This window comes from Actinoplanes sp. NBRC 103695, assembly GCF_030269485.1.
Taxonomy (GTDB): domain Bacteria; phylum Actinomycetota; class Actinomycetes; order Mycobacteriales; family Micromonosporaceae; genus Actinoplanes.
This window is the reverse complement of record NZ_BSTL01000002.1, coordinates 491,155-548,104: the sequence shown is the minus strand read 5'-3', so window position 1 is coordinate 548,104 and position 56,950 is coordinate 491,155. Positions and strand designations below refer to the sequence as shown.

Annotated in this window: 55 protein-coding genes (2 of these 55 running past the window's edge); 19 read left to right on the top strand and 36 right to left on the bottom strand. The window is 69.9% G+C overall.

Annotated features, from left to right (window positions below):
* The 3 genes in view from QSK31_RS04940 to QSK31_RS04930 are tightly spaced (at most 25 nt apart) and all read right to left on the bottom strand, a layout consistent with a single transcriptional unit that may run on beyond the window.
* Positions 1-324: the beginning of a lanthionine synthetase LanC family protein gene (locus QSK31_RS04940; RefSeq protein ID WP_285681348.1), read on the bottom strand. 873 nt of this gene lie to the left of the window's left edge; only the first 324 of its 1,197 coding nucleotides appear in the window; it begins with the start codon at positions 322-324; its stop codon lies beyond the left edge, outside the window.
* Positions 325-349: 25 nt separating this feature from the next.
* Positions 350-2,338, bottom strand: a complete 1,989-nt coding sequence (locus QSK31_RS04935) for an ATP-binding protein (RefSeq protein ID WP_285681345.1) — start codon at positions 2,336-2,338, stop codon at positions 350-352.
* A gap of 12 nt (positions 2,339-2,350) precedes the next feature.
* Positions 2,351-2,725, bottom strand: coding sequence for a response regulator transcription factor (locus tag QSK31_RS04930; protein ID WP_285681343.1), 375 nt, complete (start codon positions 2,723-2,725; stop codon positions 2,351-2,353).
* Positions 2,726-2,899: 174 nt separating this feature from the next.
* Between QSK31_RS04930 and QSK31_RS04925 the strand changes: the two genes are divergently transcribed.
* From QSK31_RS04925 to QSK31_RS04915, 3 genes are all read left to right on the top strand, one after another.
* Positions 2,900-3,139, top strand: coding sequence for a hypothetical protein (locus QSK31_RS04925; RefSeq protein WP_285681340.1), 240 nt, complete (start codon positions 2,900-2,902; stop codon positions 3,137-3,139).
* 152 nt (positions 3,140-3,291) lie between these two features.
* On the top strand, positions 3,292-3,693 hold the full coding sequence (locus QSK31_RS04920; RefSeq protein WP_285681337.1) for a hypothetical protein: 402 nt from the start codon (positions 3,292-3,294) through the stop codon (positions 3,691-3,693).
* A gap of 171 nt (positions 3,694-3,864) precedes the next feature.
* Entirely contained in the window at positions 3,865-5,655 is a 1,791-nt protein-coding gene (locus QSK31_RS04915; RefSeq protein WP_285681334.1) for an anthranilate synthase family protein, read from the top strand.
* Between the two features lie 61 nt (positions 5,656-5,716).
* Here QSK31_RS04915 and QSK31_RS04910 read toward each other — a convergent pair whose 3' ends face one another.
* Positions 5,717-6,619, bottom strand: coding sequence for an ArsR/SmtB family transcription factor (locus QSK31_RS04910; protein ID WP_285681331.1), 903 nt, complete (start codon positions 6,617-6,619; stop codon positions 5,717-5,719).
* Positions 6,620-6,832: 213 nt separating this feature from the next.
* Here QSK31_RS04910 and QSK31_RS04905 point away from each other — a divergent pair, with 213 nt between their 5' ends.
* Positions 6,833-7,852, top strand: coding sequence for an aldo/keto reductase (locus QSK31_RS04905; RefSeq protein ID WP_285681329.1), 1,020 nt, complete (start codon positions 6,833-6,835; stop codon positions 7,850-7,852).
* Positions 7,853-7,889: 37 nt separating this feature from the next.
* Here the strand turns inward: QSK31_RS04905 and QSK31_RS04900 are convergent, their stop codons facing one another.
* The 6 genes from QSK31_RS04900 to QSK31_RS04875 all read right to left on the bottom strand — a co-directional run bounded on the left by QSK31_RS04900 (position 7,890) and on the right by QSK31_RS04875 (position 13,441).
* Positions 7,890-8,711, bottom strand: coding sequence for an SAM-dependent methyltransferase (locus tag QSK31_RS04900; RefSeq protein WP_285681326.1), 822 nt, complete (start codon positions 8,709-8,711; stop codon positions 7,890-7,892).
* Positions 8,712-8,921: 210 nt separating this feature from the next.
* Positions 8,922-9,062: a hypothetical protein gene (locus QSK31_RS04895; protein ID WP_285681324.1), complete on the bottom strand. Its 141-nt coding sequence runs from the start codon at positions 9,060-9,062 to the stop codon at positions 8,922-8,924.
* 128 nt (positions 9,063-9,190) lie between these two features.
* Entirely contained in the window at positions 9,191-10,402 is a 1,212-nt protein-coding gene (locus QSK31_RS04890; RefSeq protein ID WP_285681321.1) for an ABC transporter ATP-binding protein, read from the bottom strand.
* A gap of 8 nt (positions 10,403-10,410) precedes the next feature.
* Positions 10,411-11,229, bottom strand: a complete 819-nt coding sequence (locus tag QSK31_RS04885) for a carbohydrate ABC transporter permease (RefSeq protein WP_285681318.1) — start codon at positions 11,227-11,229, stop codon at positions 10,411-10,413.
* Entirely contained in the window at positions 11,229-12,173 is a 945-nt protein-coding gene (locus tag QSK31_RS04880) for a carbohydrate ABC transporter permease (RefSeq protein WP_502872903.1), read from the bottom strand. Before QSK31_RS04880 ends, QSK31_RS04885 begins: the two co-directional genes overlap by 1 nt.
* Complete coding sequence (locus tag QSK31_RS04875; protein ID WP_285681315.1) at positions 12,170-13,441, bottom strand: ABC transporter substrate-binding protein; 1,272 nt, start codon at positions 13,439-13,441, stop codon at positions 12,170-12,172. Before QSK31_RS04875 ends, QSK31_RS04880 begins: the two co-directional genes overlap by 4 nt.
* Positions 13,442-13,552: 111 nt before the next feature.
* Between QSK31_RS04875 and QSK31_RS04870 the strand changes: the two genes are divergently transcribed.
* On the top strand, positions 13,553-14,128 hold the full coding sequence (locus QSK31_RS04870) for a mycothiol-dependent nitroreductase Rv2466c family protein (protein WP_285681312.1): 576 nt from the start codon (positions 13,553-13,555) through the stop codon (positions 14,126-14,128).
* A gap of 44 nt (positions 14,129-14,172) precedes the next feature.
* Complete coding sequence (locus QSK31_RS04865) at positions 14,173-14,448, top strand: hypothetical protein (protein ID WP_285681311.1); 276 nt, start codon at positions 14,173-14,175, stop codon at positions 14,446-14,448.
* 10 nt (positions 14,449-14,458) lie between these two features.
* Here the strand turns inward: QSK31_RS04865 and QSK31_RS04860 are convergent, their stop codons facing one another.
* The 5 genes from QSK31_RS04860 to QSK31_RS04840 form a co-directional block, all read right to left on the bottom strand.
* Positions 14,459-15,100 (bottom strand): hypothetical protein, encoded by a 642-nt coding sequence (locus QSK31_RS04860; RefSeq protein WP_285681309.1) that lies wholly within the window; start codon positions 15,098-15,100, stop codon positions 14,459-14,461.
* Positions 15,101-15,301: 201 nt separating this feature from the next.
* A complete protein-coding gene (locus tag QSK31_RS04855) occupies positions 15,302-15,694 on the bottom strand; it encodes a TIGR03668 family PPOX class F420-dependent oxidoreductase (protein ID WP_285681306.1) in 393 nt (130 codons plus the stop codon).
* Complete coding sequence (locus QSK31_RS04850; RefSeq protein ID WP_285681303.1) at positions 15,691-16,521, bottom strand: LLM class F420-dependent oxidoreductase; 831 nt, start codon at positions 16,519-16,521, stop codon at positions 15,691-15,693. Before QSK31_RS04850 ends, QSK31_RS04855 begins: the two co-directional genes overlap by 4 nt.
* A gap of 11 nt (positions 16,522-16,532) precedes the next feature.
* On the bottom strand, positions 16,533-16,994 hold the full coding sequence (locus QSK31_RS04845) for a GNAT family N-acetyltransferase (protein WP_285681301.1): 462 nt from the start codon (positions 16,992-16,994) through the stop codon (positions 16,533-16,535).
* A gap of 14 nt (positions 16,995-17,008) precedes the next feature.
* Positions 17,009-17,209, bottom strand: coding sequence for a hypothetical protein (locus QSK31_RS04840; RefSeq protein WP_285681299.1), 201 nt, complete (start codon positions 17,207-17,209; stop codon positions 17,009-17,011).
* A gap of 233 nt (positions 17,210-17,442) precedes the next feature.
* Between QSK31_RS04840 and QSK31_RS04835 the strand changes: the two genes are divergently transcribed.
* Positions 17,443-18,405, top strand: a complete 963-nt coding sequence (locus QSK31_RS04835) for a helix-turn-helix domain-containing protein (protein ID WP_285681296.1) — start codon at positions 17,443-17,445, stop codon at positions 18,403-18,405.
* 83 nt (positions 18,406-18,488) lie between these two features.
* Positions 18,489-19,592 (top strand): hypothetical protein, encoded by a 1,104-nt coding sequence (locus QSK31_RS04830; protein ID WP_285681294.1) that lies wholly within the window; start codon positions 18,489-18,491, stop codon positions 19,590-19,592.
* 10 nt (positions 19,593-19,602) lie between these two features.
* Here QSK31_RS04830 and QSK31_RS04825 read toward each other — a convergent pair whose 3' ends face one another.
* Together QSK31_RS04825 and QSK31_RS04820 are read right to left on the bottom strand one after the other, a co-directional pair.
* Positions 19,603-20,253: a response regulator gene (locus tag QSK31_RS04825; RefSeq protein ID WP_285681292.1), complete on the bottom strand. Its 651-nt coding sequence runs from the start codon at positions 20,251-20,253 to the stop codon at positions 19,603-19,605.
* Positions 20,254-20,340: 87 nt separating this feature from the next.
* The gene (locus QSK31_RS04820) at positions 20,341-21,477 is read right to left on the bottom strand and encodes a sensor histidine kinase (protein ID WP_285681289.1); all 1,137 of its coding nucleotides are present in this window, start codon (positions 21,475-21,477) and stop codon (positions 20,341-20,343) included.
* A 141-nt stretch (positions 21,478-21,618) separates the two neighbouring features.
* Between QSK31_RS04820 and QSK31_RS04815 the strand changes: the two genes are divergently transcribed.
* Both QSK31_RS04815 and QSK31_RS04810 read left to right on the top strand, forming a co-directional pair.
* On the top strand, positions 21,619-22,551 hold the full coding sequence (locus QSK31_RS04815; RefSeq protein ID WP_285681286.1) for an alpha/beta fold hydrolase: 933 nt from the start codon (positions 21,619-21,621) through the stop codon (positions 22,549-22,551).
* A 110-nt stretch (positions 22,552-22,661) separates the two neighbouring features.
* The gene (locus tag QSK31_RS04810; RefSeq protein WP_285681284.1) at positions 22,662-23,417 is read left to right on the top strand and encodes an SDR family NAD(P)-dependent oxidoreductase; all 756 of its coding nucleotides are present in this window, start codon (positions 22,662-22,664) and stop codon (positions 23,415-23,417) included.
* Between the two features lie 7 nt (positions 23,418-23,424).
* Here QSK31_RS04810 and QSK31_RS04805 read toward each other — a convergent pair whose 3' ends face one another.
* The 3 genes from QSK31_RS04805 to QSK31_RS04795 form a co-directional block, all read right to left on the bottom strand.
* A complete protein-coding gene (locus QSK31_RS04805) occupies positions 23,425-24,360 on the bottom strand; it encodes an AraC-like ligand-binding domain-containing protein (protein WP_285681281.1) in 936 nt (311 codons plus the stop codon).
* A 12-nt stretch (positions 24,361-24,372) separates the two neighbouring features.
* Positions 24,373-26,988, bottom strand: a complete 2,616-nt coding sequence (locus QSK31_RS04800) for an MGH1-like glycoside hydrolase domain-containing protein (protein ID WP_285681436.1) — start codon at positions 26,986-26,988, stop codon at positions 24,373-24,375.
* Positions 26,989-27,219: 231 nt separating this feature from the next.
* Positions 27,220-27,858, bottom strand: coding sequence for a class I SAM-dependent methyltransferase (locus tag QSK31_RS04795; RefSeq protein ID WP_285681279.1), 639 nt, complete (start codon positions 27,856-27,858; stop codon positions 27,220-27,222).
* 225 nt (positions 27,859-28,083) lie between these two features.
* Between QSK31_RS04795 and QSK31_RS04790 the strand changes: the two genes are divergently transcribed.
* Positions 28,084-29,154, top strand: a complete 1,071-nt coding sequence (locus tag QSK31_RS04790; protein WP_285681276.1) for an NAD(P)/FAD-dependent oxidoreductase — start codon at positions 28,084-28,086, stop codon at positions 29,152-29,154.
* Positions 29,155-29,166: 12 nt separating this feature from the next.
* Here QSK31_RS04790 and QSK31_RS04785 read toward each other — a convergent pair whose 3' ends face one another.
* The 3 genes from QSK31_RS04785 to QSK31_RS04775 form a co-directional block, all read right to left on the bottom strand.
* Positions 29,167-30,297, bottom strand: coding sequence for a type III PLP-dependent enzyme (locus tag QSK31_RS04785; RefSeq protein ID WP_285681273.1), 1,131 nt, complete (start codon positions 30,295-30,297; stop codon positions 29,167-29,169).
* Between the two features lie 174 nt (positions 30,298-30,471).
* Positions 30,472-30,690, bottom strand: a complete 219-nt coding sequence (locus QSK31_RS04780; RefSeq protein ID WP_285681434.1) for a DUF397 domain-containing protein — start codon at positions 30,688-30,690, stop codon at positions 30,472-30,474.
* Between the two features lie 42 nt (positions 30,691-30,732).
* Positions 30,733-31,578, bottom strand: coding sequence for a helix-turn-helix domain-containing protein (locus tag QSK31_RS04775; RefSeq protein WP_285681271.1), 846 nt, complete (start codon positions 31,576-31,578; stop codon positions 30,733-30,735).
* Positions 31,579-31,847: 269 nt separating this feature from the next.
* On the opposite strand from QSK31_RS04775, the gene QSK31_RS04770 reads away from it, so the two are divergent.
* The 3 genes from QSK31_RS04770 to QSK31_RS04760 are packed head-to-tail and all read left to right on the top strand — an operon-like array spanning position 31,848 to position 34,725.
* On the top strand, positions 31,848-32,486 hold the full coding sequence (locus QSK31_RS04770) for a GOLPH3/VPS74 family protein (RefSeq protein WP_285681268.1): 639 nt from the start codon (positions 31,848-31,850) through the stop codon (positions 32,484-32,486).
* Between the two features lie 56 nt (positions 32,487-32,542).
* Entirely contained in the window at positions 32,543-34,081 is a 1,539-nt protein-coding gene (locus tag QSK31_RS04765) for an APC family permease (RefSeq protein ID WP_502872908.1), read from the top strand.
* A 29-nt stretch (positions 34,082-34,110) separates the two neighbouring features.
* Positions 34,111-34,725 carry a GNAT family N-acetyltransferase gene (locus QSK31_RS04760; RefSeq protein WP_285681262.1) on the top strand — a complete coding sequence of 205 codons (615 nt, stop codon included), beginning with the start codon at positions 34,111-34,113 and terminating at the stop codon, positions 34,723-34,725.
* Positions 34,726-34,740: 15 nt separating this feature from the next.
* On the opposite strand, the gene QSK31_RS04755 is transcribed toward QSK31_RS04760, so the two are convergent.
* The 3 genes from QSK31_RS04755 to QSK31_RS04745 all read right to left on the bottom strand — a co-directional run bounded on the left by QSK31_RS04755 (position 34,741) and on the right by QSK31_RS04745 (position 37,959).
* A complete protein-coding gene (locus QSK31_RS04755; RefSeq protein WP_285681260.1) occupies positions 34,741-35,322 on the bottom strand; it encodes a hypothetical protein in 582 nt (193 codons plus the stop codon).
* Between the two features lie 565 nt (positions 35,323-35,887).
* Positions 35,888-36,559 carry a response regulator gene (locus tag QSK31_RS04750; protein ID WP_285681259.1) on the bottom strand — a complete coding sequence of 224 codons (672 nt, stop codon included), beginning with the start codon at positions 36,557-36,559 and terminating at the stop codon, positions 35,888-35,890.
* Complete coding sequence (locus QSK31_RS04745; protein ID WP_285681256.1) at positions 36,556-37,959, bottom strand: histidine kinase; 1,404 nt, start codon at positions 37,957-37,959, stop codon at positions 36,556-36,558. Before QSK31_RS04745 ends, QSK31_RS04750 begins: the two co-directional genes overlap by 4 nt.
* Positions 37,960-38,148: 189 nt before the next feature.
* Between QSK31_RS04745 and QSK31_RS04740 the strand changes: the two genes are divergently transcribed.
* The 4 genes from QSK31_RS04740 (at position 38,149) to QSK31_RS04725 (ending at position 42,420) form a co-directional block, all read left to right on the top strand.
* Positions 38,149-38,598 carry a DUF1707 SHOCT-like domain-containing protein gene (locus QSK31_RS04740; protein ID WP_285681254.1) on the top strand — a complete coding sequence of 150 codons (450 nt, stop codon included), beginning with the start codon at positions 38,149-38,151 and terminating at the stop codon, positions 38,596-38,598.
* Positions 38,599-38,657: 59 nt separating this feature from the next.
* The gene (locus tag QSK31_RS04735) at positions 38,658-39,476 is read left to right on the top strand and encodes a metal-dependent hydrolase (protein WP_285681251.1); all 819 of its coding nucleotides are present in this window, start codon (positions 38,658-38,660) and stop codon (positions 39,474-39,476) included.
* A gap of 576 nt (positions 39,477-40,052) precedes the next feature.
* Entirely contained in the window at positions 40,053-40,877 is an 825-nt protein-coding gene (locus QSK31_RS04730) for a PHP domain-containing protein (protein ID WP_285681432.1), read from the top strand.
* Between the two features lie 361 nt (positions 40,878-41,238).
* The gene (locus QSK31_RS04725) at positions 41,239-42,420 is read left to right on the top strand and encodes a hypothetical protein (protein ID WP_285681249.1); all 1,182 of its coding nucleotides are present in this window, start codon (positions 41,239-41,241) and stop codon (positions 42,418-42,420) included.
* Positions 42,421-42,686: 266 nt separating this feature from the next.
* Here QSK31_RS04725 and QSK31_RS04720 read toward each other — a convergent pair whose 3' ends face one another.
* The 9 genes from QSK31_RS04720 to murD form a co-directional block, all read right to left on the bottom strand.
* On the bottom strand, positions 42,687-44,420 hold the full coding sequence (locus tag QSK31_RS04720) for a bifunctional 3'-5' exonuclease/DNA polymerase (RefSeq protein WP_285681247.1): 1,734 nt from the start codon (positions 44,418-44,420) through the stop codon (positions 42,687-42,689).
* A 36-nt stretch (positions 44,421-44,456) separates the two neighbouring features.
* On the bottom strand, positions 44,457-45,368 hold the full coding sequence (locus tag QSK31_RS04715; RefSeq protein ID WP_285681246.1) for a carbohydrate ABC transporter permease: 912 nt from the start codon (positions 45,366-45,368) through the stop codon (positions 44,457-44,459).
* A gap of 16 nt (positions 45,369-45,384) precedes the next feature.
* Positions 45,385-46,290, bottom strand: a complete 906-nt coding sequence (locus QSK31_RS04710; RefSeq protein ID WP_285681244.1) for a carbohydrate ABC transporter permease — start codon at positions 46,288-46,290, stop codon at positions 45,385-45,387.
* Positions 46,291-46,330: 40 nt separating this feature from the next.
* Positions 46,331-47,728: an N-acetylglucosamine/diacetylchitobiose ABC transporter substrate-binding protein gene (gene ngcE / locus QSK31_RS04705; RefSeq protein ID WP_285681241.1), complete on the bottom strand. Its 1,398-nt coding sequence runs from the start codon at positions 47,726-47,728 to the stop codon at positions 46,331-46,333.
* A 55-nt stretch (positions 47,729-47,783) separates the two neighbouring features.
* Positions 47,784-48,683, bottom strand: coding sequence for a carbohydrate ABC transporter permease (locus QSK31_RS04700; RefSeq protein WP_285681239.1), 900 nt, complete (start codon positions 48,681-48,683; stop codon positions 47,784-47,786).
* Positions 48,683-49,663, bottom strand: coding sequence for a carbohydrate ABC transporter permease (locus tag QSK31_RS04695; protein ID WP_285681236.1), 981 nt, complete (start codon positions 49,661-49,663; stop codon positions 48,683-48,685). The genes QSK31_RS04700 and QSK31_RS04695 overlap by 1 nt, the downstream gene beginning before the upstream one ends.
* A 76-nt stretch (positions 49,664-49,739) precedes the next feature.
* Entirely contained in the window at positions 49,740-51,035 is a 1,296-nt protein-coding gene (locus QSK31_RS04690) for an extracellular solute-binding protein (protein ID WP_285681234.1), read from the bottom strand.
* Positions 51,036-51,093: 58 nt separating this feature from the next.
* Positions 51,094-52,041 carry a MurR/RpiR family transcriptional regulator gene (locus QSK31_RS04685; protein ID WP_502872902.1) on the bottom strand — a complete coding sequence of 316 codons (948 nt, stop codon included), beginning with the start codon at positions 52,039-52,041 and terminating at the stop codon, positions 51,094-51,096.
* Between the two features lie 285 nt (positions 52,042-52,326).
* Positions 52,327-53,676 (bottom strand): UDP-N-acetylmuramoyl-L-alanine--D-glutamate ligase, encoded by a 1,350-nt coding sequence (gene murD, locus QSK31_RS04680; protein ID WP_285681230.1) that lies wholly within the window; start codon positions 53,674-53,676, stop codon positions 52,327-52,329.
* A gap of 36 nt (positions 53,677-53,712) precedes the next feature.
* Here murD and QSK31_RS04675 point away from each other — a divergent pair, with 36 nt between their 5' ends.
* Complete coding sequence (locus QSK31_RS04675; RefSeq protein ID WP_502872901.1) at positions 53,713-55,032, top strand: MurL-like N-terminal domain-containing; 1,320 nt, start codon at positions 53,713-53,715, stop codon at positions 55,030-55,032.
* Here QSK31_RS04675 and QSK31_RS04670 read toward each other — a convergent pair.
* A protein-coding gene (locus QSK31_RS04670; RefSeq protein ID WP_285681229.1) for a prolyl oligopeptidase family serine peptidase crosses the window boundary here: on the bottom strand, positions 54,999-56,950 show its 3' portion. 58 nt of this gene lie beyond the right edge of the window; the window shows 1,952 of its 2,010 coding nt (coding positions 59-2,010); its start codon lies off the right edge, out of view; the stop codon is at positions 54,999-55,001. The two genes, QSK31_RS04675 and QSK31_RS04670, sit on opposite strands and share 34 nt — an antisense overlap.

Here is a 56,950-nt window from a genome sequence, read left to right as displayed (position 1 = left end):
ACGCGAACGCACGATGCTCAGGGCCTGATCCGCTGCCCGGTCCGCCGCGTCGTCGCCGAGCAGGCGGTGCACCGCTCGGAGGGCGACGGCCGTCCCGGTCAGGCCGAAGTACAACGAGCAGTCCTGCTCGTCGCCGATCGCCGCGGCAAGGTCCGTCGCACCGCGCAGGGCCGCGTCGCCGTACCGGTCGTCCCGGAAGTGGCGCTCGGCCTCCAGCAACGCCAGCACGACACCCGCACCGCCGCTGTACAGCGTGTGGCCGGCCTCGGCGCCGCGCGCCGACTCGATCATCCAGTCCACCGCGCCTACCGCCAGGGCCTCCACCCGTCCATCACACCAGATCGGCCGGTCAGCCGATCGGCAGGCGGACGGTGACCGTGGTGCCGACGCGTTCGGTGGAGTCGACGGTGATCGTGCCGCCGTGGTTGTCGATGATGGTGCGGACGATGGCCAGGCCCAGGCCCGTCCCGGGGATGGCCTGGTGGATGGCGTTGCTGGCGCGGAAGAAGCGGGCGAACAGCGCCTCCTGCTCGGCCGTGGGAATGCCTATGCCGGTGTCGGCGACCATCAGCACGAGCTCGTCGCCGTCGGGGTGGGCGCGGACGGTCACGGTGCCCTCGGCGGGGGTGAACTTCACCGCGTTGCTGAGCAGGTTGATCAGGACGCGGTCGATCTGTTCGGGGTCGGCGCGCAGTGACAGCGGGCCGGTCACCTCGGTGTGCAGGCCGACGGACGCCTTGGCCGCGACCGGTTCGATGGCCGTCAGGGCGGTGTCGATCAGGCCGGCGAGTTCGGCGTCGCGTTTGCTGATCCGGAAGGCGCCGGACTCGATCTTGGACAGGATCAGCATGTCCTCGATCAGCTCGCGCAGCCGCCGGGTGTTGCGGGAGATCACCTCGAGCATCCGGCGCTGCGGGTCGCTCAGCTCGCCCGCCTCGGCGTCGAGCATCAGTTCCAGGTATCCGGAGATGCTGGTCAACGGCGTGCGTAGCTCGTGGGACACGGTGGACATGAAGTCGGTCTTGGCGGTGTCCAGCTCCTGGAGCCGGACGACGAGGTGCTGCTCGTGCTCGTACAGCCGGGCGTGGTGCACGCCGCGGCCCAGGTCGGCCGCGACCACCTCGGCGAGCCGGGTCTCGACCGGCGTCCAGGCCGGCCCGCCGTCCCGCATCAGGGTGAGCGCGCCGATGCACTCCTCGCCGCCACTGACCGCGACCGTGAGGACGGGCCCGTCGCCGACCGCCCGCCACGCGCGCCGCTCCTGCTCGGTGGGGCGGACGTCGCCGGCCGGCGCCGGGTCGTCGGTGGCCCACACGTCACCGCTGCGCAGCCAGGTGATGTCGCACGCGGCGAGGTCCTCGAGCGGGCCGCCGGCCAGGTGTTCGTCGTGCAGGCTGACCGCCGGGGGTACGCCGGTGGAGACCATCCGGATCAGCACGTGGTCGGCGCCGAGGGTGCCGGCCAGGCCGTGCACCGCCTCGCGGATGGCGTCCTCGACGACGAGGTGGCCACGGATCCGGTAGCCGAGCTCGCGGACCTCGCTGCGTTGCCGGGCGACGACCTGGTCGGCGGCGCGTGCCCGGTCGACCTCGTCGGCCCGGACGTTGACGGCGTCGGCGACGGCGCGGATCTCGAGCGGCCCGTCGCCGGGGTCGGCCCGGGCGGCGTGGTCCCCGGCCCGCTGCCGGTCGAGCACCTCGACGAGCCGGCCGAGCGGTGCGGTGATCCACCGGTCGGCACCCCGCGCGGTGGCCACGGCCATCGCGGTAGCGATCACGGTGAGTGCTCCGACCGTCGTCACGGTGAGCCACCCGAGGCGGGAGCTGCGGTTCTGCAGGGCGGCGGCCCGGGCCGCCAGGGACTGGTCGAGGTCCTGGTTGGCCGCGGCGAACGCCTGGAACAGCGGCTTGCCCTCGGCCACGTACTCGGCGGCGGCCTGGCTGCGGGGCGGCGCCTGGCGCTGCCGCTCGGCCAGCTCCCACCACTGGCCGGCGTTCGTCACCTGCTCGGTGACGACGGCCCGTTCCTGGGCGGTGGCCAGGTCCTGGACGTCGACCACGGCGAGCGCGTACTCGCTGCGGGCGACGTGGTAGCCGTCCAGCAGCTGCCCGTCCCCGGAGAGCAGGTAGCCGCGGAGACTGCGCTGGGCGTCCGCGAGCACGCCGCGCAGGTGCGCGTTGGCGATCTGGAGCGGCTGGACGTGGGTGCTGAGCTGGTGGACGACCCGCTGCTGGATCAGCACCGTGACCATCTCGGCCAGACCCGCGCCGAGGATGAGCAGGGTGAGCAGGGCGAACGCCCGGCCGAGCAGCCGCCGGACCGTTCCGTCGCCGCGCATGGGTGCCGCCGGTCAAGCCCTGGTTCGGCTGAGCAGCGCCTGGATGCGGGAGACCAGCTCGCGCGGGCTGAACGGCTTGGTCACGTAGTCGTCGGCGCCGGCGCTGAACCCGCCTTCGACGTCCTGCTCCTGGACCCGGGCGGTGAGCATGATGATCAGCATCCCGGCGGTGGCCGGATCGGCGCGGAGCATGCGGCACACGTCGATACCCGACAAACCCGGCATGGAGACGTCCAGGACGGCCAGCGTGGGCTGCCGGGCCCGGGCCTGTTCCAGCGCGGCCTGTCCGTCCTCGACCGGGATCACCTCGAGCCCGGCCTGCTCCAGCTTGAACGAGACGAGGTCACGGATATCGGCGTCGTCGTCGGCGACCAGCACCACTGTCACGGCTTGCCCCTCGGTTCTTTCGCAGACGCTACCTATCGGGACGATATCCGGTTAATTCCGATATGGCGGGGGATCCCCGCAACGCCTTCGCAACCCGCGCGCAGCCGAGGTTGCAGCCGGCGGAGGGTCTGCTTGTCCCAGAACCCGCCAGCCAACGCCCGGCAGGAGGACCCGATGACCGCAGTACTCGATCACGACATCCGGACCGAGGCCCTGTTCGCCTCGTACCTTCAGCGATCCGAGGGCCCCTCGCCCGCGTCGATCCGCGAGGCGGTCATCGCCGCGCTGGAGCGACTGGGCGCCGGCGGCTGCGCCGAGCTCGTCGCCCAGGAGTTCGGGGAGCACCCGGACTGCGCCCTGGGACGTATGCAATGGGCACGCACCGCGGTGCGCAACGCCTTCACCGCGGCCTGAGGAGAACCCGTTCGGCTGAGCAGAGAAACAAGAGCGAAGGTTACTCTGCGTGAGTGCCGTCATTGCACCTAGCGCCCGGCGTCGGCCGGTACCGCACACCCCCGGCGCGGCACCGGCGACGACGGAACATCCCGGTGACAGCGATCTGCGCCGTGCTCAGCCTGATCAGCATCGTGCTCATGAGCGCCCGATTCGTCCAGGTGCAGACTCATCGCCCCGTCGCCGCCTTCCGGCAAGCACCGGCACAGACGGTCACGCGGCCGAAGGCGTACACCCCGAAGAGCGCAACCGCCCACGCGGCGGAACAGCGCCGCAAGAAGCGCCCACCGATCGAGCTCGGCGTGCTCGATCAGGCCGCCCTCGCCCGCTACTGCGTGGCCACGACCGGCCCGCTCACCACCGCGCTTCTCCAGGACGGCGTCTGGCTGTGCAAACCGCTCCTCGGCGCGGCGCGCAAGGCGAACCTGACCGCCGCGTGCCGCCTGACGTTCGACGACGACACGGCGTTCGCGAAGCAACCGGGCTGGCGCTGCCTGAAGGCTGGCGCCGCTTGAAGAAGGTGGATTAGGATCTCCGCCATGCACGCGCGATTGAGCATGTGGTGGCCCGCCCGACAGGCGGCCCACCAGCCCCGCGTGTAATCGACACCGCGGCCGCCTCCCCGAGGCGGCCGTCACGTGAGAAAGCGGCCGGGCGTCTCGGGCATCAACCCGAGAAGAGAACCCATGCAACCGTACGCACTGCTCCACCGCGACGGCGCCGACCACGTCGAGGTGCTGACCGGCGACCTCCGCACCGTCGCCACGCTCGCCGACATCCCGCTCTCCCGGGATCAGGACACGCTCGCCCTGATCCCCTTCCGCCAGATCACCGAGCGCGGCTTCGACTGCGCCGACGACGAGGCGCCCCTCGAATGCCTGGTGATCACCGGCCGCACCACGAAGCCGGTCAGCGCCTATCCACCGGGCGACGTGACCGTGACCGGCGGCGGCTTCGACATCTCCGACGACGCGTACGCCGAGATCGTCGACACCGTGCTCCGCGACGAGATCGGGCACGGCGAGGGCTCCAACTTCGTGATCCACCGCGTGTACGAGGCCACGATGACCGGCGAGCCCGAGGCGGCGTTCGGCCGGCTGCTGCACGGCGAGCAGGGCGCCTACTGGACGTTCCTGGTGCACACCGGCACCCGTACCCTGGTCGGGGCCTCGCCGGAACGGCACGTCAGCGTGACCGACGGGCTGACCATGATGAACCCGATCAGCGGCACGTTCCGCCACGGCTCCGGCGAGATCCTCGACTTCCTCCGCGACCCCAAGGAGGTCGAGGAGCTGCTCATGGTGCTGGACGAGGAACTCAAGATGATGGCCGTCGTCGCCGAGGAGGGCGGTCAGGTCGTCGGCCCGTACCTCAAGCAGATGGCCCATCTCACCCACACCGAGTACCTGCTGGCCGGCCGCGGCTCGCTGGACGTGCGCGAGGTGCTGCGGGAGACGATGTTCGCGCCGACCGTGACCGGCAGCCCGATCGAGAACGCGTGCCGGGTGATCGCCCGGCACGAGCGGCGCGGACGCGGCTACTACGGCGGGGTGCTGGCCCTGCTCGGCCACGACGAGGCGGGCAGGCAGACGCTGGACGCGCCGATCCTGATCCGCACCGCGGAGATCTCCCCGGCCGGCGCGCTGCGGGTGCCGGTCGGTGCGACGCTGGTCCGGCACTCGACGCCGGCCGGCGAGGTGGCCGAGACCCACACCAAGGCCGCCGGGATCCTGGCCGCTCTCGGCGTCCGGCCGCCGGCTTCCTCCTCGGGTACGCCGCCCGCGACGGACACCGCTGACGTGCGCCGCGAGCTGGCCGCCCGCAACACCGACCTGGCCCGCTTCTGGCTGGACGAGCGGGCGCCCGCCGCGACCACGCTGGCCGGTCGCTCCGCGGTGATCGTGGACGCCGAGGACACCTTCACGGCCATGCTGGCGCACCAGCTCCGCTCGCTCGGGCTGGACGTGTCCGTCACCCCGTACCTCAGCATGGGTTTGATCGAGGCCGACCTGGTGATCGCCGGGCCGGGACCGGGCGACCCCGGCAATCCCCACGACCCGAAGATGTCCTACCTGCGCGGCCTGCTCACCGGCCTGCTCGCCGCGGGTCGTCCGGTGCTCGGCGTCTGCCTCGGCCACCAGATCCTGTCCGGCCTGCTCGGGCTGCCGCTGGAGCGCCGCGACGCGCCCTACCAAGGCGTGGCCGAGGACATCGACCTCTTCGGTACGCGGCGGTTGGTCGGCTTCTACTCCAGCTTCACCGCACGGTCCACCGAGGACCGCCTGCACACGCCTTACGGGCCCGTGGAGATCGCCCGCGATCCCGCCGACGGCAGCGTGCACGCCCTGCGCGGCACCGGATTCGCGGGGGTGCAGTTCCACCCCGAGTCGGTGCTCAGCCGGGACGGCGTCGCCGTGCTGACCGATCTCCTGCCACCTTTGTTCGCTTCCGTGGTTAGTTCCGCCCGTACGGGGTAGCGAAGGGATGTCGGTGGTTCAAGCGGATCGAGAGCCTCCGCTTGGACCACCGACCCTCTTGCTACTGGTTCACCAGCAACTCTCCGCGCGGGTGCAGGGTGTGCAGCACCGACGTGCCGATCCGGATCGTGGTGATCAGGCCGGCGTCCCGCAGCACCGACGCGTGATGGCTCGCCGTGGCGGGCGAGATGCCCAGCCGGCGGGCCAGCTCGGTGGTGGTGCAGCCGTCGGCCGTGGCCTCCAGGATCGCCGCCCGGGTACGCCCGATCAGCGCGGCGAGCGGGCTGTCGGTGGTGCGCCGTGCCGGTGCGAGGCGCACCTGGTCGGGATCGATCGGGTAGACCAGCACCGTCGGCAGTTCCGGGTCGCGCAGCAGGGTCGGATGCCGGCGGCAGAAGAACGACGGGATCAGGCGCAGACCGCGGCCGGCCAGCCGGATGTCCCGGTCGACCGTGAACCCGGGCAGCTCCAGCACCGGGCGGCGCCACCGCACGTTCGGGTGCAGGCCCCCGAAGAGCGCCTCCAGCCCGCCGCGGGCCAGCGCCTTGCCGTGCGAGACGCGGGCGGCGCCGACCGCCGCCCGGATCTGCATCCAGTACGGCCGCAGCGCCGTGTCGAAATAGTGTTCGATCTTGCCGCTCAGGTCGAGCACGGCCGCCTTCTCACCGTTGGCGAGCGCTTTGAACCGGTTGTCGACGTGCGGTTGATAGCGGGCCAGCTCGGCCAGGTCGCTCCGGAAGGTCGCGGTCCGGGTGTGCCGGATCGCGTCCAACCCCTCCTGAAGTCCCTCCGCGCCGATGTCCGGCGTCAGAAAATCCGGTGAGTACCCCTTCGGCGGAGCCAGCGCCAGCAACGGCCGCAGGCTCGGGTCGAGTTGTCCGCCGACCCGGGCCCGCCAGCCCGCGTACATCGGCGGCGACTGCCGTTCCTGCAACATGTGCAGGCTGAGCAGGGTTTCCCACATCGGATCGGGTTCATCGGAAAGTCGGACCCGGGCGAGATCTTCTTCCGTGAAATGAATACGCAGCACCGCAGGCTTCCCCGTTCCTCGGTTGCCGTCCACTTTGTTCGGTCAGTCTTCCCCAGACAACCCGCCCGTGGTGTCAGCTTTCGAACAATCCGGACGCTTTCGACCGTGCTCGAATGGAGTTGCCCGCGGCGGGCATAGGTTCCAGTCATGGAATATCGACTTCTGGGGCGCAGCGGGTGCGCCGTCTCGGCCCACTGCCTGGGCACCATGACCTTCGGGAACGAGTCCGACGAAAAGGTCTCCCACGCCCAGCTCGACCTGTTCGTGGAGCAGGGCGGCACGTTCGTGGACACCGCCGACGTCTACTCGGCCGGCGAGTCGGAGCGGATCATCGGCCACTGGTTCGCCTCCCGCCCGGCCGAGGTGACCGAGCGGATCGTGCTGGCCACCAAGGGCCGCTTCAAGATGGCCGGCGACCCGAACGGCCTGGGCCTCTCCGCCCGCCACCTGACCCGCGCGCTGGACGCCTCCCTCACCCGCCTGGGCGTGGACGCGATCGACCTCTACCAGGCGCACGCGTGGGATCCGCTGACCCCGATCGACGAGACCCTGCGGACCCTGGACGGCTTCGTCCGGTCCGGCAAGATCCGCTACTACGGTTTCTCCAACTTCACCGGCTGGCAGCTCACCAAGGCCGTCGCCCGCGCTCGCGAGCTCGGCCTGGTCGCGCCGGTCAGCCTGCAGCCGCAGTACAGCCTGCTGGTCCGCGAGGTCGAGTGGGAGATCGTCCCCGCCGCGCAGGACGCCGGCCTGGGCCTGCTCCCGTGGAGCCCGCTCGGCGGCGGATACCTGACCGGCAAGTACACCCGCGACCAGCGCCCGGCCGGCGACACCCGGCTGGGCGACAACCCGTCGCGCGGCATGGAGGCCTACGAGCGCCGCGGCACCGCCCGCACCTGGGACGTGGTCGACGCCGTCCAGCGGGTCGCCGAGGGCCGCGGCGTCTCGATGGCCGAGGTGGCGCTGGCCTGGGTGACCGACCGCCCCGGCGTGACCTCCACCATCCTGGGCGCCCGCACGGTCGACCAGCTCGCCACCAACCTGAGCGCGGCCGGCCTGCACCTGACCGACGCCGAGACGGCCGTGCTGGACGAGGCGAGCGACCTGCACGCCCCCGACTACCCGTACGGCGAGCTCGGCCTCGACCAGCGCGACCGCGCTGTTTAGGTCGTAGAACGACCTCTAGGGATTCGTCCGTGAAGGCTCAGCTGCGGCCCTCGAAGATCCAGTCGCGGGCTCGCTCGTAGAACGACGGGGCCTCGCGGCCGAAGGTCCTGCCCAGGCCGACCTGGTCGGTGACCTCGACGGCGGTCCATCCGTGGGCCGCCAGCCAGGCCGCCGGAACCGGGACGGACGGGCTCGTGCGGAAGGCGGTGACGAACTGGCGCCAGGTCGCGGCGTCAGCGTCGTCCATCGCCTCCACCGGCAGGTCGGTCTCGCGGTAGGGGCGCTCGAACACCTCGCCCAGCAGCACGCTGCCGGGGGCGGACAGGCCGCTCATCTCCTCGAGCAAGGCTTCCGCCTGCGCCGGGGTCAGGTAGAACAGCAAAGCCTCGGCCAGCCACACGGTCGGCAGGCGGTGGTCGAAGCCGGCCGACTTGAGCAGGCCGGTCAGGTCGTCGGCGCCGAGCTCGGCGACCACCGGCACGCGCCGGCAGGTGGGCTGCTCGCCGGCCAGCACGCGCTCCTTGAAGTCCAGCGTGGTCGCCCGGTCCACCTCGTAGACGGTGACCCCGGGCGCCAGGCCCAGCCGGTACGCCCGGGTGTCCAGGCCGGCGCCGAGCACCACGATCTGCGGGGCGGACGACCGCCGGAGCGCGGCGTCGAAGTAGGCCGTGCGCATCGTGACGCCGTAGAAGACGGCCTCCCACAGGGGAGATGTCTCGACGCCCAGCTGCGGCAGCGTGCCGAGCTCCCCGGCGTACGCCGCGAGGAAGCGGTCGGCGAACGGATCGATGAACAGTGGACGCGGGCGCCGGGTTTCCAGCGCCCGCGCCCATACCGGGAGCAGAGAGGTCCACGTCATGTCGTCCACAACGGACGGCGGACGGGCGGGTTCACCCGGCGGAGCCGTCGCAAAGGCGTCAGGACGCCGCTACGCCACGCGGGCGGATTGCCCGGAAGTCGCGGTTCGCGAAGGCACAGAACCACCCGTACGGTGTGCCGCCGCCCGTCACGCACGGTGCCTCGAGCGCCGCGAAGGTGCGCGGATGCTTCTCGCCGTGGAGCGCGATGCTCACGATCGCGCCGCCGTCGAGATCAGACCCGCCGCACGGGCCTGGGCCAGGAAGTCAGCCGACGCGGCCGTGCCGCCCGCGAGGGGAGCGGCGACCGGGACCGCGGCGAGAACGACGAGTCGGGACAGGAACCTACGCACCTGGGTTACCTCCGGTACACGAACCTCATTGGGAGGTTTGAGTAGACGATTCCCGCCGCCTGCCCATCAACGCCATTCGATGGAGACCGAAAGGCCGGGGGCGATGACCACCCCCGGCACGATCGGTGTCAGGATGCGGCGACTCCGGCCGCCCGGCCCTCGTGCAGGGTCACGTTGCGGCCGTCCTTCGGGTCGAAGAGGTGGATCTTGTCGAGGTTCATCCAGACCTTCGTCGAGGCGCCGTCGCGGACCCGGGACTCGGCGGACAACCGGGTCACCAGGCTCGCCTGGTCGCTGGACGGGAGGTCCGCGCCGCCCGCGTCGGCGGCCAGGTCGGCCAGGTCGGCGGAGGTCGCCGCCCCGCCCTCGACGTTGAAGTACACGTACTTGTCCGAGCCCATCGACTCCACCAGGTCTACGGGCGCCGTGAACTCGTACCCATGAGATCTCTGTCGGTCCTCCACCAGGGCGGCGTCCTCGAAGTGCTCAGGACGGATGCCCAGCACCAGCTCGCGAGGGGCGTCGCCGGCCGCCAGCACACGCTGCATGCGCTCGCCCAGCGGCAGATCGCCCAGCGCCGTCCGCAGTTTGCCCTCGGCGACCGTCGCGGGCAGGAAGTTCATCGACGGCGAGCCGATGAACCCGGCGACGAACAGGTTGTTCGGGTGGTCGTAGAGGGTCTGCGGGTCGCCGACCTGCTGGATGCGGCCGCCGCGCATGACCACCACCCGGTCGCCGAGGGTCATCGCCTCGGTCTGGTCGTGGGTGACGTAGACGGTGGTCGTGTTCAGCTGTTTCTGCAGTCGCGACACCTGGGTGCGCATCTGCACCCGCAGCTTGGCGTCCAGGTTGGACAGCGGCTCGTCCATCAGGAACACCTTGGGGCTGCGGACGATCGCGCGGCCCATCGCCACCCGCTGCCGCTGGCCGCCGGACAGGTTCGCCGGCCGGCGGTCGAGGTAGTCGGTCAGGTCGAGCACCTTGGCGGCGTCGTTGACCTTCTTGTCGATCTCCGCCTTGGGCAGTTTCGCCAGTTTCAGCGGGAAGGCCATGTTCTCCCCGACGGTCATGTTCGGGTAGAGCGCGTACGACTGGAACACCATCGCGATGTCCCGGTCCTTGGGCGCCTTGTCGTTCACCCGCTCGCCGTCGATCCGCAGCTCGCCGGAGGTGATGTCCTCCAGCCCGGCGATCATGTTGAGGGTCGTGGACTTCCCGCAGCCGGACGGGCCGACCAGGATGACGAACTCGCCGTCGGCGATCTCCAGGTCGATGCCGTGCACGGCGGTGGTGCCGTCGGGATAGCTCTTGGTCACCTTGTCGAGAACGATGTCAGCCATGAAATCACCTAGCCCTTGACCGCGCCGGACGTCAGTCCCGCGACGATGCGCTTCTGGAAGAACAGTACGAACAGGATGATCGGGATCGTGATGACCACGGCGGCCGCCGAGATGGCGCCGGTCGGGTCCTCGAACTGCGACGCGCCGGTGAAGAACGACAGCGCCACCGGGACCGTGCGGGACTGCTCGGTCGAGGTCAGCGAGATGGCGAAGAGGAAGTCGTTCCAGCAGAAGATGAAGACCAGGATCGCGGTGGTGAAGACGCCCGGCGCGGCCAGCGGCGCGATCACCTTGCGGAAGGCCTCGCCCTGGGTGGCGCCGTCCATCTTCGCCGCCTTCTCCAGGTCCCACGGGATCTGCTTGAAGAACGCCGACAGCGTGTAGATCGCCAGCGGCAGCGCGAACGTGATGTACGGGAGGATCAGCCCCGGCCAGGTGTCGAAGAGGCCGGTCTGCCGTTCGATGTTGAACAGCGGGGACACCAGCGACACCTGCGGGAACATCGCGATCAGCAGGGAGACGCCGACGAGCAGCGACTTGCCCGGGAAGTCCAGGCGGCTGATCGCGTACGCGGCCATCGTGCCGAGCACCACCGCGATCACGGTGGAGATGAGCGCGATGCCGATCGAGTTGATCAGCGCGCGTACGAACTGGTCGGTTTGAAAGATCAGTTTGTAGTTGTCGAGGGTCCAGTCACGGGGGATGAAGTTGCCGTCGGTCAGCGTCGCGGCCGTCTTGAACGACAGCGACATCACCCACAGCACCGGGACCAGCGCGAAGACGACCACGACCGCGTCCAGCAGACCCCATCGCAGCTTGGTGTTCATCAGCGCCTCCCGTCGTCGCTGCTGCCGGGGGCGGCGGTGCCGAACGCCTTGACGAAGATGAACGCGATGATCGCCACGGTCAGGAAGATCAGCACCGACATCGTGGAGCCGATGCCGAGGTTGAGGCCCTTGATCAGGTTGTTGTACGCGATCATCGACACCGACGAGGTCTCGTTGGCCCCCGCGGTCAGCACGTAGATGTTGTCGAAGACCCGCAGTGCGTCGAGCGTGCGGAAGAGCAGCGCGACCAGGATGGCCGGTTTCATCACCGGCAGCATCACCTTGGTGAACCGTTGCCAGCCGCTGGCGCCGTCCATCGACGCCGCCTTGAGCAGGTCCTCCGGCACCAGGGCCAGGCCGGCCATCAGCAGCAGGGCCATGAACGGCGTGGTCTTCCAGATCTCGGCCAGGATGACGATGGCCAGGGCGGAGGCACGTTCGGTGAGCGGGGCTCCGTCGCCGAAGATGTTCGCCAGGTAACCGGTGCCGGGCGTCCACGCGTACCGCCAGCTGAAGGCGGCGACGACCGTGACGATGCCGTACGGGATCAGAGCCGAGGTCCGCACCAGCCCGCGCCCGACGATGGTCCGGTGCATGATCATCGCGAGGCCCATGCCGAGCACCAGCTCGACCACGACCGACACGACCGTGATCAGCATGGTCACGCCGAAGGCCGTCCACCAGTAGCTGTTGGTCAGCACGGTCGCGTAGTTCTCGAACCAGACGAACTCGCGCTGGTCCGGGAACTTCAGGTCGTAGCGCTGCAGCGACAGCCAGAACGAGTAGAGGATGGGATAGGCGGTGACGGCGACCATGACGAGCGCCGCCGGTGCGCAGAGCAGCAGTCCGAGTTTGCGTTCCTGCCGCTTGCCCTCGCTGAGCACCGCCTTCTTCCTGGCCGGCGGCTTGTCGGACACCGCGGGCCGTTCCTGCTGGATGGTCACGGCAGCACTCCCTTCGACTCGAGGGCGTCCTGGATCGACTTCTTCAGGGACGCGGCGGTCCGCTGCGGGTCGATCTGCGACGGCGGCGACAGCTCGGCGGCCACCACGGTCGAGAGGTTCTGGTACGCCGGGGTACGCGGCCGGGGCGCGGCGTTCTTCAACTCGTCCAGCAGGGCGTCCTTCATCGGGTACGCCTTGGCCATGTCCGGCCGGTCGTACACCGCCTCGATGCTCGGCGGCTGCCCGGCGTTGACGGCCAGATATTCCTGACTGTCCGGGCCGCGCAGGCACCGGATCGCCTGGAACGCCAGGTCCGGGTGCTTGCTGTACGAGCTGACCGCCATGTTGGAGCCACCGATCGTGGTGACGCTGGGCGTGTTCGCGTCGATACCGGGATAGCGCGCCCACGCCGTCTTCTCGGCGATGTCCGGAGCGTCCTTCTGCATCGACGGGTACACGAACGGCCAGTTGAGCTGGAACGCGCCGCCGTCGGTCTGGTACGCCAGCCGCACGTCGTCCTCGACCGCGTTGCTGAACGAGGGGGTGGTCACGCCGGAGGTGGCCAGCTTCTTCAGCACCTCGAGCGCCTTGACCGCACCGGCGTCCATCACCGCGGTCTTGCCGTCGTCGCTGACCACGTGCCCGCCGGCGCTCGCCACCAGGCTGTTGAACAGCACGACGAGACCCTCGTACTGCGCGCCCATGGTGACGATCTGGTACGGGTTCTTGCCCTGCTGCTTGAGCTCCAGGGACTGCTGGATCATCTCGTCCCAGGTCTTCGGCGGGGTGGGCACCAGGTCCTTGCGGTACCAGAGCAGCTGGACGTTGGTGTTGTTCGGCGCGGCGTACAGCTTGTTCTCGTACTCCGCGGAGGCGAGCGGCCCGGGGAGCGTGCCGTTCTCCACCTCGGCCTTGTCCTCGCCGGTGAACTCCTTGATCCAGTTCGCGCTGGCGAACTCCTGGGTCCAGGTGACGTCCATGCCGAGGATGTCCATGCTGTCGTCGTTGGCGGCGAGCCGGCGCACCATCTGCACCCGCTGGTCGTCGGCCTGTCGCGGCAGCACCTGGTAGGCGATGCGGTACTTGCCCGCCGCTTCCTGATTGCACCGATCCACGACGGTTTGGAAGTTCTCGACGGGGAACTGGTAGAGATTGAGGACGGGCGTCCCGCTCTCCTCGTCGGAGCCGCAAGCGGCAAGTGGAGCCAGCAGAGCGATCGCGGCTCCCGCCGCGAGTGCCCGGGCGCGATGTCGGTAGTGGTCAGCCATTGACCCTCCATCCGAGCCTGTGGGGGCTTTACGTTCTGTGCCTCTGCCCTTCCGCCACGTGAAACAAACGCGAAATACATCCTCGTCCCGGCTCGTGCCTAGGATGAGTTCATGCAGGTGACTTACTACTTCGACCCGCTCTGCCCCTTCACCTGGCGCACTTCGCGCTGGCTGACCAAGGTGGCCCCGGAGCGCGGGATCGATATTCATTGGCGCCCGTTCAGCCTGGCCATCCTCAACGGCGGCGTGAAGAACGTGCCGGAGCAGTGGCGGCCGGTGTCCGAGGCGTCGTTCTCCGCCCTGCGGCTGATCGCATCGCTCCGGGGACAGGAAGCCGCGATCGGCCGGTTCTACACCGAGATCGGCAACCGGACGCACGGGGCGGATACGCCGCTCTCGCAGGAGATCGTGCTCGCCGCGGCCGAGGCGGCCGGCATCGACGACACCAAGCCGCTGGCCGACGAGTCGCTCGACGCGGCCGTCCAGGAGTCGCACGACGAGGCGTTCGCCTCGGCCGGCCCCGACATCGGCTCGCCGGTGCTGTGGATCGAGGGCGCGCCGCGCGGCGTGCACGGCCCGATCATCGGCCCGGTCCCCGACGTCGACGAGGCCGTCAAGATCTGGGACGCGGTCGCCGCCCTGTCCGCCAGCGAGACCTTCTTCGAGGTCAAGCGCGGACGGCCCTGACCTTCTGGTTTACCGATGTGGGGCGGAAGGGTATCCGGCCCCACATGGTCGAACCGCAGGTCACGCTGGATCCGCAGTCACTCAGTCCGGTCGAGCGGAAGCTGCAGGGGGCTTTGGAGGAACAGCTCTCGTCGGCCCTCTCGGCCGCGCGGGAGACCATTGAATCCCGGTACGCCGGTGAGACCGCCGACCAGCTGACCGGCCAGCTCCTCACCGAGACCCGCAGCCACCTGCACCCGGACATCGCGGCCGGCTTCACCCCCGACCACGCCCAGCTGCATCAGGTGGCCGTGGCCATCGTCGCCCGCGGCCGCCGCTAGCGGCCCCGGTTCACCCGTCGCGGCGGACGTCATCAGGGCTACCCGGGCCACCCCCGATGGACTCCCGGCGCCACACCGTCACCGCCACGGCGACGCGCACAACCAGGATCGCCCCGGTCCCACCGAGCCAGGCGTAGGTGAACCACGGCGACGTCGTCAGCCTGCCGACGCAGTCGCCGGCGATCGGCTTCATCCAGCCGAGCGGGTCCACGACCACCTCGACGGTGCCGCCGTCCGGCGCCGTCCCTCCGCACAGGGAGTTCCAGCCGAGGCCGGCTTCCGACCCGGTCTCGGCGAGCTGGTACAGCGTGCGACAGTCACCGGACTCGCCGCCGCACCGCACCTCGCTGTCGGTCACCGTGGCGGTCACGCGCTCACCGAACCAGGCCTGGTGATTGATGCCGTACCCGAAACCCCACACCAGCGCAGCGGCCCCGACGAAGAGTCCGAGCCCGACGCGGGTCCGCCCCAGCGGCTCGTCGCCGCGCTCCCGGGAGGGCGTCACCCACCAGGTCGTGGCCAGCACGTATCCGAGCACCGCGGCCAGTGCGATCGGCAGGGACAGGTAGAAGGCCCAGACGGACTCCCGGCCCTGCAGAAAGCCGGCGATCGTGGTGAGGAGCACGGCGCAGACGAGCCAGACGACGCCCATCCCTCCACTGTGAGGGGCGCGTCAACCGCGGCCGGGCCAGGTCAGGTCAGACCAGTTCCGGGACCGGCTGCGGGGTCACCGCGATCTCCGGGCCCGTCCCGACCTCGACCGCTACTACCGCTTCGGCGTCGACCTGCTGATGTCCGCCGTGGCGACCTGCTCGGCGGAGATCGCCCGCCGCCCGGCGGTGTCACAGGCCCTCTAGGAGACTCCCCAGGCCGTCCAGCGCCGCACCGAGATCTCCACGAACGGACCCGGCGGCGGCGTCTCGCGATACTGCGCGTACTTCGCGGTCAGCGCCTCGAGCCCCGCCGCCGAGCTCTCGCGCACGACCGCGATCCCGTCGGCGCGCACCCACCACAGCGCCGTCCAGTCGTCGGCATAATGGTCGACCAGCACGCTGACGCGAGGCTCGGCCGCGATGTTCGCCAGCCGCTGGAGGCCTCGGTGCCGCTTGGGCTTGGCGTCCACCGCACTGTGGATCGTCTCCCCCACCAGGGCAAAGACGATGGGTACGAGATGAGGGGCCCCGTCGGCGCCGACGGTGGCGAGCCGTGCGACCGGCGCCGACCCGAACCGTTCCGCCGGGGTCACGAGCCGGTCAGCTCGCCGATCGCCCGCTCCCACTTCTCCAGCACGGGCTCGATCAGACTCCACGGACCGGACGGCAGCCAGGCCAGGGCGCGGTGGACGCCGGCCGAGGCCAGTTTCTCCAGCGCCTTGGGGTCGGACGGCGCCGAGATGACCTGCACCTGCAGCGGCCGGTCGGCCCGGGCGCGGAGCTCGGAGATCCGGTCGAAGAGGTTCTCCTCGTTCCAGCGCGGGAACCAGCCGTCCCCGTACGCGAGAACCCGGTCGAGGACACTCGCGCCGCCGCCCCCGATGAGGACCGGCGGGTAGGGGTGCTGGGCGGGCTTGGGCCAGGACCAGATCCGGTCGAAGTTCACGTGGTCGCCGTGGAAGGTGGCCTCGTCCTGCGTCCAGATCTGCTGCATGGCCCGCAGGCGCTCGGTGAAGAGCGCCACCCGGGTCCGCGGATCGGTCCCGTGGTTGCGCATCTCCTCGCGGTTCCACCCGATGCCGGCCCCGAACTCGATGCGGCCGCCGCTGAGGTGGTCCACGCTGGCGACCTCTTTGGCGGTGGTGATCGGATCGCGCTCGATGACCAGGCAGACGCCGCTGCCGACCCGCAGTCGTGAGGTGGCGGCCGCCGCGGCGGTCAGCGCGACGAACAGGTCGTAGGTGTGCCAGTACTTGCGGGGCAGGTCCCCGCCGCCGCCGTACGGCGTCTCGCGCGACGCCGGGATGTGCGTGTGCTCGGCGAAGACCAGCGCGTCCTGCCCGCGGTCCTCGACGATGCGAGCAAGCCGCCCCGGCCCGACGCCGTCGTGCGTGGGAAAGTATCCGACCCCGAATTCCATGATTGTAGAAACTAGTACGCGCCGAGTTCCCGCACGAGGATGTCGTACGAACCGTCGCTTCCGGGCAGCCCGACGAGCATGTTGCGGTAGCCGAGCGAGCGGTAGAGCCGGCCGGCTCGCACGTTGCACTGGTCGACGCCGATCAGCACCCGCTCGTGGCCACGGCCGCGCAGGTAGGACTCGGCGCGCCGGATCAGCCCGGTGCCGATCCCCCGGCACCGGTACGGCTGGTCCACGCGCAGCAGGTACATCAGGGGCACGCCGGGGAGCACCGCCCGGACCTCGGGCTCGTCGGCCGGCGCCCAGGAGACGATCACCGAGCCGACGGTGTCGTTGCCCATGGCCGCCCGGAGCAACCGGCCGCGGTCGTCATCCACCAGGCGATGGCGCAGGATCACGCAGTCGTCGCCGGTCAGTCTGTCCTGGAGAGGCCGGAGGTCGCTTTCGTCGGCGATCCGGACGTCGTAACGCACGGCGGGTCACGCTATCAGCTGTGGAATCGCACGATCAGGGAACCGGCGAGCACCAGGAGCGCCATGAATCCGAGCGCGACGACGCCGAGCGCGGAGAACATGCCCTGCGCCATCATCCAGGTCCGTTTCGCCATGCCGCGAAGCGAGTCCAAGGCGAATTTGATCAGCATGGCGACCACCGCGATGGCGATGACGGTGAGGAGATCGACACCCATCGGAACCACTGCCTTTCGTCGAGAGGGACGTGTCGAGCGTAATTGCTTTCCTTCAATTTCCCGCCTTTTCGAGTCCCCCTCAGCACATGCCGGAATGTCATTTTCTTCAGCTAATTTCAGGGCTCGCTGACCTGCCCGTCCAGATCACATCTAGGCATCTTCAGGTCACTCAGGGTAGCCTTCGGTGATCGCTGAACTTCAATTGAAGTTCGGTGCGGGAGGGAGAACCGTCGGTGCCGGAGGTTTCCGTGCTTGCCGCGCGCCTGCGGGCGCTGCGCGAGTCGGCAGGGCTGACCCAGTCCGCGCTCGGCCGTGCGCTCGGCGTCAGCGTGCCGCTCATCTCGGCCTGGGAGAAGGGCACCGTGCCGCCCCCGCGCCGGCTGGCGGCGTACGCCCAGCATTTCGCCCCGGGCAACGACGACGGCCTGCGCGCCGAACTGCTGGCCCTGCGCTCACCGGAACCGGTCGAGTCCGCGTCGCATCCGCTGGCGTTCGCGGCCGGCGAGGCGGTCACGATCGTCGGCTCCCGGCTGCCCGACGACCGCCGCGCCCAGCTCGGCCAGCTCGATCAGGTCAACCCCGACTACATCGACGCCTACAAGTACGCCGACCTGGACGCCCTGATCGAGCTGCTGCCCGTGGTCACGTCCCTGAACCCGGCCAGCCGGGTGACCATCGGCACCGCCGAGGACCTGCCTCCCGACGGCCTGACCGAGCACCTGATCCTGCTCGGCGGCGTCGACTGGAACCCGGTGACCGCCGAGCTCATCAAGCACCTCGAGCACATCCCGGTACGCCAGCTGGAACGCCCGCTCGACGAGGACCCGGGCGGCTTCGTGGTGGACGCCGACACCGACCCGGTCGAGCTGGTGCCGCGCATCGTCCGCACCGGCGCCCGGCCACGACTGGTCGAGGACGTGGCGCATTTCCTGCGGGCCCCGAATCCGTACAACCGGCGCCGCACTCTGACCATCTTCAACGGCTCGTTCAGCCGCGGCACGCACGGCGTGGTCCGCGCATTGACGGATTTCAACATTCGTGATCGGAATGCCGCGCATCTGGCCCGCCGATTTCCCGGCGCCGACACGTACAGTGTGGTGTGCCGGGTCCGAATGGTGGCGCGGCAGATGGTGGTCCCGGACTGGACGGTCACCGATGATCGACTTCACGAGTGGCCCGGTCGAATGGGCGCTTGACAAAACTTAGCGACCCCTTGGCATCGGATCATGGAAGTGTTCTCGCCGTAAGAGAAGAACGAATGGCGAGAAAGGCGAATCCGGTGAGCACGACCCTAGGAAGACCAGTCCGGCTGATTCAGCACGCGTCGCATCGCCGCCTGCTGACGACGTCGTCCACGATCACCACGACCGCTCCGGTGGACGCGATCATCGTCCCCGCCGCCCGGGACGCGGCCGGCCTCTCCGCAGCCGTCGCCCTGGCCGAGGAGCTCGACGCGATCCTCGTGGTGCTGTGCAGCCGCGAGGCGCAGGCCGCCCAGGTCAAGGCCGTATGGCGCAACCGCGCCCGGGTCTGGGCGGCCGACGTCGGCCCGAACAACGTCCTCCCCCGGTTCCGCACCACCATGGTCCTGCGCGACACCCTCTTCCAGCGCCGGCCGGACACCCCGGTCAAGCGCAACCTCGGACTGGCTCTGACCCACATGACCGGCTGGGAGCGGGTGCTGTTCCTGGACGACGACATCGACGGCGTCGAGCCGGACGCGCTGTGCCAGGCGGCCGGGCTGCTCGACCGGCATGAGGTGGTCGGCCTGCGCAACGCAGGCTTCCCGGACAACTCGGTGGTCTGCCACGCCAACCGGGAGACCGGCCACGAGCAGGACGCCTTCATCGGCGGCGGCGCGATGCTGTTCCGCGGCTCGCGGGCGGCCACCGCGTTCTTCCCGGCGATCTACAACGAGGACTGGTTCTTCCTGCTCAACGGCGATCGGCTGGCCGGGTGCGCCGCGCACGGCGAGTTCGCCCAGCGCGAGTTCGACCCGTACGCCGACCCGCGCCGCGCCGCGCAGGAGGAGTTCGGCGACTGCCTGGCCGAGGGCATCTTCGCGCTGCTGGACGCCGGACGCCCGATCGCCGAGGCCGGTCCGGACTACTGGCGGGGCTTCCTGGACTCCCGGGCCGCCCTGATCGACCGGATCCTGACCGACTTGACAGCTTCTGACGTGCCGCGCGCCCGCCGCGCCCGGATCGCCGACGCCCTCGGCGCCGCCGGTTACAGCCTGCGCGAGATCGAGCCCGCCCTGTGCGTCCGCTACCTCGCCGCGTGGCGTTACGACCGGGAGATCTGGCGCCGCTTCACCACCGGCCTGCCGCACGATCTGACGACCCGCGCCGCCCTGGCCTACCTCGGCCTGCGCCCCGCCTGACCGGTCGTGCTCACCTGCTCGTGAGGCGGGCGGCCTTGGCCAGCAGTCCCGCCTGCGTACGGTTGTCGCAGCCCAGCTTGTCGAACATCCGGGAGATGTAGCCTTTCACGGTCGTCTCGGAGAGGAACAGCCGCGCGGCGATCTGGGCGTTGGACAGTCCGTCGCCGATGCCCGCCAGCACCTCCCGCTCCCGCTCGGTGAGCCCGCGCAGCCGGGCCAGCGCCCGCGCCTGTTCGTCCCGGGCCGTCGCCGACGCCGCGACCAGCCCTTCCTTCGCCGTCGGCGAGAGCACGGTGTGCCCCTGAGCCGCCACCCGGATCAGGTCGAGCAGCTCACCCGGCGGCGTCGACTTGACCAGGAACCCGGCCGCCCCCGCGCGCAGCGCCTCGATCACGTACCCGTCGGCGTCAAACGTCGTCAGAACCAGAACAACCGGCGGGTCCGGCAGGGCACGGATGCGAGCGGTCGCGGCCAGGCCGTCCACCCCCGGCATGCGCAGATCCATGAGTACGAGATCAGGACGCTCCCGCACCGCCGCCTCGGCCGCCTCGGCCCCGTCCGCGGCCGTGCCCGCCACCTCGATGTCGTCGGCGGCCGACAGGATCGTCGCCAGATGCCGGCACACCATCGGCTCGTCATCGACGATCAACACCCGGATCACACCGCCGCCCCTTTGCTCTGCTTACCCCTACGCATCACCCACGCCGCGACGCTCCGGTGTCGTTGCCGCTCTGCTTACCCCTACGCATCACCCACGCGTGGGCAGGACGGTCTCGACCCGGAAGCCGCCGCTCCCGTCCGGGCCCGCGGTGATCCGGCCACCGATCGACTCCACCCGTTCCCGCAGGCCGGTCAGCCCGGTCCCGCTGCCCGTCCGCGCCAGCCGCGACCGCGACCGGGGCACCGTGTTGTGCACCACGATGCGCAGATCATCGTGCCCATAGTGCGCCGACACCCGCACCTCCGCCCCGGCCGCGTGCTTGCGCGCGTTGGTCAGGGCCTCCTGCACCACCCGGTACGCCGTCCGCCCGGTCACCCGGGACAGCGCCGGCGACGGCGACCCGTCCTCGGTCAGCCGCACCGCCTGCCCCGCCCGCACGGCCTCGCCGACGAGCGACGCCAGGGCGGGCGCCGCCGACTCGTCGAGGGCGGGCGCCGCGGCCCGGCCGTCCCGGCGCAGCACCCCGACCAGCTCACGCAACTCGTCCAGCGCCCGGGCGCCGTGCTCCCGCAGCTCCTCCACGGCCTGCCGGGTGGCGGCGTCCGGCGCGCTCACCGACAGCGCCCCGGCCTGCAACGTCATCAGGGTCACCCGGTGCGCGACGATGTCGTGGAGTTCCGCCGCCAGCCGCGTACGCTCCTCGCCCCGGGCCCGCTCGGCGTGCTCCTCCAGCAGCTGGATCTTCCGCCGCCGCGCGGCCAGGTAGAGCCCGAAGAGCGGCGCCACCGCACTGTGCAGCAGCCCGTTGACGACCAGCCCGGTCGTCGGGTCCCACGGCCGCACGCTGACGACCGTGAGCACTCCGATGGAGATCCAGACCCATGCGGTACGCCGGGCCGGCACGCCCCGTTCGACGATGTTGTCGACCGCCACCGACAGCACGAGCGGCACCCAGGCGCTCACCCCGAGCAGGTTCTCCGCCACCGGGGCCGGTCCGGCGAACGCGATCAGCGTCTGCACGAGCGCGGACAGCGCGATCAGCACCCCGGTCCCGACCGGCCGCCGCCGCCGGCCGAGGACCGTCACCGAGGTCAGCACCTGGATCCCGACGACCGTCCAGAGCAGTCCTCCCGGCCCGGCCACGTGCGCCGTGATCAGGCCACCGAGCACGGCCGCCGCGACCAGCAGGGTCAGCAGCGCGCCGTCGACCAGGGCCCGCCTCACCGATCCGACGCTACCGGCGCGCCCCCTGCGCCGCAGAGCCTACGAAAGTAGGTTCCGCCGCCTACTTCCTCCGCTGCCGCCCGCCCCGCCGCACGGAGTCCGATGGGGGGACAGCTCGAACGCATCGAGAGGAGACACATCATGGGACTGACAAGGCGTGGCGTACTCGGCGGGGCGGCGGCTCTGACCTCGGCGGCGGCAATGGTCGGCGCCGACCGGCATCCGGGCAGGCGCGGCATCACCACGATCGTGATCGTCACCGGGGCCAACGGCGGCGCGGGCGGGGACAGCGAGCTCACCCTGCGCGGCCACCGCACGGTCAGCGTCGAGCTGCCCGGTCACGGCATCGGCGACGGGCAGTTCCGCCTCGCGTACCAGTGCCCGCAGAACATGGCGGCCCTCGCCACCGAGCGTTCCCCGATGGCCGGCATCACCCTGGACGACTACGCCGAGGCGGCCGTCGCCACGGTGCGCCGGGCCGCACGCAACGGCCCGGTGGTCCTGTGGGGCGGCAGCATGGGCGGCGCCACCGTGAACCGGGTCGCCAACGACGTGCCCGAGCTGATCGAGCGCCTGGTCTACAGCTCGGCGTTCTGCTGTGTCGACCTGCCGAGCCCGGCCGCGTACCTGATGGAGCCGGAGGCCGCGGACAGCATGATCCTGGAGCTCGGCGGCGCCGGCGTAGGCGATCCGGCGGTCATCGGCGCGACCCGCACCAACTTCCGCACCGCCGACCCGCAGGTGCTGGCCAAACTGAAGGAGGCGCTGTGCGCGGACGCCACCGACGCCGAGTTCCTGGCCATGCTCAACACCATGCAGCCGGACGAGTCGACGCAGGTCCCGCTCGACAACGCGCAGGGACACCGGGAGACGTGGGGACGCATCCCGCGCACGTACATCCGGCACACCCGCGACCGGATGATCCCGCTCGCCCTGCAGGACCGCTTCATCCGCGAGGCCGACCGGCTCACCCCGCGCAACCGCTTCGACGTCCGCTCGGTCGCCACGTCCCACATGCCCGATCCGCGCGGCTGGGCGTCCACCGTGGACATTCTCGATCGGCTGGCGCGCTGACCGCCGCGTGCGTCCACCGGCAAGAACCGTGCGCCGGAGCGAAAGCATGACGGCGAGCGAGACGTGAGGGTTGACGCGGGCACACGTTTCGAACACTCGGGAGTGGAACAGTGGGACAGCTCGAAGGTAAGACCGCGGTCGTCACCGGCGGCTCGACGGGGATCGGCTTCGCCGCCGCGCGCCGGTTCGTCGCGGAGGGCGCCCGGGTCTATCTGACCGGCCGCCGCAAGGAGGAGCTCGACGCCGCCGTCACAACCCTGGGCCCGGCCGCGGTCGGCGTGCGCGGCGACGTCAGCCGGCCGGACGATCTCGATCAGTTGTACGCGACGATCGCCGGGGACGGCCGGCGGGTGGACGTGCTCTTCGCGAACGCCGGCCTGGGCGAGGCCCGCCCGCTGGACCAGGTCACCGAGGAGCATCTCGACCTTCTCCTGGGCGTGCACATCAAGGGCGCCGTCTTCACCGTGCAGAAGGCGCTGCCGCTGATGAACGATCACGCGTCGGTCATCCTCGCGGGCTCGATCTGGACGGTCGAGGGGCCCGAGGGGTTCGGCGTCTACTCGGCGACCAAGGCGGCCGTGCGTTCCTTCGCGCGTACCTGGGCCAATGAGCTGAAGGGGCGCGGCATCCGGGTCAACGCGGTGAGCCCCGGGACGATCGAGACCCCCGGCCTGAACGGGGCGCTCGAGGGCGCCGCCGGTGACCAGGCCGAGCAGGTCAAGCAGTTCCTGGTGTCCCGGATCCCGCTCGGCCGCATCGGCACGCCGGACGACGTCGCCGACGCGGTCCTGTTCCTGGCGTCCGATCAGAGCCGCTTCGTCACCGGCACGGAACTGTTCGTGGACGGCGGCACCGTCCAGGTCTGACGGTCGGTCAGGGTGCGCCGCGGGACTTGCGGAAGTCCCGCGGCGCCTCGCTGTACTCCTGCCGGTACGCCGTGGTGAAGGTGGCGTGACTGGCGAATCCCGAGGCGACGGCGATCTGGGCGATCGACCGGCCGTCCCAGCCGGGGCTGGCCAGCCGGAACCGGGCCAGGCGCAGGCGTTCCGAGCGGATGAGGTCGCGTGACGTCGTGCCGGCGGCCTTCAGCACTTCCTGCAGATAGCGGGCCGACCAGCCGAGCCCCCGGGCGATGCCGACGATGGTGAGGTCGGGCTCGCCGGCATGCTGCCGCACGTACTGCCGGACCTGGGTCTCGACCCGTGCCCGCTGGTCGGCCGGCGCCGAGTCGAGGCCGCCGTCGGCCGCGAACAGAACAAGGTCGAGCAGTTGGCCGCCGGCGAAGTCGAAGGCTTCCTCGGTGAGCTGTTCGCGCTCCTCGTGCAGGGTGGCGGCCATCCGCCGGATCAGCAGACCGAGACCGCTGGCGCCGCTGAAGGCCGGTGGCCGGCGGGCCGCCGCGGGACTGCGGCGCTCGACCTCGGACCCGGGGACGATCAGCGCGATCGAGACGAAGTCGTCGCCGTGCGCGAGAGCCACCGGGCGGTCGATCTCGCAGAGCGCGAGGGTGCCGGGTCCGATCTCGGCCGCGACGGAACCCTGCTCGACCAGGGCCGTCCCGGAGATCGGCATGAGCAGCTCGTACGTGCCGCGCGGATCGGTCCGGATGTGCCGGCGGTCCCGGGTGAACTCCTCCCGGACGTTGCCGCACAGCACGATGCCGTAGGCCGCCGACCGCTGCCACTCGAGCCGTCCCGCCCAGGGCCCGCCGTCGGCCACCGTGATCCGGCTCGCGCCGTGCAGATCGGTGAAGGCGTCGCTGTACTGGTCTCCCGCGGAGATCGAACCGGGCGAGTTCCATTCGTACATGGGGTGGTCGTCCTAGCGATGCAGGGTGAGGATCAGGTCCACGACCAGCGCGGTCCAGCCGGTCTGGTGCCACCCGCCGAGGCCGGCGCCGTTCTCGCCGTGGAAGTACTCGGGGAAGACGATGAGATCCTTCCAGTCGGGGTGGTTCTGGAAGAGGTCGGTGGCGCCGTAGATCGGGCGGCGGCCCCACGAGTCCGGGACGAACATGGACACCAGGCGGCGGGAGAGGTCGTCGGCCACCTCGGTCAGCGACACCTTGGTCGCCGAGCCGGTCGGGTACTCCACCTTCAGGTCGTCGCCGTAGAACGCGGCGAACTCGCGCAGGGCCTCGATCAGCAGATAGTTGATCGGCATCCAGACCGGCCCGCGCCAGTTGGAGTTGCCGCCGAACAGGCCGCTGGTGGACTCGGCCGGTTCGTACCCGACGGTGAACTCGGAGCCGCCCAGCGACACGTGGAACGGCTTCTCCAGGTGCGACCGGGAGAGCGAGCGCAGCCCGTACTCGGACAGGAACTCCTCCGGGTCGAGCATCCGCCCGAGGATCCGCAGCAGCTGGTCCTGGCCGACCATCGAGAGCAGCCGCTGTTGCCGGCCCTCCGGGGAGAGCCGCCGCGCGCTGATCACGTCGGCGACGTCCGGCTGGTTGGCCAGCAGCCAGCGCACCCGGGCCTGCAGCTCGGGCAGCCGGTTGAGGGTGGCCGCGCTCAGCGTGGTCGTGGCGGCCAGCGGCAGCAGCCCGACGATCGAGCGCGCCTTGAGCGGCAGCCGGTGGCCGTCCGGCAGGCGCAGCACGTCGTAGAAGAAGCAGTCCTCGTCGTCCCACAGCCCCTGCCGGTACGCGGCCTCGGCGATGTACGCGAAGTGTTCGAAGAACTTGGTGGCCATGTCCTCGTAGGCACGGTCGTGCAGCGCCAGCCGGATCGACATGTCCAGCAGGTTCAGCGCGTACATCGCCATCCAGCCGGTGCCGTCGGACTGCTCCAGCACGCCCGCGACGGGCAGCGCCGCCGACCGGTCGAACGGGCCGACGTTGTCCAGGCCGAGGAAGCCGCCCTCGAAGACGTTGTTGCCGCCGACGTCCTTGCGGTTCACCCACCAGGTGAAGTTCAACAGCAGCTTGTGTACGACGCGGGCCAGGAAGTCGTAGTCGCGGCCCCCGTCGATCTCGAACACCCGCAGGGCGGCCCACGCGTGCACCGGCGGGTTGACGTCACCGAACGCCCACTCGTACGCCGGAATCTGGCCGTTGGGGTGCATATACCACTCGCGGAGCAGCAGCAGGAGCTGGGACTTCGCGAAGCCCGGGTCGACGCGCGCGATGGTCACGCAGTGGAAGGCCAGGTCCCAGGCGGCGTACCAGGGGTACTCCCAGGGGTCGGGCATGGAGATGACGTCGAAGCTGTTCATGTGCCACCAGGCGTTGTTGCGCCCGTAGCGCCGGCCGGGTGGCGGTGGCCCCGACCCCGGATCGCCGGTCAGCCACTGCTTGACGTCGAAGTGGTAGAACTGTTTGCCCCACATCAGCCCCGCGACGGCCTGCCGGGCGACGGCGGCCTCCTCGCTGCTGGCCGCGGCCGGGACGAGCTCGGTGAAGAACTCGTCGGCCTCCCGGCGCCGTTCCCGCATCACCGGTTCAACATCAAGATCAACTTCATCCAGGTGTACGTCGGACTGGACGAGCCGCAACCTGATCCGCCGCGTCTCCCCCGCCCCCAGCGTCACCTCGTAGTGCAGGGCGCCCTTCGTGCCGACGCCGGCCGGGTTGACCGTGGGCGCGCCCTTGACCAGGTGGTCGTTGATGCCGTCCTTCGGGTACATCGTGGTGCCCGGCATGCCCCACAGGCGCTGCGAGTTCGTCTCGTTGTCGCAGACCAGGGCGCGCGGCTCACCCTCACCCCGCAGGGCCAGGTGACCGAGGCCGCGGTGCCGGCCGTCCAGGCGCCCCGGCGAGCCGGCGAGCTGCGGCACCGGCCGGTTCGGCTGCCCCCACGACCAGGTGTTGCGGAACCACAGCGTCGGCAGCACGTGCAGGGTCGCCTCGTCCGGCCCGCGGTTGCTCACGGTGATGACGATGCACATGTCGGTGGGTGAGGCCTTGGCGTAGTCGACGGTCACCGCCCAGAACCGGTCCTCGTCGAAGACGCCGGTGTCGACCAGCTCGTACTCGCCCTGTTCCCGCGACCGCTGGCCGTTGACGCGCACCAGCTCGTCGTACGGAAAAGGGGCCTGGGGGTAGTGATAACGCCAAGTCATCCAGCTGTGGGTGGGCGTGGAGTCGAGGTACCACCAGTATTCCTTGGCGTCCTCGCCGTGGTTGCCGCCGTCCCCGCCGAGCCCGAACATCCGCTCCTTGAGGATCGGATCCGCCCCGTTCCACAGCGCCAGCGCGAAACAGAACGTCTGCCGATCGTCACAGACCCCTGCCATACCGTCGTCGTTCCACCGGTAGGCTCGCGACCGAGCGTGATCGTGCGGGAAGTAGTCCCAGGCGGTGCCGTGCTCGCTGTAGTCCTCCCGGACCGTGCCCCAGGCGCGTTCGGCCAGGTAGGGCCCCCAGGCCCGCCAGGCCTGCTCCCCCGAGTCGGCTTGAGCCAGGCGCACCCGCTCCACGCCGCCGCTCACCCCCATCTCACGATCCGACCACACCCGGATTCTCCCGGCGGCGTGTTACGAACTACGACCGTCCGCCGCCACTCGGCAACAATCACCCCGCCACCACGGCGAATCCAAGATCATAGGTCGCCGCCGCCAGCCCATCCAGCGACGCTGATCGCTCACTCCCCGCACTGCCCCGACGCCGCTTTGCTCTGCGCACATATATGCATCACCCTGCCGCTTTGCTCTGCTTACCCATACGCATCACCCCGGGTGGTGGGCCACCACGAGGGCGCCCGGGCGGTCGGTGTCAGGGTCGAGCAGCAGCTGGGCGTCGACCGTGAACCCGGCCTCACGCAGCCGTTCCGCCACGACGTCGGGCCGCCGGCGGTGGACGTGGACCTTCATCGGATGACCGCCGTAGCCCGACGTCTTGAGGCTGCTGCTCTCACCCACGTGGAAGCCGGCCAGCAGCGGCGCACCGGCCTTCAGCACACGGCGGAAATGCCCGAGCACACCCGCCAGCGCATCGTCCGGAATGTGGATCAACGACCAGAACGCGATGACCCCTGCCACCGACGCGTCAGCGAGCGGCAGTTCAGTCATCGAGCCCACCTCGAAGCGCAGTGCTGGATGCTCCCGCCGGGCCAGCGCGATCATCTCCGGCGACAGATCGATGCCGAACGCGTCCACGCCGAGCCCGTGCAGGTGAGCGGTGACATGGCCGGGCCCGCAGCCCACGTCCGCGACCGGCCCGCCGCCCGCGGCCCGCACCAGGTCGGCGAAGAGCGCCAGGCTCGCCTTCAGGTAGGGCTGCCCGGTCAGCGCCTCCCGCGCGAAGTCGGCATAGCCGGCGGCCACCGTGTCGTAGGAGGTGCGCGTGTCCGCGATCCAGTCGTCCATGATCGACCACCGTAGGTCCGGCCTCACCGCCCCCGTGGCGCGCCCTCCGCCCCCGTCCGGCCTCACCGGTCCCGCGGCGCGCCCTCCGCCGCCCCGCCAGGCACCCATCCGCCGAACCCGCGCGCACGCCACCGCGCCGCCCGCCCGCGCGCCGCTTCCCCAACGGTCCCGCCGCCCCACCCAAGTCCGTCGACCAGGTCAGTGGTCGGCCCTTAGCCTGTCAGCGTGACGACGTCGGTGATCGTGGTGGGCGCGGGCATCGTGGGCGCCTGCGTGGCCTACCAACTGGCCCACGACGGCGCGGCGGTGACGCTGCTCGACCGCGGGCCGGCACCCGGCGCCGGTGTCACCGGCAGTTCCTTCGCCTGGATCGGCGACGGCATCGGCGGCCACTGGCCGGGCGGCGCCGCCGACCTGCGCCCACACATCCTGGCCGACTACCGCAGGCTCGCCGCCGATGTCCCGGCCATCCCGATCCGCTGGTGCGGCTCCCTGTCCTGGCCGCCCGCCTCTCTCCCGGACGAGCGCCGGGACGACCGACCAGACGCGCCGCCCAACGACCGACCAGACGCGCCGCCCAACGAGCAGCCGGACCAGCGGCCGAACGAGCAGCCGGACCAGCGGCAAGACGAATCCGATCCGGGTTACCACTGGGTCGGCGCGCGAGAGATCGCCGCCCTGGAACCGAACCTGCGCGACGTTCCCGCCCGGGCGATGCATTCCCCCACCGACGGCACGGTGGACGCCGCCGGGATGTCCGCCGCCCTGGTCGAGGCCGCCGAACGCCGCGGGACCCGCGTACACCTGGAAACGACCGCAACCGCGACGACCGCTCGCACCGTGACCACCGACCGGGGCCGTCTCGAGGCCGACGTGGTGGTCCTGGCCACCGGCGCCGCGCTGACCGAGATGTCGCCCGCCGTGCTGATCCGCGCGTCCGCCCCGCCCGGCCTGGTCCGCACGATCGTCTCCGCGCCGGACTTCGAGGTGCGCGAGGGCCGCCCGGGCGAGCTGCTGTTCGCCGCGGAGGCCGGCCAGGACCCGGAGGCCGTCGTCGCCCGCTTCCGCGCGGCGTGGGCAGGCGCGGAGCAGGTGCGTGTGCTGAGCTGGGCGGTCGGCTCCAGGCCGATGCCACCCCGAGGACCGATCATCGGGTACGCGGCGGACGGCACCTACACGGCCGTGATGCACTCGGCCGTCTGCCTCGCCCCGACCGCCGCCCGGCTGATCGCCCAGGAGTTGCTGACCGGCAACCCGGCACCAGAGCTCGCCGATTGCCGTCACCCGCACGACTGAATGTCCGGAGTGTCAGATGATGACAACCCGCGGAGCCGGGAAGCCGTGAAATCGGGTGCTGTAAGTAGCGGTATATGCACCGGCTGACCCGACCTGGATCTCGTCGCCCTCGCGGAGGTCGGCCGACAGCGGCACCCCGGTGGCGAACGTGTCCTGGCTGTCGCACGTCGGGCCGGTCACGTTGAACAGCTCGCGGGACGCCGAGCCGCGGCTGTCGCCGAGCGGGTAGCGCAGGTCACCGCCGGACTCGAGGGCCTCCATCATGCCGTTGAAGACGCCCAGGTCGGTGTGCGCCCAGCGGACCCCGTGCCTCTCCGCCACCCCGATCACCCGGCAGCGGAACGTCCCGGCGTTCGCGACCAGGCAGCGGCCGGGTTCGGCGACGACCTCCACCTCGTACGGCAGCTCCTGGCGCTTCCGCGCGAACACCCGGCCGAAATCGGCGAGCGGCGGGATGTGCTCGGAGTAGCGGGCCGGGAAACCGCCGCCGATGTCGAGCAGGTCGACCCGCAGGCCGTCCGACGCGATCCGCGTCATCACCTCGCGCACGTCGTCCATGGGCCGGGCGAGCGTCTCGGGCGTGAGCGTCTGCGAGCCCATGTGGAAGGTCAGCCCGTGCAGGTGGAGTCCGAGCTCAACGGCCTCTTTGCACAGCCGGACAGCGTCGTCGACCCCGACGCCGAACTTCCCCTCGCTGGGCACCAGGCTGTCGCCGGGCGCGGTCGCGACCCGGACCGACACGTCGCACGCGGGCGCCACGGACGCGGTGCGGCGCAGCTCTTCCGTGGAGTCCACGGCGAATCGGTGCACACCGGCCTGAGCTGCGATTCTGGTCTGCTCGCGGGCACGCACCGGATTGCTGAAGATCATGTCGCTGGGCCGGACGCCAAGGTCGGCGAGCATGTGCAGTTCGGCGGTCGACGCGATCTCGAACGAGCAGCCGGCCTCACCCAGCAACCGGAGCACACCCGGGTCGGGATTGCATTTCGTGGCGTAGAACGGCTGAACATCGGGGAAGGCGCCGATGAATTCCGCGACGGCCGCGCGGATGCGTGCGGAACTCATTTCCAGGATGGGTCCGGCGCCGGCCGGATCCCGCTCCGCGGAGTCGGACGACAGAAACCCGATGGCATGTTCCAGCACAGTTAGCTCTTCACATTCGGTGACCGAGTCGACGCCGAGAGTACACCCGCGCGAGTGACGTCAATGCAGCATGCTGCAACGCTTCGTCAAGAGGCGTTGCAGCATGCGCACAATGGTCACGACACTCAAGAAGTTGACTTTGAGTGAGCACTTCCCATCGGTCCGTGCCTATCGCTAGGCTCGGGACTGGATGTCGAACTCGCCATCCTTTGTTGAGTCCACGAAGGCGATCCACTCCGCCTGAGTGAACATGAGAGCCGGTCCTGTCCGGTTCTTGCTGTCGCGGACGGCAACACCTGTGTCGAGGAACGCCACCTCGACACAGTTGCTGCCGCCGTTTCCGTTGCTGCGGCTGGCCTTACGCCACACAGCACCGTTGAGATGCGTGAGAATCCCAAGCACCCCCCTTCGATATGTTGTTGTCTCGGAAGAGCTCTACAACTGCAGGAGACTCTCGATCATCTTAAGGGACATCCGATGGTCGAGCGCGCCCGCTCCCAATCGATCGAACTCTTCTCGGTAACGGGCAACCTCGCTTGGTTGCTCTTCGTAGTAGTCTCCCGCAAGACCTTCCAGATATACAACATCCAAATGGGTGGTCTCGCGGAACTCCAAAAGCGCTGCTGGGCCCCCGAGGAACAGGTGTTCGCCGAAGTCCAGCGGCAGAATCTGAATCGTCACATTGGGTGATTGCGCCATATCAACCAAGTGTTGAAGTTGGTCGCGCATGACGCCCTCTCCGCCGATCCGGCGGCGCAACACGGACTCGTCGACGATCGCCCGCAGTTCCAGCGGATTAGCACCCGTAAGCCGGCCCTGCCGGTGCAATCGCAACGACACCCGCCGATCGGTCACCGCCGGCGGCGCGTCCGACCCGGACCGCATCAGCGCGCGGATGTACGACTCGGTCTGCAGCAACCCGGGCACCACGGTCGGCTCGAACACCCGCATCGCGGTCGCACCCGCCTCCAGCCCGACGAAGTTGCCCGGCCGCATGACGTCCTTGTAGTCGGTCCACCAGCTGCGTTCCTTGGACATCCGGGCGAGCTCGACCATCGCCTCGCGGTAGTCCTCGTCGTGCCGGCCGTAAAGGCTGAGCAGGTCACGCACGTCCCGCGCGGTCACCGCCACCCGGGCGGTCTCGATCCGCGTGAGCTTCGCGGTGTTCCACTCGAAGTGGCGCGACACCGCTTCCTGGGTCAGCCCGGCCGCCTCCCGGCACCGCTTGAGCTCAGCGCCCAATCGGCGCCGTCGCAGCGTGGGGCTCTCATCAACGGTCACCAGGACTCCTCGACTCCATGCAGGACCCGATCCTACGTCCGGCCGTGAATCATGATCCGTCGAGGACATCCACCGCGGCCGGGCGTCATTTCGAGCCGCCCTCACCACACATTAGACATCGAGTTTCGTACTTGGAGTCTAGGACTTCTTGTCTTGATCTCCGAGTTGGGTACATGATGCACCGGACAGCGAGTTAAGGCGTTCCTGTGCAGGACCCGCCAGTCCTGCAGGCGTGTTTTTGGTCGAGTGTCCATAAGGGGCGTGGCAGCGTGTTGGCTGACCAGTACTTTCTGATCGCACACGAGGACCGGACGGGTCGTTCGCGGCTACATCCGCGGGCAACCGGCCTCGGTCTAGCCGCTGCGCTGCTCGCCGAGCTGTTGCTCGAGGGCCGCCTGCGCATCATCGAAGGCGACCTGCACATCGTCAGCCGGCAGCCGCCGAGCGATGCGCTGTCGCACGACATCCTCGACCTGCTCATCGCACAGCCGCAGCACCGCGAGGTGCGCACCTGGCTCGCCTTCCTCTCGCAGGACGCGGCGATCCGGGTCGGCGAGCGGCTGATGCGCCTCGGCGCGGTCGAGCCGGTGACCCGGCGCCGCATGCTGAGCACCCAGACGCTCTACATGCCGAACAGCGCCGAGCAGCGCAACGCCGCCGCCTGGGCCCCGGCCCGGCTGGCCAACCTGCTGGTCCGCGGCATGGACATGAACATCAGCGACCGGGTGCTGGCCGGGCTGATCGCCGCGACCGGGCTGACCCGGCACGTGCTCTACGACTTCGAAGTGCACCGCCACGCGTTCCAGACCCTCCCCGACGCCATCGCGTCGCTGCCGATGGATCTGCGCGAGCTGATCGAGTACACCGAGGCATCGGTGGGCTCCGCTCTGACCGCCGGGCGCCGGTGACCACCGTCGGCCGCCACCACCGAACCAAGTACAACGTCGACCAGTGGGCCGGGAGGATGTTGATGGCGTCCAAGGACGCGGCTGAGCCGGATATCATTTCGCGGGCACTGGCCCGCAACCGGCTCGGAGTACCTTCTGTCGTGTTCTTCGGGGTGGCCGGCGCCGCGCCGCTGACCGTGATCATCGGCTCCATCTCCACCATCTACGCCGTGGTCGGCAACACCGCCGTGCCACTGGTCTACCTGGTGGTCGCGGGGATTCTGTCGATCTTCACGGTCGGGTTCGTGGCGATGAGCCGGCACATCGTGAACTCCGGGGCTTTCTACTCCTACATCAGCCACGGCCTCGGCCGGGTGCTCGGTGTCGCGGCGGCCTTCGTCGCGCTACCGGCCTACTCGCTGATGCAGATCGGCCTCTTCGGACTGTTCGGGGTGGTCGCCTCCGGGGTGCTCGGCGCCATGGGCCTGACCGCCTCCTGGTTCGCCTGCGCGCTGGTCGCCTGGGCCGTCGTCACGATCCTCGGTCTCCTCTGGGTCGACCTCAGCGGCAAGGTGCTCGGTGTCCTGCTGGTCCTCGAGATCGCCGTGGTCCTGATCTACGACACGGTCATGGTCGCCAACCCGGCGGACGGCGCCGTCAGCTTCTCGTCGCTGGCCCCCGCCCAGCTCGCCACCCCCGAGGTGGTCGCGATGATGGTGCTCGCCATCGCGGGCTTCGTCGGATTCGAGGCCACCGTGGTCCTCTCCGAGGAGGCCAAGGACCCGAAGAAGACGATCGCCCGGGCAACCCACTGGTCGGTCATCCTGGCCGGCCTTCTTTGTGGCGTCTCCGCCTGGGCGATGTCGGTCGGCGCCGGCCCGGACAAGGTCGTCGGGCAGGCTCGCACCGAGCAGACCGACATGGTGTTCACGCTGGTCTCGCCACATGTGCCGGAAGCGCTGATCAGCGTCGGCTACGTGCTCTTCATGACCAGCATCTTCGCCGCCCTGCTGGCCTTCCACGCGGCGGTCTCCCGGTACCAGTTCGCCCTCGGCCGCGAGGGTGTCCTGCCGCGCCTCTGGGGCTACACCCACCCGCGTACGGGCGCTCCGGTGGTCGGCTCGGTGACCCAGAGCCTGCTGGCGCTGATCGTGATCGTGCTCTACAAGATCGGCGGCGCGGACCCGCTGGTCTACCTGTTCGCCTGGCTGACCGTCGTCGGCGGCCTCGGCGTGCTGATCCTGATGTGGAGCGCATCGGCCGCGGTGATCGCGTTCTTCGCCCGCAACCGCCGGCGGGAGAACGTGTGGCGCACCCGGATCGCGCCGATCGTCGCCTTCCTGTTGCTGAGCATCATCCTCGCGGCGACCGTGATCGGGCTCGGCGATCTGCTCCAGGTCGAGTCCGGCTCGATCTTCCACTGGGTGTTCACGGCGGCCTACCTGGTCCTCGGGATCGTCGGGGCGATCTGGGCGCTGATCATGCGGATGGGCCGGCCCGAGGTCTACGCCATGATCGGCCGCGGCACCGAACGCTCCATCATGGATTCGCCGATTCCCAAGCGCCCGCACACGCACGCGGACCCGTTCAGCGCGCACGTTCCGTCGATCAAATAAGCGATCAACCGATCTCATAGGGGAGATTCATGACGTACGCGATCAGGGAGCTGGTCATCCGGCACGTGTCGCCGTTCGACACCGCCGAGATCACCGAGCTCGTGGCCGAGGCGATGTGGGACGGCCCGGTGGCCCGCTGGCTCAACCCGGACCCGTCCGTACGCAAGACCCTCAGCCCGGCGTACTTCGAGATCTTCGTCGACCATGCGGTCCGGTACGGCGAGGTGTACGGCATGTCCGACTCGGAGACCGGGCAGATGACCGGCGTCGCACTGTGGTTCCCGTTCACCTCGATGATCCCGGGGCCGGTGGACTACGAGCGCCGGCTCAAGGAGGTCACCCAGGAGTCGTTCGACCGGGCCTGTCAGCTGGACGCGCTGATGGAGGAGAACCACCCGCTCGACCCGCACCACTACCTGGCCTTCCTCGCGGTCCGACCGGACATCCAGGGCCAGGGCATCGGCAGCGCGCTGCTCGATCGCCACCACAACCGCCTCGACCAGGCCGGCCTCCCGGCGTACCTCGAGGCCAACGATCCCCGCAACCGTGACCTCTACCTTCGGCACGGATATCAGGTCCGGTCCGTGTTGCGTCTACCCGACGGACCGCCGCTCTGGTCGATGTGGAGGTCGCCTATGCCCTGACCCCAATTGAACAGCTCAGGCCGCCGACGGAAACTCGTAGATCCAGAACTGCTGAGCATCCATGCACTCGGCTTTCACCCCACCGGACAACCGGTGGAGCATCAGCCGGATCACACGCGACATCTTCCGGGAGTCGTCATTGAACCGGCAGAAGTCGAGGGCGATGATGCCGTTCTGGTTCGCGGCCGTCAGGTACATGGCCTCTACCATGTCGGCGAAGGCCCGGGTGTCACGTGCCTCGCAGCCGACGGCGACGAAACCGCAGTACCAGACCTTGTGTTGCCGGTACAGCTCCGGCCAGCGCCGCTCGAAGTACTCCGGTGCGATGAGTGGCATGGCATGCAGGTTGTTGGAGTAGGTGGACAGGCCGCACAGGGTGCCGTCGTCTCGCAGTGCCAGGTACTTCTGCACTCGCTGGTCCCTCATGACGTCGTCGAACTCATCGCGAAACATGAGGTGGCGCTGCACTGCGAGTGCGCGGATGTCTTGGAATGCCTCCAGGTAGAGGTTCCACGCGGCGTCGAGGTTCTCGTCATCGGTGATCTGGTCGATGATTTTGACAAGCATGCTTCCTGCACCCCCGAGGGTCGTCGGCAAACGACCCCGCTCGTCGTACTTACAGCGGTCAATGATTCTTGACCATCACTGTACGAAGCGTGATGTCGGTACGACAATCCGTGCTTGCCAATGGGTTTGTGCCAATCGTGTCCGAAGATGATCTCGATGCATGTCGCCAGGCCTGCTCCAGTGTGTTTCCACAGGCCGCTGCCGCCTCGGCCTCCCCGCCGAGGCGGCAGAGCCGTGTCCGGAATCGTTAGCCCAGCGTGTACGCCGTGCGGGCACGGAAAGTAACGGAGATCGACTATTCGCGCATGACGCCGGCGCAATCTGGACTGCCACCAATGTGTACTGAGCCTTATCGGGGCGCCGGGAACAGGCACGGCGCAACGAAACGTCCGACCGACAGTAATAGTGAAAATGGCTCTTGATTGCACACACAGTGGCCGCGCCGTCCTCAATGGACTCGGCGCTCCTGCAGATGCATGTGCAAAGGCCCAGTGATAAAAGTCCAGGACTTCAAGGCCAGAACAATGAGGCTACGACAACCGGGCGGGAACCGCGACCGCCTCGACGTGTCAATCCACGGCTGGGCTTGACGTGCTCAGCTCAACCAGCCAGGTCGGATAAGCCCCGCTTCGTACGCATAGACAACCAATTGCGCGCGATCGCGCGCACCCAGCTTGACCATCGTGCGGCTCACGTGGGTCTTCGCCGTCGCCGGGCTGATCACCAGCCGCCCGGCGATCTCGTCGTTGGACAGTCCCTCGCCCACCAGAACCATCACCTCGCGCTCCCGGTCGGTGAGCTGTTCCAGCTCGGCCGGCGGCGCCGACGACCGGCCCCGGCCCGGGGTGGCGAACTCGCCGATCACCCGGCGGGTCACGCTCGGGGAGAGCAACGCGTCCCCGGCCGCCACCGCACGCACCCCGCGCAGCAGCTCGACCGGCTCGGTGTCCTTCACCAGGAAGCCGGACGCGCCGGTGCGCAACGCCTCGAAGACGTACTCGTCCAGCTCGAACGTCGTCAGGATGACCACCCGGGTGCCGGACAGCCGCGGGTCCGCCGCGATCCGCCGGGTCGCCTCGAGACCGTCGACGCCGGGCATCCGGATGTCCATCAGCACCACGTCGGGACGGGTCTCCTCGGCCAGGCGGACCGCCTCCAGGCCGTCGGACGCCTCGCCCACCACCTCGATGTCGGGTTCCGCGTTCAGCAACGCGCGGAAGCCGGCCCGCACCAGAGCCTGGTCGTCAGCGAGCAGGACCGAGATCATGCGCTCTCTCCACCTTCCCGCGCTCCACCCGCCCGTGCTCCACCTTTCCGCGCTCCATCTTCGCGCGCTCCACCTTCCTGGACTCCACCTTCCCGCGCTCCATCTTCGCGCGCTCCACCTTCCTGGACTCCGCCTTCCCGCGCTCCGCCTTCCCGTGCTCCGCCTTCTTGCGCGGCAGACCCGGCCACCGGCAGAGACACTGTCACCAGGAAACCGCCGTTCGGCAGCGGACCCGCCTGGAGGCTGCCGCCCAGCGCCACCGCACGCTCACGCATGCCCGCGATGCCGCTCCCCTCCGACTCGCCCGGCGACCCCACCTCACCGTCGTTGCGGATCGACAGGCGCAGACCGTCGGGCGCATAGTCCACCGACACCTCCGCCTTCGCGTCCGGACCGGCGTGCTTGCGGACGTTCGTCAGCGCCTCCTGCACGATCCGGAACGCCGCCCGGTCGAGCTCCGCCGGCAGCGGCCTCGGCAAGCCCGTCCGCGTGGTCGTCACCGGAAGCCCCGCGCTGCCGGTCAGCTCGTCCAGCCTGTCCAGGCCCAGCGTCGGCTGCCGGGGCGCGGCCTCCTCCTCCGGCCGAAGGACACCGAGCACCGCGCGTACCTCTCGGAGGGCCTCCGCACTTGCGGTCTTGATCGCTGTCAGGGCCTCGCGGGCCTGCTCGGGCTGGTTGTCCATCAGATGCAGGCCCACGCCGGCCTGCACGCTGATCAGCGACAGGTGGTGGCCGAGCACGTCGTGCAGCTCACGGGCCATGCGCAGCCGCTCCTCGGACGCCTGCCGCCGCTCCTGCTCCTCCTTGGCCCGGGCCCGCTCGGCCCGCGCCTTCATCACCTCGGCCATGTGCTCGGACTGCGCCCGGGCCGCGCCGCCGAGGAACAGCGACAGCAGCAACGCGACCGCGAGAACGACGAGGGTACGCAGGCCGGGGCGGGTTTCGGGGGCAAGCCCGAGCTCGCTGGAGATCACCACCGTCACCACGGCGTACGCCACATAGCCGGCCACCGAGGCCAGGAACGCCGGCCGGCCCCGCCCCTGCTTCACCGCGTTCCAGCAGGCGACCAGCGGGGCGACCAGGAACACCCAGCGCGGCGCGGCGATCGTGGCGAACCCGATCGACGCCGCCAACGTGATCAGCAGCACCGGGATCGGGGCGCGCCGCCGCCAGATCAGCGCCGCCGGGCCGATCAGCAGCAACGCGTAGGCCAGAGGGTCCATCGCGTGGAAGACCAGCCCCTCGCCGGCCATGTCCTTCGCGCCGAGGATGTGGAACATGGCGGCGCCGACCGCCCCGAAGATCGGATGGCCCTTGCGCTGATGTCCGCGGCGCCACGGCGGGTCCGGCCATGGCTGGTCCTGCTGCCATGGCGTATGCCGCCTGCCGGGTTCTCGCACGTCTCGAACGTACGGCACCCGCAGGTCGGCGGACATCGAACCCAGGACCGGTCTCCGCGTACTCCCCAGGTTGTACGCCGCGCCCCCGGTGTCCGCCCCGGGGCGTACGTGAAGTCACGACCTGGGTCAGACGCGCGAACCGCCGCGGCACGGCAATCTTGAGCCATCGCTTCACCGAAGGGGGCTTCCGTGACCACCGACGACGCCACGCGGGCAGGGCAGCATCGGCTCCGCACGTCCGACACCGAGCGCGAGCAGGTCGCCACGATCCTGCGCGCCGCGATGACCGAGGGGCGGCTGACGCTCGAGGAGGGTGAGGAGCGGCTGGGTGCCTGCTACGCCGCCAAGTTCCGCGACGATCTGATCCCGCTCACCGCCGACCTGCCGGGCAACGGCCGCCAGGCACTCGCCCACACCCCGCAGGCGCAGGCCGCGACACGCCGGGACAGGCGGGCGTTCGGCGGCTTCGTGTTCGTGCTGTCCAGCGTCCTGGTGAGCCTCTGGTTCCTCTCCGGCGCACACTTCTTCTGGCCGATCTTCCCGATGTTCTTCCTGTTCATGGCGTTCGCCAGGCACCACGGGCCGGCGCACCAGCACTACCGCCGGCATCAGCCCGTCGCGCCCTGGAACGCTCCCTGACTCCCTGATGGAGCCGAGGGTCGTTGATCGACTGGCATCGCCCTGAAACGCTTGAAGCCGTGATGGGACCTTCGCACGCATTGTCCGGTGCCGCGGTCTGGCTCGCGGGGAGCTGGGCTTTGGATCACTTCGGGGGGTACGCCCAAAGCCCGCTGGCAGTGACGATCGGGGCGACGGTGTGTGCCGGGGCGGCGCTGCTGCCCGACCTGGACCTGTCCGGCAAGGTCACCCGCAACCAGGGCGGCGCCACGGTGGCGCGGACGTTCGGAGTGTTCTCGCTCTTCGTCGCCGAGGTGATCGAGAAGGTGTCGCTGGGCATCTACTCGATCACCCGGATGCCACGTGATCCTCGGCGGACCAACGGGCACCGCACGTTCACGCATACGCTGGTGTTCGCCGGGCTCGTCGGCTGGGGCACGACCAGTCTCGCCGCGGCGTACGGGAAATGGGCGGTCCTGGGGGTGCTGTTCTTCATGGCCGGCCTGGCACTGCGCGGGCTCTTCGACAAGTGGGCGGAACGCGCCGGCTGGCTGATCGTGACCTTGACCTCGGCGGCGGTCGCGTTCATGGCCGCGTCGCAGTTGGACGCCGACCGCGGCTACCCCCTGCTGGGCACCGCCGTGGGCGTCGGCTGCGTGGTCCACCTCATCGGCGACATGATCACCCGCAGCGGCGTGCCCCTGCTCTGGCCCATCCCGCTGGGCGCCCGCATGTGGCGCATGATCGGCATCCCCGACGGCATCGCGATCAGGGCCGGCGGCCCCGGTGAGATCTTCGTCTTGCGCGGCCTCTTCACGATCGTCTCCTTGCTGGCCCTCCTGGCCATGTTCTTCCCCGGCGTCTTCTCCTCCATCCACCTCGACGCCGCCGCCCCATGACCCACCCCCACGCCGCTGCCTCCTCTCGCGGTCACACCGACCCACCCGCGCGCGACACCTGGGCCCACGGGACACCTCGACCGCGCGCCACACCTCGACCGCGCGCCGCCCCTCGACCGCGCGCGATTCTTGGGCCCCGCGACACCTCAACCGCGCGCGGCACCTCAACCGCGCGCCACACCACGACCGTGCGCGATTTCTGGGCCCCACGACACCTCAACCGCGCGCGACACCACGACCGCGCGCGACACCACGACCGCGCGCCACACCACGACCGCGCGCGATTCCTAGGCCCCACGCGATTCTTGAGCCCCGCGCGATTCCTCGACCACGCGCGATGATCTCCCCACGCCGCACACCGGCCCGCTCGCGCGCGACACACCTGGTCCACACACCGACCCACTCGCGCGCGACACACCTGGTCCACACACCGACCCACTCGCGCGCGACGCACCTGGGCCGTGCGGCGTGACCTCTCCGCGCGACACCTCTCCGCGCGACACCTCTCCGCGCGACACCCCTCCGCGCGACACCCCTCCGCGCGACGTCGCTGGGCGACGGGCGGACTCCCCGCCGCTGCCGCCGGACAATCACGTTCACACCGAGTGGTCGTGGGACACGGCCGTAGGCTCGATGGAGGGCTCGTGCGCGCGGGCCGTGGAACTCGGGCTCCCGTCGATCGCCTTCACCGAGCACGTCGACCACACGTCGTGGTACCTGGCGCGTAGCGGCCCCTACGCCAACGAGAACCACCTCGCCATGGCGGACGAGAACCTCCTGCTGACGCCGCCGCCGCTGGACGTCGACGGCTATCTGGACTCGGTCGACCGCTGCCGGACGCTCTTCCCCGGCCTGCGCATCCTCACCGGCGTCGAGCTCGGCCAGCCGCACTGGCACGCCGCCGAGTGCGCCGCGATGCTGGGGCCCGGGTCCTTCGAACGGGTGCTCGGCTCGCAGCACTGCCTCCCGCACGAGTCGGGTTTCGCCGAGCCGTGGCTGCTCTATCCGCTGCGGGAGCCGGCCTCGGTGATGCGGGACTATCTCGCCGAGGTGGTCCGGCTGGTGAACAGCGACGCGGCCTTCGAGGTGCTGGCGCACATCGACTACGCGGTCCGGTCCTGGCCGTTGGAGACGTTCGATCCCGAGGATTTCGAGGAGGAGTTCCGGTACGCGCTGCGCGCCACCGCCCGGTCGGGACGTGCCCTGGAGGTCAGCACCCGGATCCCGATGCACGCGACCATCCTGCGCTGGTGGCGGGAGGAGGGCGGCGGCGCGATCAGCTTCGGCAGCGACGCCCACCAGCCGGAGCTGGTCGCCCACGGCTTCCGCGAGGCCGCCGACCTGGCCGACGCCAACGGCTTCCGGCGCGGCCGCTCCCCCGCCGACCTCTGGATTCGCTGAACCCGGGTCGCATGATGCCGCCGCCCAGGCTGTGGCGCCGGCCTTGGCGGTCTGACCCGTGACATCCGGGGGCGCACGGGGTTGATCGTGAATTCGGTCGACCAGGGTGCGGGTGGGTCCGGATACTGGCGGCGTGCACTCGTTGCCGGTGTTGTGGCTGTACGGTCCGCCTGGAGTCGGTAAGACCAGCGTCACCTGGGAGCTGTTCCGGCGGCTCGCCGCGGAGGGGCTGTCCACCGGCTACGTCGACATCGACCAGGTGGGGATGTGTTACGGCCCGCCGACGACGCAGAACTGGGCGCCCGAGCCCGCCGATGACCCGGGGCGGCATCTGCTCGAAGCGCGAACCCTGAACGCGGTCGTGGCGAACTTCCGGGACGCCGGCGCGCACGGGGTGATCGTGCCGGGTGTGATCGACCAGGTGCGCGGGATGCCCGTCGACCTCCTCCCGGACGCGGCGCTGACCGCTGTCCGGTTACGCGCCGACCCGGGCGATCTTGGGCGACGGCTGGCCGCCCGAGACAACCCGTTCGAAGACCGCGCGGCAATCCCCGCCCTCGCCGATGCCCTCGATCGCGCCTTCGCCGGCAAGCCTTGCGTCGACACGACCGGGCTGACGATCGCCGAGGTCGCCGACCGCGTCCTCGCGCATACGGGTTGGCCTGGCGTGCCCCTGACCGAACCGTTGAGCGCAAGGTTGGCACCCGGTCCCGCCGCGGGAGGCGCGAGTCGGCCACTCGGTTCCGAAGTGAGCGTGAGCCGGACACCTGATCCCGACGCGGGCGGCGCAAGGCGGGCACCTGGTCTCGACGCGAGTGGCGTGAGCCGGACACCCGGATTCGATGCCGGCGGCGTGAGCCGGACGCCCCATCCCAGTGCGGGCGGGGATCAGACGCTTGGTCGCGGCGCGGGCGACGTGGAGCGGGCGCTTGGTCGCGGCGCGGGCGACGTGGAGCGGGCGCTTGGTCCCGGCACGGGCGAGATCCTGTGGGTCTGCGGACCGACCGCGGTGGGCAAGTCGACGGTCGGCTGGCAGGTGTATCAGCGGATCAGGCAGGGCGGGGTAACGGCGGCTTTCGTCGACCTCGATCAGATCGGGTTCCGTCGTCCGGTCCCGGCTGGCGATCCGGGCAACCATCGGCTCAAGGCGGCGAACCTGGCCTCGGTCTGGCGTTCCTTTCGCGCCTCGGGTGCGGCATGCCTGATCGCGGTCGGGCCGCTCGAACGGCCGGAGGACTTCACGCACTACGCCGACGCGCTGCCGGCCGCCGCGATCACGCTGTGCCGGCTGCGCGCCAGTCGGCGGGTCCTCGGCGAGCGGGCCGCGCTGCGCGGGCGGGGTGTGAGCCCGGCGAGCGGTCTCGCGGGCGATGAGCTGGTCGGGCAACCGCCCGGGCGGCTACGCGAGATCGCAGACCAGGCGGCGCGCATCGACCAAACCCTCGGCGTCTTCGGCGACCTGCACGTGGACACCGATGACCGTCCCGCCGCGGACATCGCCACCGAGATCCTGAAACGCACCGGTCACCCGATGCCGGCATAGCAGGCCCTCCAGTCGCTCAGCATCGATACAGCACCATCGTGCCGAGCGCCGGGCAGGCGGCGCAGCGAAAGGCGTGCGGCGGCGGAAGGCAGGCGGCCCAGCAAAGGCGGCGCAGCAAAAGGCGGCGCAGCAAAGGCGGGCAGTGCAGCGGGAGTGGTGGCGATGCAGCGCGAACGGGTGGGCGCGGCGCAGCGGAAGCAAGTGACAGCGTGGGTTACGTCGCAGCGTGGGTTAACGCGGTCGAGCAACGGCGGGTTGCGCGGCCGTTACTTGGCGTCGGCGTAGCACTGGACGACGGAGACATCCAGGGGAAAGCGGACCTCGGTCGCGCCGAAGAGCAAGCGGCCCGCCTCCGCCGCGGACTGCTGGACTGCCGCCACCACCGTGGGGGCCTCGTCCTCGGGGCAGTGCACGACCACCTCGTCGTGGACGAAGAAGACCAGCTCGGCCTTGGTGCCCTCCAAGGCTGTGCGCAGGGACGCCAGCAGGACCAGGGCCCACTCGGCGGCGGTGGCCTGGATGACGAAGTTGCGGGTGAAGCGGCCCCGGGCGCGGCCCGTCGCGCCGCCCTGCGGGAGTTCGGCTGTGCCCGCCTCCTCGGGTGGGTCGAGGCCGGCGTCGCGCCAGGCTGAGGAAGCCGGTGGGCAGGTGCGGCCCAGCCAGGAGCGGACCAGGCCGCCGGCCTCGCCGGTGCGGGCGGCCGTCTCGACGTACTCGAAGGCGGTGGGATAGTGCTGGCGGAGGACGGCCAGGGCGGGGATCGCGGCGCCGCCGGTCTGGCCGTACATGGCGCCGAGCAGGGCGACCTTGGCCTTGGCCCGGTCGCCGTCGAAGGAGTCGGCGGCCAGGGCGGCGTAGAGGTCGCCTGCCTTCGCGGCGGCGGCCAGGCGGGTGTCGCCGGACACCGCGGCGAGGACTCGTGGCTCGAGCTGGCCGGCGTCGGCGACGACGAAACGCCAGCCGTCGTCGGCGACCACGGCGCGGCGGACCACCTTGGGGACCTGGAGTGCTCCCCCGCCTCGGGTGGCCCAGCGGCCGGAGACGACGCCGCCGGGGACGAACTCGGGGCGGAACCGGCCGCCGACGATCCAGGCGTCGCGCCACGACCAGCCGTGTGCCGTCCAGATGCGGTAGAGCTCCTTGTACTCCAGGAGGGGCTGGACCGCCGGATGCTCGATTTTGCGTAGCACCCAGGCCCGGGTGTTGGGGATCTCGATGCCGGCCCGGGCGAAGGCCCGCACCACCTCGGCCGGCGAGTCGGGGTGCAGGCCGCGTACGCCGAAAGCGGTGTTGATCTGCGCGGTCAGCTCGGCGAGGCGGCGGGGCGGGCCGACCGGCTGGGGCGGGCCGAGCAGCTCGCGCAGCAGCGTGTCGTGCAGGTCGGCGCGCCAGGGCAGGCCGGCGTGGCCCATCTCGACGCCGAGCAGGGCGCCGGCGTTCTCCGCCGCCACGAGCAGACGGAACCGGCCGGGCTGCTCGATCGCGGCGAGGCGGGCGTGCTGGTCGGCGTAGGCGCGCACGACGTCGGCGAGGGCGCCGGTGGCTTTGGACGGGGCGGGGCCCGCGTCGAAGAGGGAACCCTGGCTGTGGCCCGGCGGGTCGGGCTGGCGCGGCGGCGGGTCGGGCGGGACGGGACGGCCGTCGAGGCGGGCGATGACCGCGGGCAGCGCGCGCGGTGCGCCCCACCATCCGGCGTACCCGAGTAGGAGTGCCTCGGTCAGCTCCAGATCGTGGCAGCGGCGGACCCGGACGCCCGCACGGACCAGGGGCGGGTAGACCTCTGAGGTGGCGGACCAGAGCCAGCGCACCTGGCCGGAGGCCTCGCGTGAGCGGATCGCCGCGGCCAGGTCGGCCACGTCCTCGATCGGCCCGGCCGGGCGCCCGTCGGGGTGGAGCGGCTGAAGCCGGCCGGTGGACCCGGGGCCGGCCTGAACGGCGAGTGGCCCAGCCGCCCCGGGGGCAGCTGAGCCACTCGTCGTTGTCGTCGCGGTCGGGTCCACACCTGCATTCTGGCGTGGAGGTACGACAAAAACCGGCTACTTCACCGCGCCGGCGGTGAGGCCGGCCTGGATCTGACGCTGGAAGATCGCGTACACGATGATCATCGGCAGGATCGAGAGGGTCAGCGCGGCGAACAGCGTCGACCACTGCGCCTGGTAGCCGGCCGACGTGCTGATGTTCGCGATGCCCTGGGTCAGCACCCACTTGGAGTCGGCGCCGGCGCCCTGCATGATCGCGACCGGCAGCAGATATTGGTTCCACTGGCCGACGATGTTGAAGATCGTGATGCTGACCAGGCCGCTCTTGGCCATCGGCACCATGATCTGGAAGAACTTGCGGGTGTGCGAGGCGCCGTCCATGGTCGCCGCCTCCTCGATCTCCATCGGCAGCGTCTTGAAGAACGCGGCCATGAAGAACACCGTGAACGGCAGCGAGTAGGCGATGTACACCAGGATCAGGCCGGTGAACGTGTTGATCAGGCCGAAGCTCTTCAGGATGAAGAACAGCGGGACCAGGGCCATGAAGGTGGGGAACGCCAGGCCGCTGACGAACAGGTAGTAGATGGCCCGGTTGCCGGGGAACCGGTAGCGGGCCAGCACGTACGCGGCCATCGAGCCCAGCAGCATGGTGCCCGCCGTGCTCAGCACCACCACGAACACGCTGTTCAGGAAGTACTGGCCGACGTGCGCGGTGGTCCACGCGTCCAGGTACGACTGGAACGAGAACGAGCTGGGCAGCCCGAACGGCTGGCCCAGGAAGATCTCGGTGTTGTTCTTGAAGGAGGACAGCACCACCCAGATCAGCGGGCCGGCGGTGGCCAGCGCCCAGACGAACAGGGCGATGTGCGCGAGGCTGCTGAAGGCGTTCACCTCGCGCTTGGTGTCCGGCTTGCGCCCCGCGGACGACGTCTTGGCGGGCACAGCGGCGGGCGCCTCGGTCGAAGTCATGGTCACCGAGCTCCCCTCACATCTCGACGGCGTCGCGGCGGGTGACCCGGAGGGTCAGCGCGGCGAACGCCAGGGTCAGGATGAACAACGACACGCCCAGCGCCGACGCGTAGCCGGCCTGGGAGAACTCGAACGCGTTGCGGTAGATCATCAGGCTCAGCACCGAGGTGGCGCCGTCCGGGCCGCCGCGCTCCACGGACATGATGTTGACCAGCGCGAAGCAGTCAAACGCCGCGATGCCCAGGTAGACCCAGGCGACCTGGATGGTCTGCCAGAGCAGCGGGACGGTGATCCGGAAGAACAGCGTGACCCGGTTGGCGCCGTCGATCGCCGCGGCCTCGTAGATCTCCGTCGAGATGGAGCCCATGCCCGCCGAGAAGAGCACCACGTAGAAGCCGACCGACTGCCAGACCAGCACCGCGACGATGCTGATCAGCGCGATGTTGCCGTCGGCCAGAAAGAGGATCGGCTCCGACCCGGACGGGAGCAGCCCGTTGATCAGGCCGCTCTCGTCCGGCGAGTAGACCCGGCCGAAGATCACCGCGACGATGGCCAGGGCCAGGAGCTGCGGGAAGAAGAACAGCACCCGGTAGAGCTTGGAGCCCCAGACGCCGCGGGTGGTGCCACCCTTGTGCCCGCCGCCGACGTTCAGCAGGAACGCGAACACCAGGGCCAGGGCGATCGTGATGATCGGCAGCACCAGCAGGACGAACAGGTTGTGCTGGACGGAGCGCCAGAACAACGAGTCGTTCCACATGGTGACGAAGTTCTCGAACCCGACGTACGAGATCGGCCCCAGACCGGACCAGTCGGTGAACGCCAGCTGGAACGTCTGGACGTACGCCGCGACCACGAAGGTCACGTAAAGAGCCACCGGCACGACAAGGAAACCGATGATGAAGGGGTACTTGCCGTGCCGCATGGCGTCCTTCCTACGGGCTTACAGGTGATCTGACCAGGGCCTAGACGGCCTTGGCCACCTTGGCGATCCGGGTGACGAACTGGTCGGCCGTGCCGCCGTCGAACATCAGCTGGTTGGTCGCGGCCTGGACCTCGACGTCGAGCTTCTTGTACAGGTCCGGCCAGCGGTAGCCGAAGAAGTCCGAGCCGGCGCCCTTGAGCAGCTCGTTGCCGCTGGTCAGGCCGGGCGAGATGGTCAGGCCGTCGGCCGCGCCCTGTACGACGGTGAGCACCTTGGTCAGCTTGGTGAAGCCGGCCGCGCCCTCCTTGGAGAGCATGTGACGCAGGTACTCCATGCCGCCGCGCGGGTTCTTGCCCTTGCTGGAGGCGTAGTACATCTCGCCGGCCGCCGCGTAGATCGCGGTCTGCGGGAGCTTGTCCGCGCCGGTGACCGACGGGAGCGGGATGACCGCGTACTCGAAGCCGGCCGGGGTGTCCTTTGCCTGCTCGTTCTCCAGCCAGGAGCCGCACGGGTAGAAGGCGACCTTGTCCTGGTTCTGCTGCAGCTGGACCTCGGTGTGCCGCAGGCCCTTGAACTTCTTGTCGGAGAACTTGGCGCCGATCTCGGCCCACGCGGCGGCGGCCTGCTTGATCGCCGGCGCCTCCCACGCGCCGTCCGCGTTCTCGTCCAGCGCCTTGAGGAGCTCGGTGCCACCGATCTTCGCGGCGCTGGTCAGGATCGCCAGGTACATGTAGTAGGGCGCGTTGGCCCCGGCGTACGCGAACGGGGTGACGCCCGCGGCCTTGATCGTGCCGAGCAGGGTGGTGAACTCGGCCCAGGTCTTCGGCAGCGTCCAGTTGTTCTTGGTGAACAGCGCCTTGTTGTACCAGAGGCCGTACACGGTGAACGCGTAGTTGAGCACGTACGGCTTGCCGTCGAAGAGGCCCTGCTCGTACGCGCCGGGGACCAGGGTGTCCTTGACCGTCTTGCCCGGGATGTCCACCGACGGGGCGGCGAACAGGTCGGTGAGGTCCTGGGCCTGGCCCGCCTTGACGATCGCGGCCATGTCCATCAGGCCGGCGCCGGCGTTGTTGACCATGTCCGGCGGGTCACCGGCGTTGATCCGGGGCTGGACGACCTTGCCGATCTCCTGCGTCTCGGAGAACTTCACCTCGGCGGTGGGGAAGGCCTTCTTGTACGACGGGATGTGCACGTCGGTGGCGTACTTGCTGCCCAGGCCGCCGTTGAAGATGATGACCTCGAGCGGCGCCTTGGCGTCGACGCCCAGCGGGTTGGTGTCGCTCTTCGTACCCTCGGCCTGGTCCTGGGTCTTCTCCTCGCCGCCGCCCACGCAGGCGCTCAGCAGTCCGGCCGCCGGCGTCGCCATCAGGCCCACGGCCGCGGCACGACGCAGCAGCGTGCGCCGGTCGACCTCGGGCCGGGCAAAAATGTCGCTCATTGTTACTCCTCGCTGGTGGTGCTCGTGCTTCGTACGGAAAAGGGGTTATTGCAGGTCAGCCCTTCACCGCGCCGGCGGTGAGGCCGGTCGCGATGTTGCGCTGGATGATGAGGAAGAAGATCACCACCGGAATCGCGGTCAGGATCGACCCGGCCATCAGCGGTCCCCAGAACGTCCCTCGTTGCGTCTGGTTCTGCAGCAGCCAAGCCATCAGGTTCTGCTGAGCCTGATCGTTGAACGTGTTGATGATGATGAACTCGTTCCACGCCTGAATGAAGCCGTACACGGACGTTGCGACCAAACCGGGACCAGTGAGCGGCAGAATGATCCGCCAGAACACCTGCGCACGCGTGCAGCCGTCGATCAGCGCGGCCTCGTCCAGCTCGCGCGGGATCCCGGAAATGAAACCACGCAGGGTCCAGACGGTGTACGGCAGGATCAGCACGATATAGACAATGATCACCCCAGGCAGCTCCTTGGTCCGCCCGAAGCCCTGCATCATCAGGTAGAGCGGAATGAGCAGCGCGACCAGCGGAACCATCTGCACGCCGAGGACGACCAGAATGATCGCCTTCCGGCCGTAGAACTGGAACCGGGCGATCGCCAGCGCGGCCAGAAAGCCGACCACGATCGCACCGGCCACCGCACCCAGCGTGATGATCACACTGTTGAGCAGGTCCTGCTGGAAGAACGGCGCGTTGAACGCCGACTTGAAGTTGTCGAACGTCGGGCTGTTCGGGATGAACGTCGGCTCGAACCGGAGGATCTCGTTGGACGGCTTGAACGCGGTGTTCAGCACCCAGTAGACCGGGAACGCCATGACCACGATGAACCCGATGGCGGCCAGGTTCGCGAACAGCGTGCCGGCCCTGCTCCGGCCGACCGTGACGGTGTCGCTGTCGATCGGGCGGCGGCGGCGTTTGCGTATGGGTACGACGGGGGCGACGGCGGCCATCAGTCCACGTCTCCGATCTTGAACATCTGCCGGATGTAGAACACCATCACGGCGGCCAGGAGGATCACGGTGATCACCGAGATCGCCGAGCCGAGGCTGTAGTTGTTGGTCTTGAAGGCGGTGCTGTACGCGTACGTGGCCAGGGTCTGGTAGTCGGAGCTGGGCCGGCCGTCCCGGATCACCCAGGGCTGGGTGAACAGGCCGAAGTTCCAGATCGCCGACAACGTGGTCACGATGACGATCAGCTGTTTCAGGATCGGCAACGTGATGTTGCGGAATGCCTGCCAGGGCGAGGCGCCGTCGACCGTGGCGGCCTCGATGAGCTCCTTGGGCACCTGGGTCAGCCCGGCGTTCAGGGTGATCGCGATGAACGGGATGCCGGCCCAGACCACCAGCGAGGTGATCACGGCCCAGCCCTCGAGCGGTTCGGCGAACCAGCTGTGGCTCTCGTAGTCCAGGCCGATCAACGTGAGCAGGTAGTTGATCACGCCGAAGTCGGCGTCCACCAGCCAGCGGAAGATCTGCGTGGCGACCAGCTGCGGCATCGCCCAGACGAACATCATCACGACGATCATGGCGATCCGGATGCTCGGCGCGACCCGGCGCATGAGCATCGCCACGGCCAGGCCGATGGTCACGGTGAGCGCGACCGAGACGACGGTGAAGACCGTCGTGCGCAGCGCCACGGTCCAGAACACGCTGTCGGTGAGGACCTTGGTGTAGTTGTCGAGACCGACCCACGGCGGGGTGAGCCCGGCGAAGAGCTCCCGCAGCCGCATGTTCTGGAACGACAACACGACCATCCGGACCATCGGATAACCGAGCAGCGCGAACAGCAGGAACAGCGCGGGCAGGGCGAGCGCGTACGGCACGAGGCCGCTGGAGGTGCTCGAACGCCGCTTGCGTCGGACGTGTGCGCCGGGCGCCGGCGGCCCGGGCGGTGTGGGCCGCGCCGGAGCTGACGGTGAGGCGACGGACATCAGATCTCTTCCTCTCCCTGGAGGATCACCGGTGCGCCGCCCGCCCGCGTCAGGGACGGGCGGGCGGCGCCGGTGGTCAGCTGTTGAGGATGGTGTTGATCTGGTCGTCGGCCTTCTTGGTCGCGTCCGCCACGGTGGCCTTGCCGGTGGCGATGCTGACCAGCATCTGCTGGATCACGTTGGCCGACTCGACCTCGGCCCACTTCGGCGCCATCGGGACGAAGAAGCTGTTCTTCGCGGCCTGAGCGCTGGCCTCGTTGCCCTCCTTGGCGGCGGCCTTGTCGAGCAGGCTGGTCGCGTTGGGCAGCGCGCCCTTCTCGATCAGGAGCTCCTGCGACTTGGTGTCGGTGAAGATCTTGATCCACTGCGCGGCCAGTTCGGGGTTCGGCGCCTTGGCGGCGATGCCGACGTTCGACCCACCGAGGAAGGACGGGACCTCCGGCATGGCGACCGTGGCGACCTTGCCGGCCACCTTGGTCTTGACCTTCGCCGACGCCGGGTCGTTGGGGTCCTTCGGCTGCTCCTGCGCCGAGCTGGCCTCCCAGCCCGCGCCGTACATCATGCCGCTCGTGCCCTGCGCGAAGATGGCCGACTGGTCCTGCTCGTTCTTGGTCTTGTCACCGGACGAGTAGGAGGTGATCTCCTTCCACTTCGTCAGGCCCTCCTGCACCTTCGGGTCGGAGAGGGTGCCGACCCACTTGTCGCCCTCCTGCTTGGCGATCGTGCCGCCACCGCTGACGGCCCAGGCGAGACCCATGTACTGGTGCGCGCCGGGGGCGTAGAAGCCGGAGAACTTGGCGCCGGGGTTCTTCTCCTTCAGCGTTTTGGCGGCGGTGACCACGTCGGCGTAGGTCTTCGGCGGCTGCAGACCGGCCTTGGTGAACAGGTCGGTGTTGTAGATCAGCACCCGAGCGCCGGCGTAGTAGGGCACGCACCAGGTCTTGCCCTCGAACTCGCACGGGGCGGAGAGGCCGGTCAGCCAGGTCGCCGAGTTCTCGTACTGGGCCTTGTCCAGCTCGTGGAAGGCGCCGTTGAACACGTACTTGGGCATCTCGGTGTTGCCGAGCTCCATGACGTCCGGAACCTCGGAGCCGGCCAGCGTGGCGTCGACCTTGGCCAGGTGGTCGCCCCACTGCTGGTAGTCGATCTGCACCTGGGCGCCGGTGGCCGCGGTGAAGCGCTCGTTGGCCTGGTCGACGACGTTCTTCCAGCCGGACTGGGCGTCGACCATGAGCCAGACCTTCAGGGTCTTGCCCTTGCCGTCGACCGACGCGTTGGCGTCCGGCGTGCCGCTGTTGCTGCTGTCATTGCCACACGCCGCTGCGAGCAGCGCGGCGGTGAGTGCCGCGGCGAGCGCGATCTTGCGCTTCACGGTTCCTCCAGAGGGGTCTTGTCGGGTGCGCGATTTATGTGGGTGGACATCAGGTGTCTCATGGCGTGCTGCTCCCGTCCTTGGCGGCTTTGTGTCCGCTGACGGCTTGGGCGGTGCGCTGGAACGCGGCATGCGAACGTTCGTGGGTCCGCTGCGCGACGGCGACATAGAGGAGGTCGAGGACGACCAGCTGGGGGTGGCGCGCGGAGAGCGCGTCCGGCCGGAAGGTGGTCGCCTGGGTGGCGGTGACCAGCACGATGTCCGCGAGCTCGGCGAGCGGCGAGCGCGGGAAGCTGGTCAGCGCGATGGTGGTGGCGCCGCGGCTGCTGGCCTCGGCGAGCAGCTCGATGGTCTCGCCGGTCTCGCCGGAGTGCGAGATGCCCAGCGCGACGTCGCCGGCCCGGGAGAGCGCGGCGCTGGCGAGTCCGTTGTGGACGTCGGTCCAGGCCCACGCGGGCACCCCGATGCGGTGCAGGCTGAACTGCATCTCCTCGCCGACCAGCGCGCTGCCGCTGGCGCCGAAGATGTTCACCCGGGTGGCCGCGGCGATCGCGCCGGCGGCGCGTTCGACCTCGGCGAGGTCGAGGAGCTCGGCGGTGTCGTGCATGGCGCGGGTGTCGGCGGCCATGATCTGACCGAGGACGCGCTCCAGCGGGTCGCCCGGCTGGATCTCGCGTCCGATGTCGACGGTCCATCCGGCGGACCGCGCGCGGCCGGTTTCCGCGGCGATGCCCAGCCGCAGGTCGGCGTACCCGTCGAAGCCGAGCGCCCGGCAGAACCGGGTGATCGTCGCGGGTGAGGTGCCGCTGCGCTCGGCCAGTTCCACGATCGTGGCGCGGGAGGCGGCCGCCGGGTCGGTGAGCACGTGCTCCGCGACCCGTTGGAGGGCGCCGGTGAACTCCGGGAGAAGCGTCCGGACGCGTACGAGCACGCCGTCCGATCCGTTCATCCCTGAGGCATGGACGATCACGGCTGGTGCCGCACCGTCCACCGCCGGCTCGACCATGTGGCCCGCCCTTCAGGAAGGAGTGTTAACTGTCGCGGTAAAAGTTCTTACTAATCACCCCTTCCTGTCAAGAATCTGGTTGAAGTTTTCAAACTGTGACCTGATCAACGACGGTGAATCCGTGTTACAGCGGCGTCGGTTCACGGCCATGAATCCGCAAAGATTCCTTACCGTCCGTTAGTCCGAGACGACGGCAAGTGTCATGATTTGGGATCGACCGAACGCCCGATCAGCCAAGAACCGATCGGGTGAAACGAAGAGTCGAGCGTGTTACCCGGCGCCTGGTCAGACGGCGCTGTCGCGGATCGCCTGCGCGAAGACCTCGGAACGGTGCTCGAAGTTGCGGTACCGCCCGTAGCTCGGGGCGGCCGGCGAGAGCAGCACGACGCCGCCCTCGGGCGTGACCTTGCGAGCCAGGAGCACCGCGGCCGGCAGGTCGTCGGCCACCTCGGTGCGCACGGCAGGCAGGCCGGCGAGCTCGGCCACGATGCGCGGCCCGCTGTCCGGGATGCCGATCACGGTCAGCTCCAGACCGCGGAGGTGCTCGCGCAGCGGCGCGTAGTCCAGGCCCCGGTCGGTCCCGCCGACCAGTACGGTCAGCGGTCGCCCCTGGTATGCGTCGATCGCGTGCATGGCGGAGTACGGACTCGTGGACAGCGTATCGTCGACGAAGGTCAGCCCGGACGGGTCCTCGATCTCGGCGAGCCGGTGCGGCAGCCCCTCGTAGGTCTCGACCGCGGCGGCGAGATCGGGGTCGTGCGTGTCGACCCCCATACCGTCGAGCACCGCGAGCGCGACGCAGAGGTTGCGGCCGTTGTGCACCCCGCGCGGCTTGAAGTACGAGCGGGGGAAGAGCGGATCGTCGCTGCACCACACCGCGCCGTCGGCCTCGACCCGGAAGCGGGAGTCGTCGGCGCCCGCCGGGATCGGGCCGAACCCGTTCGCGTCGGTGAGCCCCGCGACCTCGGCCATGAGCCGCTCGTCGGCACCGTTCACGACGATCAGTTCCGGACTGTGGGCGAGGATGTTCAACTTGTCGCGGTAGTACTCGCGCTCGCCGCCGTGCGCGTCCAGATGCTCCGGGAACAGCGACGTGACCACCGCGGTCCGGGGCGAGTCGGCCAGGTCCGCGCACTGGTAACTGGAGAGCTCCAGCACGTACAGCTCGGCGGGCGGCAGGTCGAGCAGCGGGACGCCGATGTTGCCGCCGAAGACGTTCGGCCGGCCGGCCGCCGCCAGCAGGTGGCTGATCAGGCTGGCGGTGGTGCTCTTGCCCTTCGACCCCGTCACGCCCACGGTGCGGGCGGCGTGCTCGGCCATCCACAGCGCGCTGCCGCCGGTCACCGTCACGCCACGGGCACGCAGCTCAGCCATCCAGGGGTGGGTCTGCGGGACGCCCGGCGAGCGGACCACCACGTCGGCCGCCAGCAGAGCGGCCTGCGCGTGGTCGCCACCGGCCAGCGGCGCGAGCTCGGCGAGCTCGCCCTCCCACGGGATCGACAGGAAGTTGGCGCTGTCGTCCACCGCGAGCAACCGCGCCGGGTGGTGCTGAGCGATCGCGGTCACCGCGGCCCGGCCCTCCCGACCTGTACCCCAGACTGCCACCGACCGGCCCTGCAGCTCCGCGAGACGCATGCGCACTAGTATTGCCGCCGGTCCGATGACGGGAGAATGCGGGTGGCTCAGGAATACACGGCGCTGCGGATGACGACGCGTGAGGTCGACACCGCGACGGGTGTGGTCAAGCTCGGCTACCTGCTCGAGGGCGATCGCCCCGAGACCTTCACCGAGACGATCACGTTCCCGCCGGGCACCCCCAGGAGCGAGACCTTTCTGCGTACGGTCGAACTGCTGCACGTGGTGGCCGGTGTCAGCTACTACAAGGCCGGCGCCCCGCCCCGGGTGATCACCGATTCCTCGTTCGGCCCCGCCGCCCGGGCGTTCTTCACCGCCGTCTACACCGACGGGCTGGCCGAGTACGCCTACCGCAACCAGCTGCCGCACGTGCTGGGCCTCAAGGTGGAGACGTCCGATCTCGCCGTCTTCCCCGACGAAACGGACAACTCGGCCGGACGGCCGCTGTCCGCGGTCGGCGGCGGCAAGGACTCCATCGTCACCCTGGAGATCCTGCGCGAGTCCGGCTTCGACCCGGTCCCGTTCTCGGTGAACCCCAACCCGGTCATCCTCAGCGTGAACGAGGCCTCCGGCCTGCCCGCCCTGGCCGCCCGCCGCAAGCTCGACCCGCGGCTGTTCGAGCTCAACAAAGCCGGCGCCCGCAACGGCCACATCCCGGTCACCGCGATCAACTCGCTGATCGCGATCGCCACCGCCGCCTGGCACGGCCTCGGTCCGGTGGTGATGTCCAACGAGCGCTCGGCGAGTGATCCGAACCTGATCTGGAACGGTCACGAGGTCAACCACCAGTGGTCCAAGGGCGAGACCGCGGAGGGGCTGCTGCGGGAGGCGGTACGCGAGCACGTGGGCCTGACCGAGCCCTACTTCTCGTTCCTGCGGCCGCTGTCCGAGCTGCGGATCGCCGAGCTGTTCGCCGCGCACACCCGCTACGACGACGTGGTGACCAGCTGCAACCAGGCGTTCAAGCTGCACGACCCGACGACCCGCTGGTGCGGCGACTGCCCCAAATGCCGGTTCGTCTTCCTGGCCATGGCGCCGTTCATGCCGCACGAGCGGCTCACCCACATCTTCAAGCACGACCTGTTCGCCGACCCGGCCCAGCTGCCCGGTTACCGCGAGCTGCTCGGACTGGACGCGCACAAGCCGTTCGAGTGCGTCGGCGAGGTCGAGGAGTCGGTCGTCGCCCTGTCCCTGCTGGAGGGACAGGACTTCCCGGTACTCACCGCCCTGCGCGCCGAGATCCCCGCCGAGGGCTGGGCGACCGCGCTCGCCGACCGCCAGGCCGTGCTCGACCCCGCTCCGATCGGCGCCCTTCCGCCGCGCTACGCCGACGCGTTGGCCGCGGCACTCAAGTAGAAACTCAAGAACGACAGCTCGTCGGCGGCCAGCTCGACGTCACGAGACACCGCACGGCTGGAGTGGCCCACGCCCACCTCGCGGCGGATCAGGATCGGCGCCGTGCCACCGGTGTCCCGCTGCAGCAGCGCGCACATCTTCCGGGCGTGCATCGTGTCCACCCGGGTGTCGCCCTCGAAGACGGTGAACAGCACCGCCGGGTACGCCGTGCCCGGGTGCACGTTGTGGTACGGCGAATACGCCCGCAGCCAGCGGAACTCCTCCGGAACGGCGACCGTGCCGTACTCGCCGTTCCAGTACTCGCCCAGCCCGAACTTCTCATACCGCAGCATGTCCAGCAGAGGCGCCGAACACACCGCCGCGCTCCACTTCGACGGATGCTGGGTGACCGCCGCCCCGACCAGCAGGCCACCGTTCGAGCCGCCGCGGATGCCCAGCAGCTCCCGGGTCGTCACGCCCCGCTCGACCAGCCAGTCGGAGGCGGCCGCGAAGTCGTCGAACACGTTCTGCTTGCGCTCGCGCATCCCGGCCCGGTGCCACTGCTCCCCCTCCTCGCTGCCGCCGCGAAGATTCGCCACCGCGTACGCCCCGCCGCGCGCCACCCACGCCTGGATCGACGCCGAATAGCCGGGCGTGATCGAGATGTTGAAGCCGCCGTAGCCGTACAGGACGGTGGGACGCGGTGTGGACAGGTCGGCACCGGCCGCCGTGATCACGAACATGTGCACCGGCGTACCGTCGTACGACTCGTAGACGACCTGGTGCGTGGTCACCGCCGTGTCCGGGGCGCCCGGCGGACGGGCGTACACATCGGAAGTGCCGGTTGAGGCGTCGGCGTGGAGCACATAGGCCGGGGTGGTGAAGTCGGTCCAGCCGACCCAGACGTCGGTGCCGGAGTCGCGGCGGGTCAGCGCGTTGACCGTACCCGGGCCGGGCAGGTCGAGCCGGCGCACCGCCGCGCCCGAACCGGCGTCGTGCACGGTGATCTCACTGACCGCGTGCCGCGACCGGACCGCCACCAGCAACCCGTCGTCGGCCAGCACCTCGGCGTCGACCAGCACCGCCTCCGGATCCTCCGGCAACACCTCCCGCCGGGCGCCGTCCGCCCAGCGGCACAGCCGCCAGCGCGGCGCGTCCAGGTTCGTGAGCAGCCACAACTCGCCGTGCGCGTCGAAGTACGGCCGGGTGATCGCGTCCTCGCCCAGGCTGACCGGGGCGAGCATGCCGTCACCCGGCACCCCCAGCCACACGTCGTTACGGGCATCCGTGCCGCGGAACGCCGACACCGTCAGCCACCGGCCGTCGTCCGAGGTGGACACGCTCAAGTTGGTCGCGCGGGGCAGCCCGTCGCCGAAGACCAGCTCGTCCGACTCCGGATCGTGACCCAGGTCGTGCCGGTACAGCCGCTGCCGCAGCCAGCGCTCCCCGTCCGACTCGTCGGTGGTCAGATAGCGCGGGTAGTAGAACGACCGGCCGCCCGGCAGCCACGCGATCGAGGGGTGCCGGGTCCGCCCGATCGGGCCGTCCACGATGTCCCCCGTGGTCACGTCCAGCACCCGGATGGTCGCCCACTCGGTGCCGCTCTCGCTCAGCGCGTACGCCAGGAGATCGCCCTCGATGGACGGCGACCAGGAGTCCAACGTGGTCCGGCCGGTCGAGTCCAGGGCGACCGGGTCGACGAGCACCCGCTCCTCCCCCGACGGCTCGGTGACCAGCAGCACCGCATGGTCCTGCCCCGGGTCGCGGCGGGTCGAGAACGCCCGGCCGCCCCGCCACCAGGGCGCGCCCACCGAGCCCACCCGGAACAGTTTCTCCAGGCCGGCGGCCCACTCGGCGCGGTCCGCCCAGCCGTCCCGGGCAGCCGCGAACCGCACGTCCTGCTCGGCGGACCATGCCTCCGTCGCGGGATCCCCGGCGT

What these genes read in the sequence shown, in the direction of transcription:
- QSK31_RS04935 (WP_285681345.1), bottom strand. Translation starts at nt 2,338, where the DNA reads ATGCGCGGCGACGGAACGGTCCGGCGGCTGCTCGGCCGGGCGTTCGCC.
- QSK31_RS04925 (WP_285681340.1), top strand. Translation starts at nt 2,900, where the DNA reads ATGACCGCAGTACTCGATCACGACATCCGGACCGAGGCCCTGTTCGCC.
- QSK31_RS04915 (WP_285681334.1), top strand. Translation starts at nt 3,865, where the DNA reads ATGCAACCGTACGCACTGCTCCACCGCGACGGCGCCGACCACGTCGAG.
- QSK31_RS04910 (WP_285681331.1), bottom strand. Translation starts at nt 6,619, where the DNA reads ATGTGGGAAACCCTGCTCAGCCTGCACATGTTGCAGGAACGGCAGTCG.
- QSK31_RS04905 (WP_285681329.1), top strand. Translation starts at nt 6,833, where the DNA reads ATGGAATATCGACTTCTGGGGCGCAGCGGGTGCGCCGTCTCGGCCCAC.
- QSK31_RS04900 (WP_285681326.1), bottom strand. Translation starts at nt 8,711, where the DNA reads ATGACGTGGACCTCTCTGCTCCCGGTATGGGCGCGGGCGCTGGAAACC.
- QSK31_RS04890 (WP_285681321.1), bottom strand. Translation starts at nt 10,402, where the DNA reads ATGGCTGACATCGTTCTCGACAAGGTGACCAAGAGCTATCCCGACGGC.
- QSK31_RS04885 (WP_285681318.1), bottom strand. Translation starts at nt 11,229, where the DNA reads ATGAACACCAAGCTGCGATGGGGTCTGCTGGACGCGGTCGTGGTCGTC.
- QSK31_RS04875 (WP_285681315.1), bottom strand. Translation starts at nt 13,441, where the DNA reads ATGGCTGACCACTACCGACATCGCGCCCGGGCACTCGCGGCGGGAGCC.
- QSK31_RS04870 (WP_285681312.1), top strand. Translation starts at nt 13,553, where the DNA reads ATGCAGGTGACTTACTACTTCGACCCGCTCTGCCCCTTCACCTGGCGC.
- QSK31_RS04865 (WP_285681311.1), top strand. Translation starts at nt 14,173, where the DNA reads ATGGTCGAACCGCAGGTCACGCTGGATCCGCAGTCACTCAGTCCGGTC.
- QSK31_RS04860 (WP_285681309.1), bottom strand. Translation starts at nt 15,100, where the DNA reads ATGGGCGTCGTCTGGCTCGTCTGCGCCGTGCTCCTCACCACGATCGCC.
- QSK31_RS04850 (WP_285681303.1), bottom strand. Translation starts at nt 16,521, where the DNA reads ATGGAATTCGGGGTCGGATACTTTCCCACGCACGACGGCGTCGGGCCG.
- QSK31_RS04840 (WP_285681299.1), bottom strand. Translation starts at nt 17,209, where the DNA reads ATGGGTGTCGATCTCCTCACCGTCATCGCCATCGCGGTGGTCGCCATG.
- QSK31_RS04815 (WP_285681286.1), top strand. Translation starts at nt 21,619, where the DNA reads ATGGGACTGACAAGGCGTGGCGTACTCGGCGGGGCGGCGGCTCTGACC.
- QSK31_RS04805 (WP_285681281.1), bottom strand. Translation starts at nt 24,360, where the DNA reads ATGTACGAATGGAACTCGCCCGGTTCGATCTCCGCGGGAGACCAGTAC.
- QSK31_RS04800 (WP_285681436.1), bottom strand. Translation starts at nt 26,988, where the DNA reads ATGGGGGTGAGCGGCGGCGTGGAGCGGGTGCGCCTGGCTCAAGCCGAC.
- QSK31_RS04795 (WP_285681279.1), bottom strand. Translation starts at nt 27,858, where the DNA reads ATGGACGACTGGATCGCGGACACGCGCACCTCCTACGACACGGTGGCC.
- QSK31_RS04765 (WP_502872908.1), top strand. Translation starts at nt 32,543, where the DNA reads ATGTTGATGGCGTCCAAGGACGCGGCTGAGCCGGATATCATTTCGCGG.
- QSK31_RS04760 (WP_285681262.1), top strand. Translation starts at nt 34,111, where the DNA reads ATGACGTACGCGATCAGGGAGCTGGTCATCCGGCACGTGTCGCCGTTC.
- QSK31_RS04750 (WP_285681259.1), bottom strand. Translation starts at nt 36,559, where the DNA reads ATGATCTCGGTCCTGCTCGCTGACGACCAGGCTCTGGTGCGGGCCGGC.
- QSK31_RS04715 (WP_285681246.1), bottom strand. Translation starts at nt 45,368, where the DNA reads ATGACTTCGACCGAGGCGCCCGCCGCTGTGCCCGCCAAGACGTCGTCC.
- QSK31_RS04710 (WP_285681244.1), bottom strand. Translation starts at nt 46,290, where the DNA reads ATGCGGCACGGCAAGTACCCCTTCATCATCGGTTTCCTTGTCGTGCCG.
- ngcE (WP_285681241.1), bottom strand. Translation starts at nt 47,728, where the DNA reads ATGAGCGACATTTTTGCCCGGCCCGAGGTCGACCGGCGCACGCTGCTG.
- QSK31_RS04700 (WP_285681239.1), bottom strand. Translation starts at nt 48,683, where the DNA reads ATGGCCGCCGTCGCCCCCGTCGTACCCATACGCAAACGCCGCCGCCGC.
- QSK31_RS04695 (WP_285681236.1), bottom strand. Translation starts at nt 49,663, where the DNA reads ATGTCCGTCGCCTCACCGTCAGCTCCGGCGCGGCCCACACCGCCCGGG.
- QSK31_RS04685 (WP_502872902.1), bottom strand. Translation starts at nt 52,041, where the DNA reads ATGGTCGAGCCGGCGGTGGACGGTGCGGCACCAGCCGTGATCGTCCAT.
- murD (WP_285681230.1), bottom strand. Translation starts at nt 53,676, where the DNA reads ATGCGTCTCGCGGAGCTGCAGGGCCGGTCGGTGGCAGTCTGGGGTACA.
- QSK31_RS04675 (WP_502872901.1), top strand. Translation starts at nt 53,713, where the DNA reads ATGCGGGTGGCTCAGGAATACACGGCGCTGCGGATGACGACGCGTGAG.